At 65.7% G+C, this 55,327-nt stretch carries 56 protein-coding genes (2 of these 56 cut by a window edge); 18 read left to right on the forward strand and 38 right to left on the reverse strand.

Annotated elements, in window-relative coordinates; genetic code table 11:
- The 9 genes from atpA to ACW7G1_RS12285 form a co-directional block, all read right to left on the reverse strand.
- On the reverse strand, positions 1 to 1,147 hold the 5' portion of the coding sequence (gene atpA, locus ACW7G1_RS12245; protein WP_456980033.1) for a F0F1 ATP synthase subunit alpha. Its footprint begins 401 nt before the window's first position; 1,147 of the gene's 1,548 nt are visible here — the first part of the coding sequence; the start codon lies at positions 1,145 to 1,147; the stop codon falls past the left edge of the window.
- 69 nt (positions 1,148 to 1,216) lie between these two features.
- Complete coding sequence (locus tag ACW7G1_RS12250; protein WP_456980034.1) at positions 1,217 to 1,744, reverse strand: F0F1 ATP synthase subunit delta; 528 nt, start codon at positions 1,742 to 1,744, stop codon at positions 1,217 to 1,219.
- 28 nt (positions 1,745 to 1,772) lie between these two features.
- Complete coding sequence (locus ACW7G1_RS12255) at positions 1,773 to 2,243, reverse strand: F0F1 ATP synthase subunit B (RefSeq protein WP_456980035.1); 471 nt, start codon at positions 2,241 to 2,243, stop codon at positions 1,773 to 1,775.
- Positions 2,244 to 2,328: 85 nt separating this feature from the next.
- Positions 2,329 to 2,598, reverse strand: a complete 270-nt coding sequence (gene atpE, locus ACW7G1_RS12260; protein ID WP_456980036.1) for a F0F1 ATP synthase subunit C — start codon at positions 2,596 to 2,598, stop codon at positions 2,329 to 2,331.
- A 95-nt stretch (positions 2,599 to 2,693) separates the two neighbouring features.
- Positions 2,694 to 3,524, reverse strand: a complete 831-nt coding sequence (gene atpB / locus ACW7G1_RS12265) for a F0F1 ATP synthase subunit A (protein WP_456980037.1) — start codon at positions 3,522 to 3,524, stop codon at positions 2,694 to 2,696.
- Positions 3,517 to 3,891 (reverse strand): hypothetical protein, encoded by a 375-nt coding sequence (locus ACW7G1_RS12270; RefSeq protein ID WP_456980038.1) that lies wholly within the window; start codon positions 3,889 to 3,891, stop codon positions 3,517 to 3,519. Before ACW7G1_RS12270 ends, atpB begins: the two co-directional genes overlap by 8 nt.
- 373 nt (positions 3,892 to 4,264) lie before the next feature.
- Positions 4,265 to 6,157, reverse strand: coding sequence for a dihydrolipoyl dehydrogenase (gene lpdA / locus ACW7G1_RS12275; protein WP_456980039.1), 1,893 nt, complete (start codon positions 6,155 to 6,157; stop codon positions 4,265 to 4,267).
- Positions 6,158 to 6,169: 12 nt separating this feature from the next.
- Complete coding sequence (locus tag ACW7G1_RS12280) at positions 6,170 to 7,294, reverse strand: mechanosensitive ion channel family protein (protein ID WP_456980040.1); 1,125 nt, start codon at positions 7,292 to 7,294, stop codon at positions 6,170 to 6,172.
- A gap of 45 nt (positions 7,295 to 7,339) precedes the next feature.
- Positions 7,340 to 8,770: a dihydrolipoyllysine-residue acetyltransferase gene (locus ACW7G1_RS12285; RefSeq protein WP_456980041.1), complete on the reverse strand. Its 1,431-nt coding sequence runs from the start codon at positions 8,768 to 8,770 to the stop codon at positions 7,340 to 7,342.
- Positions 8,771 to 9,104: 334 nt separating this feature from the next.
- Here ACW7G1_RS12285 and ACW7G1_RS12290 point away from each other — a divergent pair, with 334 nt between their 5' ends.
- The 3 genes from ACW7G1_RS12290 to ACW7G1_RS12300 all read left to right on the forward strand — a co-directional run bounded on the left by ACW7G1_RS12290 (position 9,105) and on the right by ACW7G1_RS12300 (position 10,617).
- Entirely contained in the window at positions 9,105 to 9,788 is a 684-nt protein-coding gene (locus ACW7G1_RS12290; protein ID WP_456980042.1) for an OmpW/AlkL family protein, read from the forward strand.
- 183 nt (positions 9,789 to 9,971) lie between these two features.
- Positions 9,972 to 10,169 (forward strand): hypothetical protein, encoded by a 198-nt coding sequence (locus tag ACW7G1_RS12295; protein WP_456963218.1) that lies wholly within the window; start codon positions 9,972 to 9,974, stop codon positions 10,167 to 10,169.
- A gap of 160 nt (positions 10,170 to 10,329) precedes the next feature.
- Positions 10,330 to 10,617 carry a hypothetical protein gene (locus ACW7G1_RS12300; protein WP_456980043.1) on the forward strand — a complete coding sequence of 96 codons (288 nt, stop codon included), beginning with the start codon at positions 10,330 to 10,332 and terminating at the stop codon, positions 10,615 to 10,617.
- A gap of 27 nt (positions 10,618 to 10,644) precedes the next feature.
- On the opposite strand, the gene ACW7G1_RS12305 is transcribed toward ACW7G1_RS12300, so the two are convergent.
- Positions 10,645 to 11,526, reverse strand: a complete 882-nt coding sequence (locus ACW7G1_RS12305; RefSeq protein WP_456980044.1) for a DMT family transporter — start codon at positions 11,524 to 11,526, stop codon at positions 10,645 to 10,647.
- 111 nt (positions 11,527 to 11,637) lie between these two features.
- Here ACW7G1_RS12305 and ACW7G1_RS12310 point away from each other — a divergent pair, with 111 nt between their 5' ends.
- Both ACW7G1_RS12310 and ACW7G1_RS12315 read left to right on the forward strand, forming a co-directional pair.
- On the forward strand, positions 11,638 to 12,120 hold the full coding sequence (locus tag ACW7G1_RS12310) for a YajQ family cyclic di-GMP-binding protein (RefSeq protein ID WP_456980045.1): 483 nt from the start codon (positions 11,638 to 11,640) through the stop codon (positions 12,118 to 12,120).
- Positions 12,121 to 12,201: 81 nt separating this feature from the next.
- Positions 12,202 to 12,741, forward strand: coding sequence for a DUF1415 domain-containing protein (locus tag ACW7G1_RS12315; protein ID WP_456980046.1), 540 nt, complete (start codon positions 12,202 to 12,204; stop codon positions 12,739 to 12,741).
- A 724-nt stretch (positions 12,742 to 13,465) separates the two neighbouring features.
- Here ACW7G1_RS12315 and ACW7G1_RS12320 read toward each other — a convergent pair.
- Positions 13,466 to 14,173: a pseudouridine synthase gene (locus ACW7G1_RS12320; protein ID WP_456980047.1), complete on the reverse strand. Its 708-nt coding sequence runs from the start codon at positions 14,171 to 14,173 to the stop codon at positions 13,466 to 13,468.
- Complete coding sequence (locus tag ACW7G1_RS12325) at positions 14,170 to 15,288, reverse strand: class I SAM-dependent methyltransferase (protein ID WP_456980048.1); 1,119 nt, start codon at positions 15,286 to 15,288, stop codon at positions 14,170 to 14,172. Before ACW7G1_RS12325 ends, ACW7G1_RS12320 begins: the two co-directional genes overlap by 4 nt.
- A 180-nt stretch (positions 15,289 to 15,468) precedes the next feature.
- Between ACW7G1_RS12325 and ACW7G1_RS12330 the strand changes: the two genes are divergently transcribed.
- A complete protein-coding gene (locus ACW7G1_RS12330; RefSeq protein WP_456980049.1) occupies positions 15,469 to 15,726 on the forward strand; it encodes a hypothetical protein in 258 nt (85 codons plus the stop codon).
- Positions 15,727 to 15,805: 79 nt separating this feature from the next.
- Here the strand turns inward: ACW7G1_RS12330 and ACW7G1_RS12335 are convergent, their stop codons facing one another.
- Entirely contained in the window at positions 15,806 to 18,463 is a 2,658-nt protein-coding gene (locus ACW7G1_RS12335) for an ABC transporter permease (RefSeq protein ID WP_456980050.1), read from the reverse strand.
- Positions 18,460 to 19,161: an ABC transporter ATP-binding protein gene (locus tag ACW7G1_RS12340; protein ID WP_456980051.1), complete on the reverse strand. Its 702-nt coding sequence runs from the start codon at positions 19,159 to 19,161 to the stop codon at positions 18,460 to 18,462. Before ACW7G1_RS12340 ends, ACW7G1_RS12335 begins: the two co-directional genes overlap by 4 nt.
- 297 nt (positions 19,162 to 19,458) lie before the next feature.
- Here ACW7G1_RS12340 and ACW7G1_RS12345 point away from each other — a divergent pair, with 297 nt between their 5' ends.
- Entirely contained in the window at positions 19,459 to 19,989 is a 531-nt protein-coding gene (locus ACW7G1_RS12345) for an arylesterase (RefSeq protein ID WP_456980052.1), read from the forward strand.
- Between the two features lie 28 nt (positions 19,990 to 20,017).
- Here the strand turns inward: ACW7G1_RS12345 and ACW7G1_RS12350 are convergent, their stop codons facing one another.
- The 5 genes from ACW7G1_RS12350 to ku form a co-directional block, all read right to left on the reverse strand.
- Positions 20,018 to 20,821 (reverse strand): M23 family metallopeptidase, encoded by an 804-nt coding sequence (locus tag ACW7G1_RS12350; RefSeq protein WP_456980053.1) that lies wholly within the window; start codon positions 20,819 to 20,821, stop codon positions 20,018 to 20,020.
- Positions 20,822 to 20,861: 40 nt separating this feature from the next.
- A complete protein-coding gene (locus tag ACW7G1_RS12355; protein WP_456980150.1) occupies positions 20,862 to 21,797 on the reverse strand; it encodes a L,D-transpeptidase family protein in 936 nt (311 codons plus the stop codon).
- Between the two features lie 153 nt (positions 21,798 to 21,950).
- The gene (locus tag ACW7G1_RS12360) at positions 21,951 to 22,817 is read right to left on the reverse strand and encodes a murein L,D-transpeptidase catalytic domain family protein (RefSeq protein ID WP_456980054.1); all 867 of its coding nucleotides are present in this window, start codon (positions 22,815 to 22,817) and stop codon (positions 21,951 to 21,953) included.
- 54 nt (positions 22,818 to 22,871) lie between these two features.
- Complete coding sequence (gene ligD, locus ACW7G1_RS12365) at positions 22,872 to 25,337, reverse strand: DNA ligase D (protein WP_456980055.1); 2,466 nt, start codon at positions 25,335 to 25,337, stop codon at positions 22,872 to 22,874.
- Between the two features lie 12 nt (positions 25,338 to 25,349).
- The gene (gene ku, locus ACW7G1_RS12370; RefSeq protein WP_456980056.1) at positions 25,350 to 26,297 is read right to left on the reverse strand and encodes a non-homologous end joining protein Ku; all 948 of its coding nucleotides are present in this window, start codon (positions 26,295 to 26,297) and stop codon (positions 25,350 to 25,352) included.
- Positions 26,298 to 26,466: 169 nt separating this feature from the next.
- On the opposite strand from ku, the gene ACW7G1_RS12375 reads away from it, so the two are divergent.
- Entirely contained in the window at positions 26,467 to 26,796 is a 330-nt protein-coding gene (locus tag ACW7G1_RS12375; protein WP_456980057.1) for a DUF3247 family protein, read from the forward strand.
- Here ACW7G1_RS12375 and treF read toward each other — a convergent pair whose 3' ends face one another.
- Together treF and ACW7G1_RS12385 are read right to left on the reverse strand one after the other, a co-directional pair.
- Entirely contained in the window at positions 26,797 to 28,425 is a 1,629-nt protein-coding gene (gene treF / locus ACW7G1_RS12380; protein ID WP_456980058.1) for an alpha,alpha-trehalase TreF, read from the reverse strand. It abuts the gene before it with no gap.
- Between the two features lie 212 nt (positions 28,426 to 28,637).
- Entirely contained in the window at positions 28,638 to 28,847 is a 210-nt protein-coding gene (locus ACW7G1_RS12385) for a cold-shock protein (RefSeq protein WP_456963202.1), read from the reverse strand.
- A gap of 291 nt (positions 28,848 to 29,138) precedes the next feature.
- Between ACW7G1_RS12385 and ACW7G1_RS12390 the strand changes: the two genes are divergently transcribed.
- Positions 29,139 to 29,402: a DUF3297 family protein gene (locus ACW7G1_RS12390; protein ID WP_456980059.1), complete on the forward strand. Its 264-nt coding sequence runs from the start codon at positions 29,139 to 29,141 to the stop codon at positions 29,400 to 29,402.
- A 49-nt stretch (positions 29,403 to 29,451) separates the two neighbouring features.
- Here ACW7G1_RS12390 and ACW7G1_RS12395 read toward each other — a convergent pair whose 3' ends face one another.
- A complete protein-coding gene (locus ACW7G1_RS12395) occupies positions 29,452 to 30,243 on the reverse strand; it encodes a ZIP family metal transporter (protein WP_456980060.1) in 792 nt (263 codons plus the stop codon).
- 200 nt (positions 30,244 to 30,443) lie between these two features.
- Here ACW7G1_RS12395 and ACW7G1_RS12400 point away from each other — a divergent pair, with 200 nt between their 5' ends.
- Entirely contained in the window at positions 30,444 to 31,211 is a 768-nt protein-coding gene (locus tag ACW7G1_RS12400) for a HipA family kinase (RefSeq protein WP_456980151.1), read from the forward strand.
- 10 nt (positions 31,212 to 31,221) lie between these two features.
- Positions 31,222 to 31,638: a DUF3037 domain-containing protein gene (locus ACW7G1_RS12405; RefSeq protein WP_456980152.1), complete on the forward strand. Its 417-nt coding sequence runs from the start codon at positions 31,222 to 31,224 to the stop codon at positions 31,636 to 31,638.
- On the opposite strand, the gene ACW7G1_RS12410 is transcribed toward ACW7G1_RS12405, so the two are convergent.
- The 4 genes from ACW7G1_RS12410 to ACW7G1_RS12425 all read right to left on the reverse strand — a co-directional run bounded on the left by ACW7G1_RS12410 (position 31,628) and on the right by ACW7G1_RS12425 (position 35,336).
- A complete protein-coding gene (locus tag ACW7G1_RS12410) occupies positions 31,628 to 32,389 on the reverse strand; it encodes an ABC transporter permease (RefSeq protein WP_456980061.1) in 762 nt (253 codons plus the stop codon). The genes ACW7G1_RS12405 and ACW7G1_RS12410 overlap by 11 nt on opposite strands.
- Positions 32,386 to 33,345, reverse strand: a complete 960-nt coding sequence (locus ACW7G1_RS12415) for an ABC transporter ATP-binding protein (RefSeq protein ID WP_456980062.1) — start codon at positions 33,343 to 33,345, stop codon at positions 32,386 to 32,388. Before ACW7G1_RS12415 ends, ACW7G1_RS12410 begins: the two co-directional genes overlap by 4 nt.
- Before the next feature lie 173 nt (positions 33,346 to 33,518).
- A complete protein-coding gene (locus ACW7G1_RS12420) occupies positions 33,519 to 33,650 on the reverse strand; it encodes a putative transporter small subunit (protein WP_456980063.1) in 132 nt (43 codons plus the stop codon).
- A gap of 27 nt (positions 33,651 to 33,677) precedes the next feature.
- Complete coding sequence (locus ACW7G1_RS12425; RefSeq protein WP_456980064.1) at positions 33,678 to 35,336, reverse strand: sodium:solute symporter family protein; 1,659 nt, start codon at positions 35,334 to 35,336, stop codon at positions 33,678 to 33,680.
- A gap of 292 nt (positions 35,337 to 35,628) precedes the next feature.
- Between ACW7G1_RS12425 and ACW7G1_RS12430 the strand changes: the two genes are divergently transcribed.
- From ACW7G1_RS12430 to ACW7G1_RS12445, 4 genes are all read left to right on the forward strand, one after another.
- On the forward strand, positions 35,629 to 36,333 hold the full coding sequence (locus ACW7G1_RS12430) for a glycosyltransferase (RefSeq protein ID WP_456980065.1): 705 nt from the start codon (positions 35,629 to 35,631) through the stop codon (positions 36,331 to 36,333).
- A gap of 99 nt (positions 36,334 to 36,432) precedes the next feature.
- Positions 36,433 to 37,383 carry an alpha/beta fold hydrolase gene (locus ACW7G1_RS12435; protein ID WP_456980066.1) on the forward strand — a complete coding sequence of 317 codons (951 nt, stop codon included), beginning with the start codon at positions 36,433 to 36,435 and terminating at the stop codon, positions 37,381 to 37,383.
- Positions 37,380 to 37,964: a hypothetical protein gene (locus tag ACW7G1_RS12440; RefSeq protein ID WP_456980067.1), complete on the forward strand. Its 585-nt coding sequence runs from the start codon at positions 37,380 to 37,382 to the stop codon at positions 37,962 to 37,964. Before ACW7G1_RS12435 ends, ACW7G1_RS12440 begins: the two co-directional genes overlap by 4 nt.
- The gene (locus ACW7G1_RS12445) at positions 37,961 to 38,155 is read left to right on the forward strand and encodes a helix-turn-helix transcriptional regulator (protein WP_456963192.1); all 195 of its coding nucleotides are present in this window, start codon (positions 37,961 to 37,963) and stop codon (positions 38,153 to 38,155) included. The genes ACW7G1_RS12440 and ACW7G1_RS12445 overlap by 4 nt, the downstream gene beginning before the upstream one ends.
- Before the next feature lie 21 nt (positions 38,156 to 38,176).
- On the opposite strand, the gene ACW7G1_RS12450 is transcribed toward ACW7G1_RS12445, so the two are convergent.
- The 3 genes from ACW7G1_RS12450 to ACW7G1_RS12460 all read right to left on the reverse strand — a co-directional run bounded on the left by ACW7G1_RS12450 (position 38,177) and on the right by ACW7G1_RS12460 (position 40,670).
- Positions 38,177 to 38,764, reverse strand: a complete 588-nt coding sequence (locus tag ACW7G1_RS12450; protein ID WP_456980068.1) for a DUF6630 family protein — start codon at positions 38,762 to 38,764, stop codon at positions 38,177 to 38,179.
- 66 nt (positions 38,765 to 38,830) lie between these two features.
- A complete protein-coding gene (locus ACW7G1_RS12455; RefSeq protein ID WP_456980069.1) occupies positions 38,831 to 40,120 on the reverse strand; it encodes an RNA polymerase sigma factor in 1,290 nt (429 codons plus the stop codon).
- A 130-nt stretch (positions 40,121 to 40,250) separates the two neighbouring features.
- Positions 40,251 to 40,670: a YciI family protein gene (locus ACW7G1_RS12460; RefSeq protein WP_456980070.1), complete on the reverse strand. Its 420-nt coding sequence runs from the start codon at positions 40,668 to 40,670 to the stop codon at positions 40,251 to 40,253.
- Between the two features lie 191 nt (positions 40,671 to 40,861).
- Here ACW7G1_RS12460 and ACW7G1_RS12465 point away from each other — a divergent pair, with 191 nt between their 5' ends.
- Positions 40,862 to 41,236 (forward strand): YciI family protein, encoded by a 375-nt coding sequence (locus ACW7G1_RS12465; protein ID WP_456980071.1) that lies wholly within the window; start codon positions 40,862 to 40,864, stop codon positions 41,234 to 41,236.
- A gap of 9 nt (positions 41,237 to 41,245) precedes the next feature.
- Here the strand turns inward: ACW7G1_RS12465 and ACW7G1_RS12470 are convergent, their stop codons facing one another.
- From ACW7G1_RS12470 to ACW7G1_RS12480, 3 genes are all read right to left on the reverse strand, one after another.
- Positions 41,246 to 42,454, reverse strand: coding sequence for an HD-GYP domain-containing protein (locus tag ACW7G1_RS12470; protein WP_456980072.1), 1,209 nt, complete (start codon positions 42,452 to 42,454; stop codon positions 41,246 to 41,248).
- Between the two features lie 66 nt (positions 42,455 to 42,520).
- Positions 42,521 to 43,894 carry an MFS transporter gene (locus tag ACW7G1_RS12475; RefSeq protein WP_456980073.1) on the reverse strand — a complete coding sequence of 458 codons (1,374 nt, stop codon included), beginning with the start codon at positions 43,892 to 43,894 and terminating at the stop codon, positions 42,521 to 42,523.
- On the reverse strand, positions 43,891 to 44,319 hold the full coding sequence (locus tag ACW7G1_RS12480) for a hypothetical protein (RefSeq protein ID WP_456980074.1): 429 nt from the start codon (positions 44,317 to 44,319) through the stop codon (positions 43,891 to 43,893). Before ACW7G1_RS12480 ends, ACW7G1_RS12475 begins: the two co-directional genes overlap by 4 nt.
- A gap of 195 nt (positions 44,320 to 44,514) precedes the next feature.
- Here ACW7G1_RS12480 and ACW7G1_RS12485 point away from each other — a divergent pair, with 195 nt between their 5' ends.
- Complete coding sequence (locus ACW7G1_RS12485) at positions 44,515 to 45,810, forward strand: CynX/NimT family MFS transporter (protein WP_456980075.1); 1,296 nt, start codon at positions 44,515 to 44,517, stop codon at positions 45,808 to 45,810.
- A gap of 14 nt (positions 45,811 to 45,824) precedes the next feature.
- Here ACW7G1_RS12485 and ACW7G1_RS12490 read toward each other — a convergent pair whose 3' ends face one another.
- The 6 genes from ACW7G1_RS12490 to ACW7G1_RS12515 all read right to left on the reverse strand — a co-directional run bounded on the left by ACW7G1_RS12490 (position 45,825) and on the right by ACW7G1_RS12515 (position 54,270).
- Positions 45,825 to 46,496 carry an SDR family oxidoreductase gene (locus tag ACW7G1_RS12490; RefSeq protein ID WP_456980076.1) on the reverse strand — a complete coding sequence of 224 codons (672 nt, stop codon included), beginning with the start codon at positions 46,494 to 46,496 and terminating at the stop codon, positions 45,825 to 45,827.
- A gap of 101 nt (positions 46,497 to 46,597) precedes the next feature.
- Entirely contained in the window at positions 46,598 to 48,010 is a 1,413-nt protein-coding gene (locus tag ACW7G1_RS12495) for a coniferyl aldehyde dehydrogenase (protein ID WP_456980077.1), read from the reverse strand.
- A 6-nt stretch (positions 48,011 to 48,016) separates the two neighbouring features.
- Positions 48,017 to 50,515 (reverse strand): TonB-dependent receptor, encoded by a 2,499-nt coding sequence (locus tag ACW7G1_RS12500; protein ID WP_456980078.1) that lies wholly within the window; start codon positions 50,513 to 50,515, stop codon positions 48,017 to 48,019.
- Positions 50,516 to 50,624: 109 nt separating this feature from the next.
- Positions 50,625 to 51,752, reverse strand: a complete 1,128-nt coding sequence (locus tag ACW7G1_RS12505) for an SO2930 family diheme c-type cytochrome (RefSeq protein WP_456980079.1) — start codon at positions 51,750 to 51,752, stop codon at positions 50,625 to 50,627.
- A gap of 40 nt (positions 51,753 to 51,792) precedes the next feature.
- Complete coding sequence (locus tag ACW7G1_RS12510; protein WP_456980080.1) at positions 51,793 to 53,034, reverse strand: parallel beta-helix domain-containing protein; 1,242 nt, start codon at positions 53,032 to 53,034, stop codon at positions 51,793 to 51,795.
- Positions 53,035 to 53,187: 153 nt separating this feature from the next.
- On the reverse strand, positions 53,188 to 54,270 hold the full coding sequence (locus ACW7G1_RS12515) for an AraC family transcriptional regulator (RefSeq protein WP_456980081.1): 1,083 nt from the start codon (positions 54,268 to 54,270) through the stop codon (positions 53,188 to 53,190).
- Between the two features lie 411 nt (positions 54,271 to 54,681).
- On the opposite strand from ACW7G1_RS12515, the gene ACW7G1_RS12520 reads away from it, so the two are divergent.
- Positions 54,682 to 55,327, forward strand: the start of a protein-coding gene (locus ACW7G1_RS12520) for a metallophosphoesterase (RefSeq protein ID WP_456980082.1). Its footprint extends 683 nt past the window's final position; 646 of the gene's 1,329 nt are visible here — the first part of the coding sequence; it begins with the start codon at positions 54,682 to 54,684; its stop codon lies off the right edge, out of view.

The following is a 55,327-nucleotide window of genomic DNA, read 5'->3' on the forward strand; positions in this document are numbered from 1 at the left end:
CCGAGCCACCCACGCGCGACACCGAGATGCCGGCGTTCACGGCCGGACGGATACCGGCGTTGAACAGGTCGGTCTCCAGGAAGATCTGGCCGTCGGTGATCGAGATCACGTTGGTCGGCACGAACGCGGACACGTCGCCGGCCTGGGTCTCGATGATCGGCAGCGCGGTCAGCGAACCGGTCTTGCCCGTCACTTCACCGTTGGTGAACTTCTCCACGTATTCCTCGGACACGCGCGCGGCGCGCTCCAGCAGGCGCGAGTGCAGGTAGAACACGTCACCCGGATACGCTTCGCGGCCCGGTGGGCGCTTCAGCAGCAGCGAGATCTGGCGGTACGCCACGGCCTGCTTGGACAGGTCGTCGTACACGATCAGCGCGTCTTCGCCGCGGTCCATGAAGTACTCGCCCATGGTGCAACCCGAGTAGGCGCTGATGTACTGCATCGCCGCCGACTCGGACGCGGTCGCGGCGACCACGATGGTGTGGTCCATCGCGCCCTGCTCTTCCAGCTTGCGCACGACGTTGGCGACCGAGCTGGCCTTCTGGCCGATCGCGACGTACACGCACTTGATGCCGGTACCCTTCTGGTTGATGATCGCGTCGATCGCCATCGCGGTCTTGCCGGTCTGGCGGTCGCCGATGACCAGCTCGCGCTGGCCGCGGCCGATCGGGATCATCGAGTCGACCGACTTGTAGCCGGTCTGAACCGGCTGATCGACCGACTTGCGCCAGATCACGCCCGGGGCGACGCGCTCCACCGGCGCGGTCAGCTTGGCGTCGACCGGACCCTTGCCGTCGATCGGCTCGCCCAGCGCATTGACCACCCGGCCCAGCAACTCGGTGCCGATTGGCACTTCCAGGATACGGCCGGTGGTCTTGGCCACGTCGCCTTCGCGCAGGTTCTCGTAGCCGCCCAGCACCACGGCGCCGACAGAGTCGCGCTCCAGGTTAAGGGCCAGCGCGAAGATGTTGTTCGGCAACTCGATCATTTCGCCCTGCATCACGTCGGCCAGGCCGTGGATGCGCACGATGCCGTCGGCCACCGAGGTGACCGAGCCTTCGTTGCGCGACTCCGCGGACAGCTTGACCTTCTCGATGCGGGTCTTGATCAGTTCACTGATTTCGGACGGGTTGAGCGTGGTTTGCATGGGTGTTTCCCTTGTGCCCGGCGCGCGCGCCGGAAGTAAACGATGATTCGTGGATGCGACTGGGGTCGGTCAGTGGGCCAGGGCCGATTGCAGCCGCGACAGCTTGCCTTTCAGCGATCCGTCGATGACCACGTCGCCGGCGTCGATCACCGCGCCGCCAATCAGCGACTCGTCGATCGCGGTTTCCAGCTCGACCTCGCAGTCGAAACGTTTCTTGAGCGCGACCCGGATCAACTCCAACTCGCCTGCCGGCATTTCGCTGGCCGAGGTGATCCGCGCCTTGACGAGGTTCTCCGACTGCGCGCGCAACTGCTCGAACAGCCCGGCGATCTCGGCCAGCAACGGCAAGCGGTTGTTGTCGGCAAGCAGCCCGATGAACTGCCGGAACTCCTGGTTCGCGCCGTCATCGGCCAGCAACGCGATCGCGTCGCCGGTCGACAAGCGTGGGTGCTTCAACAATGCCTCTACCGTCGGGTCGGCGGCGACACGGGCGGCGAGCCCGAGCGCTTGCGACCAATCGGCGGCGTGGCCGTCATTGCTCGCCGCCGCGAAGGCGGCACGCGCATAAGGGCGGGCGAGGGTCACGTTCTGGCTCATCGCTTGTGGCCTCTGGTCAATGGCTGGCTCAAAGCTGGGCTGCGAGTTCGTCGAGCAACGCCTTGTGGGCATTGGCGTCGATTTCGCGATGCAGCAGCTTCTCGGCACCGCTGATCGCCAGCGACGAGACCTGCTTGCGCAAGTCTTCGCGGGCACGGTTCTGCGCCGCAAGGATCTCCGCGTCCGCCAGCGCTTTCTGGCGCGTGGCTTCGACCATCGCATCGGTCCTGGCCTGCTCGATGATCTGGTTGGCGCGATGGTGCGCCTGCTCGATCACCTCGTTGGCCTTGGTCCGGGCTTCGCGCATGGCAGCGTCGACGCTGTGCTGCGCTTCGGCCAGGTCGTGTTGGCTGCGCTCGGCAGCCGCAAGGCCTTCGGCGATTTTTTTCTGGCGTTCTTCGATCGCCCGGTTCAGGGGCGGCCAGATGAACTTCATGGTGAACCAGATGAGCAACGCGAACGAGAGCATCTGGCCCAGGAAGGTCATGTTGATATTCATGACAGCTCCGTAGGGACGCTGCGGGCACGAAGGCCCGGGAGAGCCGCCCGGAAACCCGGACGGCTCAGGGAGTCAAAACCGTGGATCAGGCAGCACCGACCGCGCTCAGCAGCGGGTTGCCGAAGGCAAACAGCAAGCCAACCGCCAACGCGATGATGAACGGGGCGTCGATCAGGCCGGCCAACAGGATCATGCGGCCCTGCAGCATCGGCACCAACTCGGGCTGGCGCGCGGCCGACTCGAGGAACTTGCCACCCATGAGCGCGATGCCGAGGCATGCGCCGATGGAGCCCAGACCGACCATCATGCCGATCGCGATCGCGGTCATGCCCTGCAAACTGGCGATAAATTCCATGGTTTTCTCCTACTTGTATGTGTGATTCGAACTGGCGGAAGGATGAAGCAATGAGGAACTGGGAAATCGGGAACTGAAAAACGGGAGTTGCCGGATCAATGACTCTCGTAGGCGCTGGCGATATAGACCACCGAGAGAATCATGAAGATGAAGGCCTGCAGCAGCACGATCAGGACGTGGAACACCGCCCAGGCGAAGTTGAACAGTACGCCCGGCACGAACATCAGCAGACTGCCGCCGAGCATGCCGGCGATCAGCATGAACACCAGTTCGCCACCGTACATGTTGCCGAACAGTCGCATGGCCAGCGATACCGGCTTGACCGCGTACTCGATGACGTTCATGCCCAGGTTGACCGGCAGCAGGATCGCCCGGGTGACCTTGCCCTCGGCATGGAATGGCGAGGTCAGCAGTTCCTTGCCGAAACCGAAGCCGCCCTTGGCCTTGATCGAGTGGTAGAAAATCAGGAAGAACACGACCAGCGAAATACCCACGGTGGTATTCAGGTCGGCGGTCGGCACCCAGCGGAAGTAGGTGTGGCTGGCCACTTCGGCACCGGCAACCACCTGGATGGCCATGCCGGGGGTATCCAGCGGCAGCAGGTCCATCGCGTTCATCAACACGACCCACATGAAGATGGTCAGCGCCAATGGCGTCAGCGAACTGCGATCACCGTGGAAGTTGTCTTTGACCTGGTTGTCGACGAACTCCAGGATGATCTCGACGAAAGCCTGCCCCTTGGAGGGCACGCCGGAGGTCGCCTTGCGTGCGAAATAGCCGAACCATGCAATGAATATCAGCCCCAGCGCCAACGACACGGCCCACGTGTCGATGTTGAAGCCGCCGCCTACCAACTCGATCGTGTTCTGCTCGAGATGGTGCTGGATGTATTCGTTCAGGCCGCCAGAGCCGGTCTGTTCACTCACGAAGGACACCTTTCCGTTTCAGGATTTGGGCCGGCACGAAGGCCAGCGTCGCCGCTACTACGCCGGCCAACATCGGCAGCGGCGGTAACTTCAACCCGGCCAAGCCGAGCGTGAATACTGCAAACACCACCAACCACTTCAACAAAACGCCTGCCAGCAACCGTCCCATGACCGCGCCAGCCGGTTGAACCCCGCCGCCCAGCGCAACCAGTGCCGCCACCACGCTGCCGACCGCAACAGCACCACCACCGACAAGGGCGCCGAACGCCGATGGCGCACCCTGCATCAGGAAAATCAGCGCAACCAACACCGTCACGCCAGCCTGGAAGGCGATGACGCGCGATGCCAGTCGGCGACCTGCGAACATTGGATCGTGCACGCTTGCCTGTCGTCCGGGAGTGGGCATGAAGAACGCCCGATGAAGCCGCCGAATTATAGAGGGCGCGGATGGTTGCGGCAACTGCTAGCGGTCACCGTCCCCCAACAAGACCCGGATCCGCATTCAGCTTCGAAGGTCGGGCGTCGTGGAATCCACCTGAATGGGGACCGGGATATGGTGGAAAGCGGGGCAACTGCGCGGCTGCGGAACCTTTGTCGCGGGCGCGGGTCAGTATCTCTGCCCGACCCCGTCGTCTCTCTCTCCTCGTCAAGGCAAAAAAGTAGCGGCGGGCTCGAAGCCCCGGCCTGATCCGCCGGGGCTTCATCTTTTTCACCGGGCTGGACGACGAGCGCCGGTCGGCTCAGCCTTTCTTCGACGCGCCCTTCTTCGGGATATACAGATCGGTGATGGTGCCGTCGAACACCTCGCTGGCCATCGCCACCGACTCCGACAGGGTTGGATGCGGATGGATGGTGTGGCCGATGTCGCCGACTTCGCAACCCATCTCGATCGCCAGCGCGATCTCGGCGATCAGCTCACCTGCGTGTACCCCGACGATGCCGCCGCCGACCACGCGCTGGGTCGCCTCATCGAACAGCAACTTGGTGAATCCCTCGGTACGACCGATGCCGATCGCGCGCCCGGACGCCGCCCACGGGAACTTGCCGACACCGATCTTCAGGCTCTTGTCCTTGGCCTCGGTTTCGGTCAGGCCGACCCAAGCGATTTCCGGGTCGGTATACGCCACCGATGGGATCACACGCGCCACCCACTCCTTCTTTTCGCCCGCGGCCACTTCCGCGGCCAGCTTGGCCTCGTGGGTGGCCTTGTGGGCGAGCATCGGGTTGCCGACCAAGTCACCGATGGCAAAAATGTGCGGCGCACTGCTGCGCATCTGGCGGTCGACGGGAATGAACCCTCGATCGGTCACCTCCACCCCGGCCTTCTGCGCATCGAGCTTGCCGCCATTGGGCGCGCGGCCGACGGCGACCAGCACCCGGTCGTAGAGACCGGGATCGGGCACGCTGCCACCTTCGGCCGCCGGCTCGAAGCTGACCTTCAGGCCCTTCTTCTGCGCCTCGACCTTGGCCGCCTTGGTCTTCAGGTGGACCGTTACGCCCTGCTTCTTCAGCCGGTCGGCCAGTGGCTTGACCAGGTCCTTGTCGGTGCCGGGCATCAACTGGTCCATGAACTCGACCACGGTGACTTCGCTGCCCAGCGCGCGGTACACCGTTGCCATCTCCAGGCCGATGATGCCGCCACCCACCACCAGCAGCTGTTTCGGGATATCGGCCAGCTCCAGCGCGTCGGTTGAATCCATCACCCGCGGGTCGTCCCACGGGAAGCCCGGCAGCTTCACCGCCTGGCTGCCGGCGGCAATGATGCATTGCTTGAAGCTGACCAGCTGCGGCTTGCCATCCTCGCCCTGGATCTCCAACTCGTTGGCGGAAATGAAGGTGCCGACGCCCGTGATCACGCGCACCTTTCGCTGCTTGGCCATGCCGGCCAGACCCTTGGTCAGCTGACCGACGACGTTCTGCTTGTAGCCGCGCAACTTGTCCAGCGCGATCTTCGGCTTGCCGAAGTCGATCCCGAAATCACCCGCATGCGCGGCCTCGTCGACCACTGCAGCGGCGTGGAGCAGGGCCTTGGACGGGATGCAACCCACGTTGAGGCAGACGCCGCCCAATTGCGCGTAACGCTCGACCAGCACGGTATCCAGGCCCAGGTCAGCGGCCCGGAACGCCGCGGTGTAACCCCCCGGTCCCGCGCCAAGCACCAGCATCGCGCATTCGACATCGGCTTTACGGCCAGACGCGGGCGCGGCTGGCGGCGCGGTCGGTGACGCTTTTGGAGCGCCCTCACCCGCCGCGCTGCGCGCGTCGACCTCTCCCGCGGGCGGGAGAGGTGACTTGTCGCCGGTGTCGGCGGCCGCCGCTTTCGCATCCTTCGGTGATGCGTCTGCCTTGGCATCTTCGCCCTTGCCGTTGCTCCCGGCCTCGCTCCCGCCTTCGGCCTCGGTTTCAATCACCGCGATCACAGCGCCGTCGGCCACGGTGTCGTCGACCTTGACCCGCAGCTCCTTGACCACCCCGGCCACGCTGGATGGCACCTCCATGGTGGCTTTCTCCGACTCCAGCGTGACCAGGCCCTGATCGACGACCACGGTGTCCCCGACGGCGACCAGCACCTCGATTACCGGCACGCCGTCGTAATCACCGATGTCGGGAACCTTCACTTCAATCTGTGCCATGGCTGTGTCTCCTTATTGGCCGCGCGAGGGGTCGGGCGCAGCGGGATGTTGATTGGATTCGGGAAAGATCGAGTCGCGTGCGTCGTTGTTCGCCAGCGTCACGCGCTCGGCCGCCGTCAGGACGGTCTCCGCTGTCTGGGGGTCCGGGCTCGAAATCCGCTGACCTCGCAGCAGGGCAATAGCGTCCTCGCCGCTGAGGCCGAACACGCTGCGCAGGTGGAGGTCGCGCTGCGGCAATGGAATCTCGATCCCGTGGCGCTTGAACGCGGTGTCCAGCTCCCACAGGTAGGCGGCCTTGATCGCGGCGTTGCGCTTGGTCGCCTCCTCGGTCAACCACACCGCCAGCAGGTATTCGACCGCGCCATCGCCGAAATCGGCCAACCACACCTGCGGCCGGTGCCGGCCCTCCATCGCCAGGGTGAACGGCACCTTGGCGGCGGCTTCCAGAGCGGCCTTCTTGACCAGCTCCTTGTCGACCCCGTAGGCGACCTTGAACGGCACGCGCATGCGGCGCAGGACGTCGCGATGGGTCCAGTTGACCACGCGCCCGGTCATGAACTCGGCGTTCGGCACCAGGATATCGATGTTGTCGTTGGTGATGATGCGGGTCGCGCGCATGTTGATGTCGCGTACGGTGCCGCGCACGTCGGCATCGAGCTCGATGAAATCGCCGACCTTCAATGACTGGTCGAACAGCAGCACCAGGCCCCCGATGAAGTTGGCGAAGATCTCGCGCAGCCCGAACCCCAGGCCGATACCAAGTGCGCCGGCAAACACCGCGAACTCGCCGATCGGAACGCCGGTCAGGCGCAGCGCGACCATCACGCCGATCAGCAACAGCAGGTAGTGGGCGACTCGCGAAACCGCGTAGATCGCGGCGTGATTGACGTTCTGGCGCTGCTTGCCGTAACGGACCAGCGCGCGTCGCAACAGCATCGACAAGAGTTGCGCGGCCAGTACCGCCAGCACCGCCGCGACCAGGCCGCCGACGGTCAACTGGAAGCCGCCCAGGCTGATCAACCGGTAATCCAGTAATGGTTGCAGCCCCAGCCAACCCTCCCGCGTGGCAGCGTCGACCGACTCGATCACGCGGCCACTGGCGTGCTCGATCCGCTCCGCGGGCGTGCTGGCTTGCATGGCCTCGTCAGCCAGCCGCCTGCAGCAACGATTGCCCCACCACGGTCACAGCAGCATCCTGCGCATGTCGGCGAGGATCTTCGCCATATAGCTGGTGAAGCGTGCGGCGGCGGCGCCGTCGATCACGCGGTGGTCGTAGCTCAGCGACAGCGGCAGGGTCAGGCGCGGGACGAACTCCTTGCCGTTCCAGACCGGTTTCATGTCCGAGCGCGAGACGCCGAGGATCGCCACTTCCGGAGCGTTGACGATCGGGGTGAATGCAGTACCACCGATGCCGCCCAGCGAGCTGATGGTGAAGCAGCCGCCGCTCATCTGCGCCGGACCGAGCTTGCCCTCGCGCGCCTTGGCGGCGAGCTCGCCGGTCTCGGCGGCGATCTGCATCACGCCCTTGGTGTCGCAGTCGCGCACCACCGGTACCACCAGTCCGTTGGGGGTGTCGGCGGCAAAGCCAATGTTGAAGTACTGCTTCAACACCAGGTTCTCGCCGCTGGCGTCAAGGGAGGCATTGAAGTCGGGGAACGTCTTCAATGCACTGACGCTGGCCTTCATCAGGAACGCGAGCATGGTCAGCTTGGTCGCGCCGCCCTTGGCGATGGCTTTCTCGTTTTCCTTGTTGAGGCTGACGCGCAGCGCTTCCAGCTCGGTGATATCGGCATCGTCGAACTGGGTGACGTGCGGGATCATCGCCCAGTTGCGCGACAGGTTCGCGCCGGACAACTTCTGGATGCGGGTCAGCGCACGGGTTTCGGTCGCGCCGAACTTGCTGAAGTCGACCTTCGGCCACGGCAACAGGTCCAGGCCGCCACCACCCGCCGCCACACCACCGGCACGGCCTCCCTGCATCGCGCCCTTGACGAACTGCTGCACGTCCTGCTTGCCGATCCGCCCGCCCCGCTGGCTACCGGTCACCTGCATCAGGTCGACGCCCAGCTCGCGTGCAAACAGGCGCACCGCCGGGCTCGCGTACGCGACTTTGTCCGGCAGCAACTCATCGGCATCAAACACCACCGGCGGGGAGCGCTGCGTCGTGCCCTGGCCAGCCGCTTCAGTGTCGCGCGCGTCGGCGATCTCGCGTTGCGCCAGCTTGTTGGGCGTGCCCACCTCGGTGGGCGGTACGCTGGTCGCCGTCTCCGCCGCCTTGGTGCGCTGCTCCGGTGCGGCAGGCTCGGCACGGGGCGGCTCGTTGTTGGCGGCGGTTTGATCGGGTTCTTTGGCGCTGTCGGCAGCTGCCTCGGCAACTGGTTCGATCAGCGCCACCACGGCCCCTTCGGTGACTTCGTCGTCCAACTTGACCTTCAGCTCACGGATGACCCCGGCAAAGGGAGAGGGCACTTCCATCGTCGCCTTGTCCGATTCCAGCGTGACCAGACCCTGGTCGACTTCCACCGTATCGCCGACGGCAACCAGCACCTCGATCACCGGCACGCCGTCGTAACCACCGATATCGGGGACCCGTGCTTCCTTCAACTCAGCCATGTTCGGCTCCGCCATGCGCGAAAGCCATATTGTGGCTGTTGCGGGCCGTACGCGCCAATGTTTGGCCCACCGCGCGCGACACTTCACCGCACTACCCGAGCCACTCCGACGCCCGGGCCGAACGGCTGCCGCGCAGACGCCAGCACGCGGTGCAGCGGCGGTTCAGGACCAAAAACATTGCTGTGCCAATGGGTTGCCGCAGGGTTTCAAGAAAGTTCCCCGGCCCTGGCACGGCAAGCCAAGTGATGTTCATTCCCGGCTGGCTAGGGTGGCGCGGCCTGGCCAGACAAGCGGCCGGGCTCCCCCACAAGTCACAAGAGCTTGGAGAAACCACATGATTCGTTTTCGCCATTTGAGCATCGCCCTGTTGGGCACCATGGCCGTCGCTCCAGCCGTCGCTTTCGCGCAGGACGTGGACCAGCAAACTGTCCAGGACAGTTACGCCACCCAGACCACCAATACCGACGCGAAGCCTTGGGCTATCGTGGGCGGTTTCGCCCTGAGCGAGCCGACCAGCAATCCGACCATCGCCGGCGAGCGCGCCAAGCTGGACGGCGGCACGGCAGCCACCCTCAGCGCCAGCTACTACGTCACCGACAACATCGCGGTTGAAGCCTGGGGCGCGGCGGACAAGTTCGACCACCGCGTACGCAACGCCAACGGCGGCAAGATCGGCAGCGTGGAATCGCAGCCCTATGCGGTCAGCGGCCAGTATCACTTCGGTACCAGCGAGCAGGTGGTGCGCCCGTTCGTCGGCCTGGGCTATTACGAGGCCAATTACGACGGTGAAACCGCCGAGCCGACCGGTGCCCTCGCGGGCCAGCGCATCGGCGTGGAAACCGCCAAGGGCGCCATGGCGACCGCCGGTGTCGACGTCAAGTTGAGCCCGAGCTGGTTTGCCCGTGCCGACGTGCGCTACCTGCACGGCGACTCTGACGTGATGCTCGATGGCCAGAAGGTCGGCAATGCCGAGTTGAACCCGGTCGTGGCAGGAATTGGCCTGGGCGTGCGCTTCTGATTAGTCGGTCAGCCGACACCTGCGTCTCCGGTCGCGGCCCTACCAGGCCGTGACCGGGTTGGCGTGCTGCAGCACTGATGCGCCGTCTGCCAGACAAGGCCGCTCCGCATTCACGGCGCCTTACCGTCGGATCGCTACGGTAGGCCACAGGCCGGTCCCATCCACACTCCGCCAGGAGCTTTCATGACCACCAAACTCGAAAAGCCCGTCCGCCGGGAGATCATCGTGGATGATCGCGCCTATACCCTGACCATCGACCCATTGGGTCTGAAGCTGGTCGAGAAAGGTCATCGCAAGGGCCAGGAGCTGCTCTGGACGGATCTCGTCAATGGCGATGCCGCCATTGCCGCTGCGTTGCAGGGAAGTCTCGCCGGCAACTGAGGCATCGTTCGATGTGGCGGTTTGCAACGCGATTTTACGTTGCCATGACAAGGCCGGACTGAATTGTCGCGGCACGGAGAAAGCCGTGCAGAACCCACCCCCTATCGCGTCCCCTCAACCCCGTTCGTCCCTGGCTTGCTGCCAGGCAGGCATTGGATCGATGGCAGCGTTGACCTTCTCGCTGCTGGCGATATCCATGGCGATTGGTTGCAAACCGGCGCCGGCACCGCACCCCGGCACGTCGGTGGCGACACCCAGCCGTCCGGTCCCCACACTGGGTCCGGACGATGCCGTGCCGCGAGGGCCCGGGAACGCGAACTCCGCCCCGCCCGGCTCCAGCCACCCCGAGGTACCGGCCGAGATCTCGGCCAGCAACCCGACCGACCCCTTGCCGCTGACGGGTACCAAGACGGCCCCCGCGGAGCAACCGAAGCCCGACGAGCACTGAGCTGACTGGCGCATTGTCAATGGCGCCCTACGGGTGCTCGGCTTCGGCGTGCACCCGCTCGCGGCGCAGCATGTACAGCCCGCTGGCGACGATGATGCCCGCGCCCAGCCAGGTCACCGCGTCAGGCAGCACGCCCCAGATGCTCACGTCGAGCAGCACGCCCCAGACCAGCGCGGTGTATTCCAGCGGCGCCAGCAACGACGCCGAGCCGGTTCGGAAGGCCTCGGTGATCGCGTACTGGCCAATCGCGCCGGACAGTCCGACCCCCAGGATCACCCAGCCATCTTCCAGCCGCAGCGACACCCAGTTTGGCCATGCCAGCGCGCCTGCCCCCAGGGTCAGCATCACCAGCAGCCAGACGATCATCGATGCGCTTGAGTCGGTCCGCGCCAGCACCCGCACGGTGATCGCGCTGACCGCATAACCGGTGGCCGCGAACAGCACCGCCAACGCCGCCCAGCTGAGCATGCCCTCGCCGCTGGGACGCAGAAGCACCAGCATGCCCAGCAGCCCGATCGCGATCGCGGTCCAGCGCCGCGGGCCTACCTGCTCGCCCAGTATCGGCACCGACAAGGCCGTGATCAGCAGCGGCGCGACGAAGAAGATCGAGTACGCGGTGGTCAGCGGCAGGCTGCGCAAGGCGAACGCGAACGACGCCATCATCGCGATGCCGATCGCGCCACGCAGCAGGTGCAGCGACCAGCGCACCCGCAGCAGCGGCGCCAGGCCGGTAGTCGCCAATACCCAGACCAGAATGAACGGCAGCGAGGACGCACCACGCAACGAGGCCACCTGCATTGCGGGATAGATCCCGGCCAGCTGCTTCAAGCCCGCATCCATCAGCGCGAACGCTGCAACGGCCACCAGCATCATCAACGGCGCCGGCAGGCGGGGCGGCAAGGCAGTCATGGGGGACGTTCATCGGCGGCGGGCCGCCAGCATAACCGGCCTGGGGCCGTCGCCCGGCAAGTTTTCCAACCCTGCGCTACCCTTCCTCATCATCCATTCCCGGAGCCCGCCATGCCCTCCTTCGACATCATTTCCGAAGTCGACAGCCACGAACTCACCAACGCCGTCGACCAGGCCAGCCGCGAGCTCACCACGCGCTTCGACTTCAAGGGCGTGGATGCCAGTTTCAGCCTTGACGACGAGGTGGTCAGCCTCACCGCGCCCAGCGAGTTCCAGCTCCAGCAGATGACCGACATCCTGCGCGCGCGCCTGATCGCCCGCGGCATCGACGCCCGCTGCCTCGAGTTCGGCGACGTGGAAACCAACCTGGCCGCCGCGCGGCAGAAGGTCACCGTCAAGCAGGGCATCGAGCGCGAGTTGGCGAAGAAGATCCAGGCCACCCTGAAGGACGCCAAGCTCAAGGTCGACAGCCAGATCAATGGCGAGAAACTGCGCGTCAACGGCAAGAAGCGCGACGACCTGCAGGCGGCGATGGCGCTGCTGAAGGGGACCGAGTTCGAACGCCCGCTGCAGTTCGACAACTTCCGCGACTGACGTGACCGGCGACGTCGCCCTTGCTGACCCGCCCACCATTGACGTTGCCCGCCGCCAACCATGCCCGCCGACATCCCTGCGATGACTCACGAAGACCCGATCACCGCGACCCGCAACTGGCTGCAACGCGCGGTGATCGGTCTGAACCTGTGTCCGTTCGCCAAGGCGGTGCAGGTCAAGGACCAGATCCGTTACGTGCTCAGTGAGGCGGACACGCCCGATGCGTTGCTGGAGGAGTTGGCGGCGGAGCTGAACTGGCTCAACGATACCGATCCTGATGTGGTCGACACGACTCTGTTGATCCACCCGCGGGTGCTGACCGACTTCTACGACTACAACGACTTCCTCGACCAGGTCGACGTCGCCATCGACGCGCTGGGGCTGGAAGGCGAGATCCAGGTCGCGAGTTTCCATCCCGATTACCAGTTCGCCGGCAGCGACATCGACGATCCCGCGAACTGCACCAACCGCTCGCCCTACCCGATGCTGCACCTGCTGCGCGAGGCCAGCGTGGAGCGCGCGGTGGACGCATTCCCGGATCCGGATGCGATTGTCGAGCGCAATATCGACACGCTGGAAAAGCTGGGTGTCGACGGCTATTGGCGGCTGCTGGAGGCGTAGGGTTTCGTCTTGTGGTGTGGTGCCGCCGCCGCCCGAAAAGCATCGCCGCCGCTCGATTGTGAATCGGGGGAACTGCTGCATCCTTGAAAAGCTCGCTTCGGGGGGAGCGCCGCCCTGGATGGGTATTGCTCCTCGGCTCGGTCGGCCATCCATGGCCGACTCGCCGCCGCGGACATCCATGTCCGCTCTACGCAATACCCATCCAGGACGCCGCATCGGCCAGTGATTGGCGTGGGGTTTGTCGTCATCCCCGCGAAAGCGGGGATCCGAGGACTTTAGGTGGGTTGATTGCAACGTTCCCGGGTTGCTCGCTTTGCTCGACCGCAGCACTTGCTTCTTCACCCCAAGCCATCGACCGATCAGCGGGAGGCGGGGTGTGGGGGTATTGCGGAAAGCAGGCCATGGGTGAGCGGGGCCCGTTTGCGCGGCATTGCCGCGCGGGCCACGTGAACGCCCGGCGCGCTGCGCCGGGCCGGACCGCGAAGCGGGCCTGCGACCCCGAGTCAGGGTAGGACGCCCTGACCGAGGGGTGGAGCAATTGCCCCCACGGCCCGCCTCCCGCAGCGCGAAGACAACCGAAGCCGCTCTTTTGGCTTTTGTCGCTAATCAAGTCGTCAGAAGCAATGGCTCTGGATTCCCGCCTTCGCGGGAATGACGAGCAAGATCCGGGTTGTTTCAGATCTTTCCCAGCGCTGTTCTGACGCCTATCCGTACCGCATCGATATCAACCAGCAGCGCCAAACAACCGGTCCAGATCGTCCGCTCCCAGCACCCGCCACTCCCCCGCAGGCAGCCCGTCCAACTCCAGGCCGCCGACGCGGCTGCGGTGCAACGCCTCGACGTGGTTGCCGACCGCAGCGAACATCCGCCGCACCTGGTGGTAGCGGCCTTCGGTCAGGGTCAGGTGTGCGGCGCGCGGGCCGGTCACTTCCAGAAGCGCGGGTGCGAGCGTTGTGGTTTCCGATTCCAGCAGCAAATCGCCGCTGGCGAACACCGCCGCTTCATCGCCACGCAGGTCCTCGGCCAAGGTCGCATCGTAGACTTTGGCGAGCCGGGCCTTGGGCGAGACGATCCGATGCAGCAACTGGCCGTCATCGGTCATCAGCAGCAGTCCGCTGGTGTCGCGGTCCAGCCGGCCTACCGACGACAACGATGGCGCACGCAGCCGGAAGCGCGGCGGCAGCAGGTCGTAGATGACCCGGCCGCGGTCCTTGGTCGAGCAGGTGTAACCAACCGGCTTGTGCAGCATCAGCGCCAGACCAGCAGGCGGGTCCAGCGGCTCATCATCGACCCGGATCGTGTCCCGCTCGACCTTGTCGTCCGCGTACAGCACCTCGCCGGCCGCATCGGTGATGCGTCCCTCGCGGAACATCAGCGAAACCTGCTTGCGGCTGCCGTAACCCAGGTTCGCGATCAGCTTGACCAGTTTCACCGGGACTGCCTGCGCAACTCGCCGCGATTGAATGGCCTCGGCTTCGGTTCCGGCTTGGCGGGCAGCGCTTTTACCGCCTCGATGATCTTGAAACCGTCGTTCTGGGCCACCGTGCGCACGCTGCCGAAGCTGTCGTTCAACACTGATTCGTATGGCAGGTGGCGGTTGGCAACCAGCCACAGCCGGCCCCCGGGCTTCAGCGCCTCGGCCGCGACGACGATGAAACGACGACCGATGTCCGGCCGGTCGGCCCGGCCCTGGGTGTGGAACGGTGGATTGCTGACGATCACGTCGTACTGCTTCGGCAGGCCGGCGGTGACGTCGTGCCAATGGAAGCCAAGGGCGGCTGTCGTTTCCACTGCGGTGAGGTTGGTGCGGGCCAAGTCCAGCGCGCGCCCCTCGGCCTCATACAGGTCGATTGCGGTGATCCCCGGGCAACGTGCAAGCAGCTCTGCCGACAGGTAGCCGAACCCCGCGCCCAGATCGGCGGCAACACCGGTCAGGTTGCCCGGCAACTGCCCGGCGAGCAAGGCCGAGGCCGGGTCGATGCGATCCCAGGCGAATACCCCCGGACGACTGGTGAAGCGGTCGTCGGCGATCCGGCGTGGTGCATCCAGGCCCTGCCATTGCGCCAGCAGCGTGGTGTCGAGCGACGCCGCGCTGTCGTCCACGTGCAGCGGCGCGGTCCAGAACACCCGGCACTTGTTTTTGGTCAGGTTGCCCAGCGCGCCCGCCAACTTGCCCAGGTCGTCCTGGGCGGAGCGCGCACCCTCGTTGTTGCTGGCGCAGGCAACCACCCGCCCGCCGGGGGCGACATGCTGGACCGCGCGCGCATACAGCGCGCGGGCCTCGTCTCGCTGGCGCGGTGGCAGCACCAGCACCAACGGGTAGCGCGTGTCATCGTCGGGCTCGACCAGTGCCAGGCCCGCGTGCTGCAGTGCGTCGGCGTCGGGCTTGAAGCTCTGTTCGCACACCAGGCCGGGCAACGGCCGCTGATGCAAGGGCTGGCCATCCCGGGCGCGCAGGAACAAGACGCCACCGCTGTCCGGCCACGACAACAGGCCTTGCGCGAACGGCAACAACAGGGTTTCCAGTGCGGGATCGTCGCTAGCCACGTCGCTTATTCACTACTTGGGGAAGGCGCGCAGTCTAGCGCGGCCCAACCATCACGATCCTCCCAGTCAGGCAGCGGTGCGCGCCACACCCCCATTTTTCGCCACGGCAACGGAGTGTTCATTGCCACGCAACACTCGTCCAGCCATTCTGGGGTCTGGATCCACACCGGAGCAGCACGTATGCGCGCACTTTTCGTTGGCGGCACCATCGACAACAGCGAGTTGGACATCGACGGCGAGCCGCCGATCCATTACCCGGAAAATACCGGTGCCGGTCGGCCACGCTACCGGCTGCATCAGATCGGAAAGCGCGATGGCGCTGTGGCTTATGCGGTCTACGCCGCGCCCGAGATGGCCGCCGATGAGGTGAAGCGCATCATCGACGAACGCGACTACGCAAGGCGCTTTTCCGCCACCGAGCAGATATCGCAGCAGTAGCCTCGGCGGCCACCCCGGAGCGTCATTTCCACCGTGCCCGGCCAGCGGAGGCCGGGACCGGGCCAGTCCGACACCAACATCACCCTTGCAGTTCGCGCAAGGTCACCGAAGGCGGTGCGTCCAGCACCTTGCGGGTGGCAAACATGCCGGCCGCCAGCGCCGCCAGCATGCCCAACAGGGCGCCCACGGCCGCCATGCCCCAGTTGGCCTGCCACGGCAGGTCAAACACGCGCACGGCGATCACACCGGCCAGCACCGAGGCGGCCACCGCAGCCACCACGCCTGCCAGCAAACCGATCGCGGCAAACTCGGACGCCTGCGCCAGCCGCAGCTGACGCCGGCTGCCGCCCAGCACCCGCATCACCCCGCCCTCGAGCAGGCGCTCATCCTGGCTGGCGCTGACCGCTGCCATCAGTACCAGCAGCCCCGCCAGCACCGAGAACCAGAACACCACCTCGACCACGGTCGAGACCTGATCGGCGATGTCCCGGACCTGGGCCAGCACCGCATCGATATCAATCACGCTCAGATTGGGAAACCGGGCAACCAGATCCGCGGTAAAGCGCGGGTGCGCCGGCGATACGCTGACCGCGGTGATGTGGCTGGCGGGAAACCCGTCCAGCGCGCCGGGCGAGGCGATCACGAAGAAATTGGGCCGGAAGCTCTCCCAGTCGACCTCGCGAAAGCTGGTGATGGTGGCGCCCAAGCGCTGGCCGGCAATGTCAAAGACCACCTGGTCGCCGATCTGCCAGCCCAGCGATTCGGCATAACCCTGCTCCACCGACAACTCCGGCGCGGCAGTAGGCGTGGCGCCCCAGAAGCTGCCGGCGACGACGCGGTTGTCATCGCGCAACGTGGCGGCGGTAGACAGGTTGAACTCGCGATCAGCGCGGCGGCGTGAGCGCCCGCGGTCACCGTCAGCGGCTTCGCTGGTGTCGGGGCCTGCATCGTCGCTCGACCTGTCGGCAAGGTAATCCTCCCCGGAGACCGGTTCGCCGTTGTGCGTAAGCAGGCGCCCGCGAACCATCGGGTACAGCGTCGGTGCGGCAAGGCCCTGGTCGGTGATAAATGCGCGCACCGGATCGACCTGGCTGTCCTGCACGTTGATGATGAAGCGATTGGGCGCCTCGGCGGCCAGTTGCAGTTGCCAGCGGTCGAGCAAGTCGGTACGCACGAAGGTCAGCAGCAACAGCGCCATCAACCCGAGCCCGAGCGAGGCGATCTGGGCGATGCTGGTGGCGGGGCGACGGCTGACGTTGGCCAGCCCATAGCGAAAGCTCCCGCGCAAGCGCGAACGCAGCCGCCGCAGCAGCACGATCAGCCCCCAGGCCAGGATCGCCAGCACCGCGAAGGTGACCACGATGCCGACCAGCATCGCGGTGCCGAGTACGGCCGAACCGGCTTTCCACCACAGCAGCGCGCCCAGGCCGATCAACCCGGCCAATGCCACCAGCCAGGCACTGGGCTCGGTCGGGTCGAGGTCGCGACGCAACACCCGCAGCGCCGGCACCCGGCGCAATGCGAGCACCGGCGGCGCGCCGAACGCGAGCAGTACCACCAGACCGACCCCGTAACCCTGCAACGCCGGCAGCCAGCTGGCGGGCGGAATGGTCATGCCGAGCACCGGCGCCAGCCACAAGCCGACACCCCATTGAAGTGCGAATGCCACGGCAACGCCGATGGTGCTGGCGAGCAGCCCGAGCAGCACCAGTTCGCCGATGTGGACGCCGGCCAGGACGCTCTGGCTGGCACCGAGGCAGCGCATCACCGCGGTGCCCGACAAGTGCCGCTCACTGTGCTGGCGTGCGGCCATCGCCACCGCAACGGCAGCCAATATCACAGCTACCAGCGCCGCCAGGCCGAAGAAACGGCCGGCGCGGTCCAGCGCCGAGCGGATCTCCGGTCGCGCATCGCCGGCAGTTTCGAGTCGCTGGCCACGGGCCAGCGCCGGTTTGGCCTCGCGTACGAAGCGCTCGACCTCGCCCGCCTCGCCGGCCACCACCAGGCGGTAGCCGATCCGGCTGCCTTCCTGCACCAGGCCGGTCGCCGCCAGGTCATCAAGATTGAGGAACACTTTGGGCGCAACGTTGAAGTAGTCCAGCGCCGCGTCCGGCTCGGCGACTACCAGTGCCGACAGGGTCAGTTGCAGTTCGCCGAGGCTGACCCGGTCGCCGATATCTGCGTCGAGGACGTTGGCGCCGGCGCGACTCAGCCAGACCGTGCCCCGCGCGGGCACTGCCGCTGCATCCCGCTCGATGCCATCGGCCGCGACGATGCGGAACGTCCCGCGCAACGGAAAACCGTCGCCGAGCGCACGCAAGTCACCCAGCCGCAGCCGCGCCTCATTGCCGTCGCCGTCGCCGACACCGACACCGACACCGACACCGACACCGACACCGACACCGACACCGATCATGGTGTTGAGCTCGACCGTGTGGGTGCGCTGCAATCCGGCCGCCGCCTGTTCGATTGCCGCACCGATCGGCGCATCGCCACGCACCACGGCGTCACCACCGAGCATCCGGTTGGCCTCGATCGCCATGGCACGGTCCGCGCGATCGGTGATGAAACCGACCGCGGTCACCGCCAGTACCGCCAGCACCAACGCGGCCAGCAGGATGCGCACATTCCCCGACCTGAGGTCACGGCGCATCTGTCGCCAGGCCATCGCCAGCAGCTTGACCGGTCCCAGACCGGGTCGGGCATTGATTGAGGCGCCGTTGCGAGGCCGGCTCACGCGACGACGCGCTCGTCGGCGACCAACTCGCCGCCATCCAGCCGCAGCCGGCGGCTGCAACGTGCAGCCAGGTGGTCGTCGTGGGTGACCAGCACCAGCGTGGTGCCGGCCTCGGCGTTGAGCGCAAACAGCAGGTCGATGATCGACTGCCCGGTGTGGCTGTCGAGATTGCCGGTCGGTTCGTCGGCAAACAGCAACGAGGGCTCGGTCACGAACGCGCGCGCCAGTGCCACGCGCTGCTGCTCGCCGCCTGACAGTTGCCGGGGGTAGTGGTCCAGCCGCTCGCCCAGGCCGACCTTGCGCAAGATGGTCTGCGCCGGCACTTCGACCTCGGCATCGCCGCGCAACTCCAGCGGCAGCATCACGTTCTCCAATGCCGTCAGGGACGGCAGCAGCTGGAAGTTCTGGAACACGAAACCGACCTTCTCGCCCCGCACCCTTGCCCGTCCATCCTCATCCAGCGTCGACAGCGACTCGCCGTCGAGGGTGACGCTGCCGCTGCTGGGGATGTCGAGACCCGCCATCAACGACAGCAGGGTGCTCTTGCCGGAGCCCGACGCGCCGACAATGGCGACCGTGTCGCCTTGGGCGATGGTGAAACCGATGCCATCGAGGATCGTCAGTGGCCCGGAGGGCAATTGCACCCGCTTGCCGAGCCCGATAACGTCGAGCGCGGCGGGTACAGAAGTGGCAGGCATTGATACGCTGGCAAGCTGCGAAACGCGGTGATCGGCCATGATGGATCCTGTGGCGGCGCCCTTGCCGCGCGCATGGCGGCAGCGACAGGAGACGGATGGATGAATGGTTTGGCGAGCAACGTGACGTGCCACCCGAGGCACAGATATGCGGCATGGCGGGGTTTGATTCAATGTGCCATCGGTTTGGCCGCGATATTGCTGGCCGCGGTGGTACTTGCCAACAGTCTTCCCGCTCATGCTGCGCCGGCCGCTCCAGTTGGTACTGCGGGGGCGGATGACAGCCGTACGGTGCTGGTGATGGGCGACTCCCTGTCGGCCGCCCATGGCCTGTCCGCCGCCGAGGGCTGGGTCGCCCTGACCGCCGACCGCATCGCCGAGCGCAAACCCGGCTGGCGGGTGGTCAACGCCAGCATCAGCGGCGAAACCACCGCAGGCGGCGCGGCGCGGATCGTCGATGCGCTGGTACGCCATCGTCCCGAGGTTGTCGTGATCGCGCTGGGTGCCAATGATGGCCTGCGCGGGCTGCCGACCGACCTCACCGCAGCCAACCTCGCCCGCATGATCGGTGCCGCCCACGGCGCCGGCGCGAAAGTGCTGCTGATCGGCATGCAGATGCCGCCGAACCTGGGGGCGACCTATACCAAGGCATTCGAGCAGAACTACCGCACCCTGGCCGAGCGCTTCGATGTCGCCCTGCTGCCGTTCCTGCTGGAGCCGATTGCCCTTGATCGCGACGCCTACCAGGCCGACAACCTGCACCCGGTGGCCGCCGTGCAGCCCCAGTTGCGCGACCACGTGTGGATGAAGTTGGCGCCGTTGCTCGACTAGCGTCGCGATGTGACCGTCCCCTTGACGATTACAGGGACTGCTTGCCGGTGAGGATGGGATAGGGGTTGATCGCGGTGCCTTCCCACCAGCGTTTCTCGGGGCCGAGCACGAAGATCGCGAAGTGCAGGTGAGGGGCGTCCTCGCTGGCGTTGCCGGTGCTGCCGACGTAGCCGATCACGTCGCCGCGCTTCAGCACCTTGCCTTCCTCCAGACCGGCGGCGTAGCGGTCCAGGTGGGCGTAGTAATAGGCGTAACGGCCACTGGGTTCGAATTGGTAGATCGTCAGCCCACCCGGGACGCTGGTAAACAGTTTTTCCACCTTGCCAGCGGCCGCCGCCAGCACTGGCGTGCCGCGCGGCGCCATGATGTCGATTGCCTCATGCACCCGGGCCTGCCCGCGGGCGTCGTCGAAAGTGTTGTCGAGCTGGGTCGGTTTGATGCCCTGCACCGGCACAACCAGTTCCGCGCCGGTGGTGGCCTCCGGTGGCGTCGGTGTTGATGTCGATGTCGATGTCGATGTTGTGGGTGTGGTTGGAGTTGCGGTTGGGAGTGATGCCGCGGCGGAGAGCGTCGGCGACAACGGCGGTGCATCGAGCCGTGACGCCGGCGGCGCGACCGGTTGCCGCACAGGCCCGGCCGACGACGACCCGGTGGCCAGCGCGGATGGCGTTTGCGTGGCGGGCGTGGGTGAAGGCATGGGCTCAGCATGCTGGCTGCGTTCGCGCTCGAACATCACCGCTGCGTCCGTATCGGCATCGTCCCAGGTCATCACGAAATACACGGCGTTGGCCCCAATCAGCAGCCCCGCGAGGAACACCAGCAGCGCTTTCATCGGCTACCCCTGCGCTTGGTGACCGAGCTCATCGTCGCGGTCATTTGCGCAACACCGCCTGCGTCCCCGGGACCACCGCCTCGGCCAGCGCGCGGGCGCTCCAGTTGGTCATCCGGATGCAGCCGTGCGACTGGGTCTTGCCGATCGTCGATGGCACCGGCGTGCCGTGGATGCCGTAGTGCTCCTTCGACAGGTCTATCCAGACCACGCCGACCGGGTTGTTCGGGCCGGCGGCGATCTCGGCCTTCTGATGGCCCGGATCGGCATCCCAGAACAGGTCGGGGTTGTAGTGGAACGGCGGGTCCTTGGCGACGCCCTTGATCGTCCATTCGCCGATCGGCAGCGGGTCGTGCGAGCTGCCCATCGTGGCCGGCCACTGCGCGAGCGTCTTGCCGGCTTCGTCGACCAGCATGACCACGGCGTCGGACTGGTCGACCACGACCTTGCCGCCTTCCGGCAACGCGATGGTGGTGACATCCGGCACCAGCCAGGTGGCGCCCGCTTCAAGTGCGACGCCCGGATTGAGGCGCTGCAGCAATGCCGGGCTGGCGTGGAACCGTTCGCCCAGCGCCTCCAGCGCGGAGCCGTAGCCGAGGTGGTCAAGTTTGGCCTTGGCTTCCATGTCGGTCGGGACATCCACGAACGGCCCGGCGACATCGGCGGCGGTCACGGTGTACTGCACCAGCGCATCGCCGGTGTCGCCGTTGAGCGCGGCCCAGGTCCCGGTATCGATCGTCCCGCTGGGCTCGAGCTCTCGGCTGCGCTGGAATCCTTCAATCGCGCGGCGGGTGTTGGAACCGAAGCCGCCATCGATCTCGCCCGGCGAGAAGTGCGCGCGGTCGAGCAGGATCTGCGCACGCAACACTGCCGCGCTGGCGGCGTCGACGTCGGAACCCACGGGGGCCTGGAGGGTGGTGTCGTTGACACTGGCGGCATCCAGCCGATCGGTTTCGGTGGCCAGCGTTGTCGATGCCATTGCCGGCGCCTTGGTGTCCTGCGTGTCCTGCGTGTCCTGCGCGCTTGCGACCAGCGGAGACAGGGCCAGCGCACAGGTCAGCACCAACCATCGGCGCGGGTGAACATGGATGGAGGTGGACGGATGCGGGTCTGGAGTCACGGCAATCTTCCGTTATCGATTGCCCTCGATCCTGCTGGAGCCTTGTTCGCGGTTGCGTGAAAGCCGATCGCCAGCCTTGCTCGCAACTGAAGCGATCGCCCCGCCCGGCTCACCCTCACCCGCACAGCCGAGAAAGCGCGAGCCTTTGAGCCACTGCATGTCGGGGTAGTAGGCAAACAGCAGCTGGCCGCCCTTGAGGCTGTCGATCACCTCGCGGACGACGCCGCTGCGCACCGCCGGACAACCGAAGCTGCGACCCAGTCGACCCTGCCGCAAGGCTTGCGCCGGGTCGACGTAATCGGCGCCGTGGATCACGATCAAACGCTCACGCGCGTGGTCGTTGACGCCCGGTTCCAGACCATCCATCCGCAACGAGTAGCCATGGCCGCCGATGTAGGTTTCCGCGGTACTGAACAAGCCCAGGCTTGATTGCAGGCTGCCCTCGATATTGGAGAACTCGGTCGCGAGGTTGCCTCCGCTGTGCTTGCCGTGGGCAACGTGCTCGACGTACAGCAGGCGCGCATCGGCCAGCGCGAACACCCACAGCCGCGGCTCGGTCGATGGCCGCGAATAGTCGATCACCGCCAGCCGCTGGACCGGGTCCACTGTGCCGCCGGAGACCGCGCACTGCTGCGCCTGCACCGCGAGCGCCAGCACCTGCGGATCGGCCTCCGGCGCGGCACGCGCAAGGCGTTCGGCGAGCGTGGGTTGCGGCGGCACGGGCACCGGCGGCGGCACCACGGTGGACGTCACCGCGGGCTCGACCGGTGGGGCGCTGGTGCAGCCGGGCAACAATGCCACCAGCAGCACCGTGGACAGCCATGACACGCGGCGGACCACCGGGCGCGGCGACGCCAGCTTTGTCGAGCGCGAATACATGCTTCACATTTTATCGACACGGGCATGTACGCGACTGAACAGCGCTGAACGAAGTCAGTCCAGCGAAACCAGCTTCTGACCGGCCGCCTTTTCCCAGCCTTCCCAGGGGTCCCTGCGCAGGCTTGCCGCACGCCGCAGGGCGCGCGCCATGGTGTAGTCGGCCCCCGATTGAGCGCGGCCGAGTTCCTCCCAGCGCAATGGCATCGCCACCCCCGCGCCGGGGCGCGCGCGCAGCGACCAGCTGGCGACACTGGTCGCGCCACGCCCGTTGCGCAGCCAGTCGATGAAGATCACCCCGCGCCGCTTGGCCTTGGACGCGGTGGCGACGTACTTGCCTGGCGCGCGGGTGGCCATCGCATCGGCGAACGCCCCGCAGAACGCCTTGACCCCGGCCCAGTCCGGCCCCGGCGCGATCGGCACCACCACGTGCACGCCCTTGCCTCCCGTCAACCGCAGGAAGCTGGCCATGCCGATCTCCGCCAACCGGTCGCGCACGTCGCGCGCACCGACGCGGACCTCGCTCCACGCCACGCTCTCGCCGGGATCGAGGTCGAACACCAGCCGGTCGGGGCGTTCGATATCGTCGATCAGCGCCCCCCACGGATGCAGCTCCAGCGTGTTCATCTGCACCAGGTCGAGCAGACCGTCGGCGTCCTCGATGTAGACGTAGTCCTCGTGACCGCCGCCCTTTTCCCTGATCGCCACCGCGTGCACCGCGTCACCCAGGGCGTTGGCATGGTGCTTCTGGAAAAAGCACTGGCCGCTCAGACCTTCGGGGCAGCGCAATAGTGAAAGCGGACGTCGCGCGACCTCGGGCAACAGCCGTGCGGCGACGGCGCGGTAATAGTCGGCGACCTGCTGCTTGGTGATCTTCTCCGCCGGGTAGACCAGTTTATCCGGGCTGCTCAGCCCGCCAGTGCCCTTGGTTTCCACTTGCTTTTCCACGTCCTTCACCTCTTTGTCCTCGCGCAGGCGCAGGAAGCTGGCCTGGCGCAGCAGACCCTCCTTGCCCCATCCGCGGAATGCCAGTTCGGCCACCAGTTGCGGCGCGACCCAGGTCACCTCGCGCGGTGAAAACGGGATGTGGCCGGGCAACGTCACCGTCGGCTCCTTGCGTGCCAGCTTGCGCAGGCGTGCGGTCATCGCGCGCAACTGCGCATCGGTGAAGCCGCTGCCCACCCGGCCGACGTACTTCAGCTGCCCCGACTCGCGGGTCGCCATCAGCAACGAACCAAAACCCACCCGCGACTGCTTGGGCGCAGTGAAGCCGACGATGACGAACTCGTCGGTCTGCGCGTGCTTGGCCTTGAGCCAGCTGCGCGAGCGTCCCGGCGTGTAATGCGCATCGATCGCCTTGCTGATGATGCCTTCCATCCGCTGGGCCTTGCTGGCGGCGAACACCTCGGCGCCATGGCCGACGATGTGCCGGCTGTAGGCGAGCACTCCGTTCGTCCCGATGCCGGCCAGCAGTTGTTCCAGCAACGCCTTGCGCTCCTCCAGGCGGGTGCCGGCAAGGTCGATCCCGGCCAGCGTCGGCAGGTCGAACAGTACGTAGCGCAAGGTCGCATTGGCGGTGCCCTGGATCGTGTGTTGCAGCGCGCTGAAACTGTTGTGCCCTTTCGCGTCGAGCGCGATCAACTCGCCATCGAGGCTGGCATCGGTCGCGCCGAGCGACTCCAGCGCGGCGACGATATCGGGATAATCGGCGGTCCAGTCCAGGCCGTTGCGCGAGCGCAGACTGGCCTTGCCGGCGTCGATCCGGGCCAACAGCCGATAACCGTCCCATTTCAGCTCGTGCAGCCAGTCATCGCCGGCCGGAGGCGACTCGCGCAGGGTCGCCAATTGCGGGGCGACCTTGGTGTCGCCGTGCAGCGGCCTGGCGCCGGCCAGCGCGGTGGCGCGCGCGCTCCAGTCGATCTTGCGTCGGCGGGGCGAATTCTTCGCGGACTTCTTCGCGGGCTTCGCCGGAGCCGAAGGTCGCCGTCCCTTCCAGCCCCGTGGGGTCGCGCCATCGACCAGGTCATCGGATTCCAGGTCGGCGGCGTGTTCGTCGTCGCGCTTGATCAGCAGCCACTGCGGCTTGCTCGCCGGCTTGGCGGTGCGCACCAGCTTCCAGCCACCGCCGAGCTTGCCGCCATGCAGGACGAAGTCGATCTTGCCGGCCGCCAGCGCCTCCAGCGGGTTGCCATCGCAACTCCAGACGCCGTGGTCGAACACGTCGACGTGGCCAGCGCCGTAATGGCCCTTGGGGATGTCACCCTCGAACGAGGCGTACTCCAGCGGGTGGTCCTCGACCTCGACCGCCAGGCGCTTCTCGCCGACCCGCAGCGAAGGCCCCTTCGGCACCGCCCAACTTTTCAACGCGCCGTCCATCTCCAGCCGGAAGTCGTAGTGGCGGACGCTGGCATGGTGCAGCTGGACGACGAAGATCGGCCGCTTGCCGCGCCGGCGCCGGGCGTCATCAGCCGGCTCGGGCGTGGCGTCGAGTCGGCGCTTGCGGGCGTAGTCGCGCAGGCTCATGCGGACGGCGGCCTAGGCGGCCTGGTTGCTTTTTTTCACCGTCTTCTTCGCCGCTTTCTTCGCGGCCTTTTTTGCCGGGTTCTTCACGGCAGATTTTTTGGCGGCCTTCTTGGCGGATTTGCCGTTCGTCTTCTTCGCCACCGACTTCTTCGCCGGGGTGCGTTTGTTCCTGGCGATGCTTTGCTGCAGCAACTCCATGAAGTCGACCACGTTGGTGGCGGCGTGCTCCTCGACCTCCGGCTCCTCGTCGCCGTGGTGGACGACGCCCTTGTCCTTCATCCGCTTGGCGATGACCTCGTGCAGGCGATGGCGGAATTCGTCCTGATAGCTTTCGGGCTCCCAGTCGCCCGACATGGTCTCGATCAACTGCTCGGAGAACTTCAGCTCCTTGGGCGTGATCCGGTAATCCCCGGCCTTGCCTTCGGGGATGCGGTACTCGTCGATGTCGACCAGTTCCTGCGGGTAGCGCATCATCAGCAACAGCAAGGCATCGCCCTGCGGCATCACCGCGCACAGGCTCTCGCGGGTGCGGATCACGACCCGCGCAATACCGATCCTGCCGGTGCTGGCCAGCGCTTCGCGCAGCAGCACGTAGCCCTTCTCGGCCTTCTTCGCCGGCACCAGCACATACGGTTTCTCGAAGTACTGCGGGCCGACCGAGGCGACATCGACGAACGCCTCCACCTCGATCGCATCATGGCTTTCCGGTGCCGCCGACTTGATGTCGCCCGGGTCCAGCACGACGTAGTTGCCCTTGTCGTATTCGAACGCCTTGACGATGTCCTTCCAGGCGACCTCCTCGCCGCTGTCCGCATTGACCCGCTCGTACCGGATCGGGGTGTTGTCCCGCGCGTCGAGCATGCGGAACGAGATGTCGGTCTTGCGTTCACCCGACATCAGCGACACCGGGATGTTGAGCAAGCCGAACGACAACGTTCCAGACCAGATGGGGCGGGCCATGACGGGCTCCTGCGTGGCGACGGACGGTGGGCCATGGAGTATTGAAAGTCCGGCGTGACGCGCGTGTCGAGTCCGCCAGGCGCAGGCAATCGCTTCGTGCGGCCCCGTTCACTACGACGTTGCGCTGTCGAAGCTAGGGTTGGACTGGAACCCCACTCGAGCTATCACCATGTCCCGCATCGCCTATCGGGTCCACACCGCACCTGACGAAATCACCCGCCTTCAACAACTCATCGCGCAGCTGACCGGCGGCTCACATGTCGCATTGCAGATGGAAGACGGCAGCGAGGTCCTGGGTATCGTGGTGGTGCAGCCCAGCGCCCAGGCGTTCTTCGATCACGATGGCACCGAAGGCACCAACGCCATGGTCCGCCTGGTCCAGCCCGCGATGTACCAGCCCGAGCGCGCCGGCTGGCGTGACGTCTGGGTGGACCGGATCCAGTCCATCAACCGGATCGACCCATGCCCGATCGAACCATGCCCGGTGTTGCCAGGCTGATCAGTGCGACCTGCGAGGTTTCCGGACGGGTCGGGGCGCGGCCGCACCCAGCAACATCCGGGTAACGCCATTGGTCCAGCCAAACCCGTCCTGCAACGGGTACTCGCCGCCACCGCCGCCGTGAATGCCATCGGGAGTGGCGGTAATCATGTATTTCTCGACCAGCTTGCCTTCGCGCCGGTACAGACCGGTGACGGTCGCCAGCCAGCGCCGGCTGATCTCGCGCGACAACCGGGTCTCGCCATAATCGGCCAGTCCGCGGATCGCCAGCCACTGCAGCGGTGCCCAGCCGTTGGGCCGGTCCCATTGCTCGCCGCTGAAGTTGCGGGTGGTGGCCAGCCCCCCGCTTTCCAGCAGGTGCTGGCGCAGGCTCAGCGCCACGCGGCGGGCTTGGCCGGGGTTGGCGATGCCGACAAACAACGGCGTGGCCATGGCCGCGCTCAGCAGCTGGCGCGGCACGCCGTCGGCCCAGTCATAGTCCAGGTAGGTGCCGTGCAGGTCGCTCCACAACCAGCGATCAATCGCATGGCGCCGCGCCCGGGCATGGTCGTCGAACTCGGCGGCACCGGCCTCATCGCCCGCCGCCGCACTGAGCTCGGCAATCTGCTCCTCCAGCTTGTGCAGGAAGGCGTTGAGATCCACCGGAACGATCGCGGTGGTGCGGATGCTGCTCAGCGCACCATCCGCGCCGCACCAGCGTGAGCTGAAGTCCCAACCCGAGGCCGCCGCCGCGCGCAGCTCCCGATAAACCTCGTGAGCCGGACGCACGCACGTACGCACGGTGCTGACGTCTTCCAGCCATGACTCCTCGCGCGGCGTATCGCGGTCATCCCAATACCGATTGAGCAGCGTGCCGTCTTCCAGCCGCACGCAATGACGATGCGCTTCCCCGGGGCGCAGGTCCTCGCAGCCGCTCATCCAGTACGCATGCTCGCGGCGCAACCGCGGCAGGTAGGCCAGCGCCGAGCGCACGCCCTGCTCCTCGAACAATTCGGTCATCAAGGCAAAAACCGGCGGTTGCGAGCGGCTGAGATAGTAGCTGCGGTTGCCGTTGGGTACGTGGCCGTAGCTGTCGATCAGGAAGGCGAAGTTGTCAGCCATGTGCCGCAACAGGTCGCGGCGCCCGCTGGCCGCCAGCCCGAGCATGATGAAATAGGAATCCCAGTAATACATCTCCGCGAACCGCCCGCCCGGCACCACATAGGGGTTGGGCAGCGGCAGCAGCGAGGAGCGCACCGGGTGCTCGCGCGGCTGCCGGGTCAGCACGTCCCACAGGCCGTCGATATGCTCCAGCAGCGGGCGCTCGGGATCGGCGACGTACTCGCTGTGGTGCGGAGGCTCGGGGGTGAAGTATTCACCGACGAAGTCGGACAGATCAAAATCCGGCGTTCCCTGGCGCGCCCGATAGGCTTCCAGGATGGTCTCGGGTGCATCACGCGGCGCGCAGTCGACGAAGGTCTTGCTGTCGGCAAATACCCGTCCGCCCTGCACCGCCACGAACAGTTCCTGGTACCGATCAGCCGGGGTCAGGGTATCGGCCGGAGCGATCTGCGCGACCCGGGCCTGGCTGCGTTGCTCATCATCAATCGCCGCTTGCGGCGGCGGGGAAGCGTGATCCTGCGGTCGCATGCATGCTCCGTCCGGCGAGGAGTCCCCCAGCCTAGGGCGGTAACCGTCAATGCAGTGCGACAGACACGTAAAGAAAAACCCGGCCGAGGCCGGGGGCACTCCCAAAAGAAAACCCGGCCGAGGCCGGGGGCACCCCAAAAAGAAAACCCGGCCGAGGCCGGGTTTTCCTTGTATCTCGTGTGGTCGCCGAGGCGACAACAGTTGATCGACGCTTAGACAGCTTCTACCGCGTCAGCCTGCAGGCCCTTCTGGCCCTGGGTGACGGTGAAGGTGACCTGCTGGCCTTCCTGCAAGGACTTGAAGCCCTGACCCTGGATCGCGCGGAAGTGAACAAACACGTCCTCGCCATTCTCACGGGAAATGAAGCCAAAGCCCTTGGCATCGTTGAACCACTTGACGGTACCGGTTTCACGGTTCGACATTTTCTTGCTCCTTGGAACAGTTTTTTTGAAATACCGCTTGCGCGGCGGTTGTGCTGATTGCAAGGAGTAAGCGAGGTGCAACGATGTAGCGGATCAAGGATCTACAGCATCGGGCCACGATTCACGGTGACCCTGACAAACAGCAAGCGCACCGTAGCGGCACTGGCGATGGATTGCAATACCCCTGTCCGGCTCGGGCGCGTTTCGTTCACAATGGCATCCCAGTGATCACTCCCGAACCACGCTTGGCCGCCATTTTGGCCGTCAGCCCGCCCATCCAGAGCCATCCTCATGACTGACCCGCAGACCCCACCCGACCGCCTTGCCGCCAACCCGCGCAGCCCGTACTACGACGCAGAGCCGTTCGAGCGCGGCATCGGCATCCGCTTCAACGGCGAGGAAAAAACCAACGTCGAGGAGTACTGCGTCAGCGAAGGCTGGGTGCGCTTGCCGGTCGGCAAATCGCTGGACCGCCGCGGCAATGCGATGACGATGAAGTTCAAGGGGACGGTTGAGCCGTATTTCATGGATGCCGAAACCCCGCCAGCGGAATGACATGCCCGGGGCGGCGGCCGATCAGGGGCTTCCGGCCCCAACCCAGCGCTCAAGCCATCGCGGTGTCCAGCACCATCATCAACACGAAGCCCACCATCAATCCGGTGGTGGCGAAGTTCTCGTGACCCTGCCGGTGTGATTCGGGGATGATCTCGTGGCTGACCACGAACAGCATCGCGCCAGCGGCGAAACCCAGCCCCACCGGCAGCAGCAACGGCATGCTCATCAGCAGGCTGGCTCCCAGTACCGCGCCAACCGGTTCGATCAAGCCGGACGCCATGCCGACCCACACCGCACGCTTGCGGTCGTAACCCGCCGCAATCAGCGCGATCGCCACCACCAGCCCCTCCGGAATATCCTGCAACGCGATGCCGGTTGTCAGCGCCAGCCCATGCTGGAACTCAGACGCATAAGCGGCACCGATGGCCAGGCCTTCGGGCAGGTTGTGCAGGCAGATAGCGAACACGAACAGCCAGGTACGCTTGAGCCGCGTTGATGCCGGCCCTTCCGGACCCTTGATGAAATGCTCATGGGGGATCAGGCGCTCCAACGCCATGATCAGTCCGGCGCCCAGCAGGATCGCCGCGCCCACCAGCCATCCAGCGCTCCAACGGCCCGCACCGGCGTCACGCGCGGCCTCGATCCCCGGCAACACCAGCGAGAACGCACTGGCGGCCAGCATCACCCCGGCGCCGAAGCCCAACAAGGCATCCTGGGTGCGCTGCTCGATGCGGCTGGCGAACCACGCCGGCAACGTGCCGACCGCCGTCGCGGCCGCGGCCACCGTGCCGCCAGCCAACGCTGCGAGTACCGGATTTGCCTCAAGCGTGGACAGGAGCATCGTCGCCTCGTTGGTTCATTCCCGACCGCCTTGCGGATGAGCCGACAACGGATGGCGGCGACGATGGTTGCCGGAGCCTGCCAGCGAGCTTGCAGCGTACGACGGTTCACGGGTTGAATAAAGTCAACGCGGCCAGCTTCCGGGGCCCGGGTCCTTTACGCTGGCAGTCCTGCCCCCAAGGCTTGACCCATCCGATGCAGTTGCGAACCGTCAACACCACCCGCTATGTCACCCCGTTGCGCGAGGGCGGCTCGCTGCCGGCCGTAATCGAAGCCGACGACGAGGGCATGTATGTGCTCAAGTTCCGCGGCGCCGGCCAGGGCCCCAAGGCATTGGTGGCCGAACTGGTGGCCGGCGGCATCGCCCAACTGCTGTCGTTGCCGATCCCCGAGATCGTGCTGGTGGACCTGGACCCCGAACTGGCTCGCACTGAACCCGATCCCGAGATCCAGCACCTGATCCGCGCCAGCGCAGGCCTCAACCTGGCACTGGACTACCTGCCGGGCGCGATCAACTTCGATCCGGTCGCCGACCAGCCGGCAGCCGACCTGGCCTCGCGCATCGTCTGGTTCGATGCCTTCACCAGCAACGTCGACCGCACCTGGCGCAACACCAACCTGATGACCTGGCACGATCGGCTGTGGCTGATCGACCACGGCGCGGCGCTGTACTTCCACCACGGGTGGGACGGCTCCACCGCCAATGCCGGCAGCGCCTTCCCGATGATCAAGGAGCACGTGCTGCTGCCGCTGGCCGACTCGATCGCCCATGCCGATCACGAGCTCGCGCCCCACATCACCCGCGAGGTGCTGGAGGCGATCCTGGCCGCCGTCCCGGACAGCTGGCTGATCGGCGACGGCCGGCTGGCCGAGCCGGATGCGCACCGGGCCGCCTACGTCGAGCACTTCCTCCAGCGGCTGGCGCAACGCCAGCGCTTCGTCGAGGAGGCCATCCGTGCACGACGCTGAACATGCAGCAATGGACCCGCGGCCCCTGCACACCTACGACTACGCGGTGATCCGGGTAGTGCCGCGGGTGGAGCGCGAGGAGTTCATCAATGTCGGCGTGGTCCTGTCGTGCCCGGCGACCGCGTTCCTGCAGGCCCGCATCGAATTGGACGAGTCCCGACTGCTCACGCTGGCCCCGTCGATCGAACTGGCCTCGGTGCAGCGCCACCTGTCAGCGTTCACCACGATCTGCAGCGGTGGGCCAGGCAGCGGTCCAATCGGGGCGCTGCCGGCGCGCGCACGCTTCCATTGGCTCACCGCACGGCGCAGCTCGATGATCCAGACTTCACCGGTGCACCTGGGCCGCTGCACCGATGCCGCGGTCGCGATCGAGCACCTGCTGGCGCAGATGGTGCGGGTGTTGCCGAAGCCGCCGGTCAGGCCTTGAGCTTCCAGCCGGTCTTGAATATCCACCACACCGCGACCAGACACGCCGCCAGGAACCCCAGGATCACCGCGACACTGATCCCGACATCGACGTCCCCCGCTCCGTAGAAGCTCCAGCGAAAACCACTGACCAGGTACACCACCGGGTTGAACAGAGTGATCGTCTGCCACACCGGTGGCAGCATCTTGATCGAGTAGAACGCACCGCCCAGGAAGGTCAGCGGCATCACCACCATCAGCGGGATCACCTGCAGCTTCTGGAAGTCGTCGGCCCACAGCCCGATGATGAAACCGAACAGGCTGAAGGTAACCGAGGTCAGCAGCAGGAAACCCACCATCCAGAACGGATGGGCAATCTCGTAGGGCACGAACACCCGTGCAGTGATCAGGATCAGGATGCCGACCAGCACCGACTTGGTCGCCGCCGCGCCGACATAGCCCAGCACCACCTCGACATAGGACACCGGCGCCGACAGCAGCTCGTAGATGGTACCGGCCCATTTGGGCATGTAGATCCCGAACGAGGCGTTGGAGATGCTCTCGTTGAGCAGTGACAGCATCAGCAAACCGGGAATGATGAAGGCGCCGTAGCTGACCCCGTCAATGTCACCCATGCGCGAGCCGATCGCCGCGCCGAACACCACGAAATACAGCGAGGTCGACAGCACCGGCGAGGCGATCGACTGGGTGATGGTGCGGAAGGTACGCGCCATCTCGAAGCGGTAGATCGCGCGGACACCGTGGATATTCATGCGCGCGCCTCCGCGGTTTCCACTGACCGGCCCGCATTGGAACGCACCAGGTGGACGAAGATTTCCTCCAGCGAGCTCTCGCTGGAGTGCAGGTCCTTGAAGTCGATGCCCTGTTCTGCCAGCTGCCGCAGCACGCTGGCGATGCCGGTGCGCTCGGACTGCACATCGAAGGTGTAGACCAGCGACGCGCCATCGGCCGCCAGTTCCAGCGGCAGCGCCGACAGGCCCTCGGGGATGCGTTGCAGCGGCTCCTGCAGGGTCAACGTCAGCTGCTTCTTGCCGAGCTTGCGCATCAGCGCGGCCTTGTCCTCGACCAGGATCAACTCGCCCTTGAGGATCACCCCGATGCGGTCCGCCATCTGCTCGGCCTCCTCGATGTAATGGGTGGTCAGGATGATGGTGACGCCCTGCTCGCGCAGGCGGTGGACCATCTGCCACATGTCGTGGCGCAGCTCGACATCGACGCCGGCGGTGGGCTCGTCGAGGAACAGGATCTGCGGCTCGTGCGCCAGCGCCTTGGCGATCAGCACGCGGCGTTTCATGCCGCCCGACAGCGCCAGGATCTTGCTGTCCTTCTTGTCCCACAGCGACAGTTCGCGCAGCACCTTCTCCAGGTGCGCCGGGTCGGGCGCCTTGCCAAACAGGCCGCGGCTGAAACGCACCGTCGACCACACACTCTCGAACGCATCGGTCGACAGCTCCTGCGGGACCAGGCCGATCTTGCCGCGTGCCGCGCGGTAGTCGGCGACCACGTCGTGGCCATCGGCCAGCACCGTACCGCTCGTCGGGTTGACGATGCCGCAGATGATGCTGATCAAGGTGGTCTTGCCGGCACCGTTGGGGCCAAGCAACGCGAAGATCTCGCCCTTGCGGATGTCGAGGTTGATGCCCTTCAGCGCCTGGAAACCGGAGGCGTAGGTCTTGTCGAGGTTGCGGACGGAGATGATTGGTTGCACGCGTGTTCCCGTGGCGGCGCCAGTGACGGTGATCGTAGCGCCATGTGGAGTGCAGGTTAGCGGGCTGCGGGCTGCGGTTAAACCCCGGCCCGGAGGAAGCAACATCCCGCCCACGGGACACTCGGCGTCGCCCGGCTCAAACCGCGGTTCAAACTGCGGCTCAGACCGTCGGCTCAGACCAGATCCTGGCCCTTGCGTCGCGCCGCCCGCGCATCGCGATACACGCCAACGCCCATCACCACCATCGTCACCAGCACGATCAGCGGCCACACCAATACGTAGGCCGTCATCAGGATGTCACGCATGCAGTACCTCCGTTGTTGTCCATGTCGTCATGCCTGCGCGCCGCCGTCATCGGTCTGGAATGCGGTAACGCGCTGCTTGATGAGCTCGAAATCAAACTCGTGCGGGTTGCGCATGCTGATCACCGTGCATACCAGCGTGCTGACGCCATAGGCGTTCAACGAACTCAGCAGCACCGTGTAGTCGCGCAGGAAGCCCAGCATGAACGGCATCAGTCCCAGCGCCGCAAGCCCGCCGACCGCAAGGCCGATGCGTTTGCCGAAGAATCCGAACGCCATCAACCCCAACACTACGCCGGCCCCCAGCGCAGCGAAGACCTCCAGGACCAGCGCGACCACGCCTTCAATCGGTACCAGCTCGAAGCGCGACACGATGAAGAACACCAGCGACACCGCCACGGCGGTGGTAAACGCACGATTGGTGACCCGCTTCCAGTAGAAACTGGCGATCACCGGGAACACGATCGACCCCCACAACGCGCCGACAAACACCAGCAGGTCGAGGATGTCGATCCGGAAGCTGGCGAAGGCCAGGCCGGCGGTGGTCGCCACGACCATGGTGATCCGGCCGACCCACAGCATCGTGGCCGGGTTGACCTTGCCACGTGCGAGGTTCTTGCCGTAGATGTCGGTCATCATGATCGACGACAATGCCGCCAGGTCGGAGTCGGCCGTGGACGACAGCGAGCCGATCACCATGATGAAGAAGATGCCGATCATGAACGGCGACAGATAGGTCGACGCCATCTGCGGGATCAGGTTGTTGTGGTCGCCGTCGGCGGGCCCCATGCCGATCATCAGCGCGATCACGCCGATCATTCCCAGGCCGATCACCGTCGCACCGTAGCTGACAGTGGCCATCAGGAAGGTCGGTTTGATCAGGTCCTCGCGGACCGCGAACAACCGCTGGGCAATGGTCTGGTTGCCAATCGCGTACGCAAGCACGGCGACGAAGTACGGCGCACCCTGCTCCAGGAATGCCTGGCGCGAGAAGAAGCTGCCCTGCTCGGCACTGATCCGGTCCCAGCCCTGGGTGAACACTTCCGTCCCGCCGGCGCTGAAGAACACCAGCGGGATGATCAGTGCCGCCGCGCCCAGCATCGCCGCGACCTGGATCACATCGGTCAGCAACGAGGCGCGGAAGCCCGACCACAGCGTGTATGACAAAGTGCCGATCCCGGCAATGAGCACGCCATGCACGAAATCCAGCGGCGACAGTATCGCCACCAGCGCGCCGGCGGCGGTGAAGTTGGCCATCAGGCTGATGATGCTGCCGACGATGTTGGAACCGGCCAGGATCAACTGGCTGGAGCGGCCGTGCCGGGCATGCATGATCTCGGCGAGGGTGTGCGCTTCGGGCGCGACCTCACGGAAACGGCGTCCGAACGGGTAGATGAAGAGAATCATCAACGCGCCCCACAAACCGTAGTGGATCGGCCCGGAAATACCGTACTTGTAGCCCGACGTGGCCGCCGCATAGAACGATGCCGCCCAGATCCAGGTCGCGGTCATGCTGGCCGCCGAAACACCGAAACCGACCGAACTGCTCGATGTCATGTAACCGTCGACGTTCTCCTTCTTGTGCCCGATCCGGGTGGAAATCAGGAACGTGCCGCCGTAGAAGGCCAGCATCAACAACAACACGGTGGACGTTTGCAACTGATGGAACTCGAACGCGGGAACGGCCAATGCTTCCTCCGATGACAGCAGGCCGAGGGCCGCTGGGTGAGACGCAGGAGCCAAACCAAAACCGAACCACACAAGCGCCGCAAAGGCGCACGTGGGATTGGAATCAAGTCCGTGATGACAGGGAATGACCACCTGTCCAGCTGCGTCATTGAGCAACCCGGCCCTGCCGCAGCGGGCAGTCATGTGCGCGGATCGCAACGATGTGAAAGGCAAACCTTAACAGAGCGCGGCAGCGAACTCGAACCCGGTGGCATTGCCCGGAGCCCACGCAGCCATGTGCAACGATAGCCGCATGATTTCCTTCATCGTCCCGGCCCATGACGAAGAGCGGTTGATTGCTGCCACCCTGGACGCGATTCGCAGCAGCGCGAGCGCCATGGGTGGGCGGTTCGAGGTCATCGTCGTCGACGACGCCTCCAGCGACCAGACCGCCAACATCGCCACCGAGCATGGCGCGCGGGTGATCCACGTCTCTCATCGACAGATCGCCGCTACCCGCAACGCCGGTGCAGCCGAGGCGCGCGGCGAATGGCTGTTCTTTATCGACGCCGACACGTTGATCAACCCCGACTACCTGGCTGCCGCGCTCGCCGCGATGCGGCGCGGAGCGGTCGGCGGTGGCGCGGGCGTGAAGCTGCTCGGCAAGGCGGCGCTGCACGAGCGGGTCGGGCAGGTGATGCTGATCCATATATTCCGCTGGGTGGGCGTTACCCCGGGCTGCAGCCTGTTCTGCACCCGCGCCGCGTTCGATACGGTCGGCGGTTTCGATGAGACGTACTACGCCGGCGAGGATGTCGCGATGGGCCGTGCACTGGCCCGACACGGACGTCTGGTGATCCTGAAGGAGGTGGTGATGACCTCGGCGCGCAAGTTGCGCACCCATACCCTGGGCGAACAGTTGCGACTGCTGGCGCGGTTCCTGTGGCGTGGCCGGAAGATGCTCCGGTCACGCCACGAACTGGGCATGTGGTACGGCAAGCGGCGGGACGAGCCTTGAATGCGACCGGCGGAAAACTTTATGTAAAGCATGCTTGACATATGCGATGCCCGCTCCTACTGTCAGTGTCAAGCACCCTTTACACAAACGGAGCCGCCCATGCACCCGCTGATCCCACTTGCATTGCTTTCCCTGTTGGCGTTGCCCGCAGTCGCCCGGCCGGCCGCCGAAATGGCGGTGTCGACCGATCGGGTGGCGGTGTCGGCTGATCAAACCTTCACCATCGGCACCTTGCGCGTGCAACAACACGGCGCCAGCGGCCAGCCAGTGGTCCTGATTCCGGGCTTGGCCAGCGGAGCATGGGTCTGGGACGACACCATCGCCCACCTGCGCGACTCCCACGTGGTCTACGCAGTGACCCTGGCGGGCTTTGACGGTGTGCCCGCGCCGCAGGGTGATGAAAGCTATTTTGATCGCGCTGCCGAATCACTGGTCGAGCTGATTGACTCGCGCAACCTCGAGCAGCCGGTGCTGATCGGCCACAGCCTCGGCGGCACGCTGGCGCTGGATATAGCAACCCGCCACGCCGACCAGCTGGCCGGCGTCGTTGCCGTCGACGGCCTACCCGTGTTCCCCGGGTTCGAGCAGCTGGCTGCCAGCGACCGACAGGCCCATGCGAAACAAATCGGCGCGCAGATGGCGGAGGCCAATGCCGAGCAGTTCCAGGCCATGCAACTGGGCTACATGCAGACCATCGGGGTGATTGATCCGGCCCTGGCGATGAAAACCGCGGCCTTGTCTGCGCGCAGCGATCCTGCCGCGACTGGGCGCTACGCCGCCGAAGACCTGGCGCTCGACCTGCGCGACCGGCTATCGGCCGCGACGGTGCCCATCCTGGAGATATCGCCCTACAACGCACCGGACTTCAGCGCCCCGCCAATGGTGATGAGCGAGACCGAGAAGGTCGATTACTACCGGCAACTGCTCGCCGGCGCGCCGCAGGTGGACGTGGTGTCCATCTCCCCGTCCCGGCACTTCGTGATGCTCGACCAGCCGCGGAAGTTCCTCGAGACCGTGGATGACTTCCTCGCCACACTGGTGTCGCCATGACTGTATGGAACAAGCTGACCAATCGCCGCTTCATGCTGGCTCTCGGCCTGGCTGCGACCAGCGTAGGCATGGCACTGATCCTAGGTGGATGGCTGATCGACAGTCAGACACTGCTCCACGGGGGGTTGATCTGTGCCGGCACCGGCGCAATCTGGCTGGTGTGCGCACGCTGGACCACCACCGACCGCATGCGCACTGTTGATCGGCGCTATGCGCGTGAGTTCTTCCTCGCCATGGGAAGCTACATGGCCATCATGCTGCTGGTCTGGCCAATGCTCGAATACGTGCAGGGCACAGCGGCGCGGACCCTGATCGCCCTGTCTCCGATCCTTCCAGTGGTGTTCATCGGTCGGTCGGTGATGCGTCGGGTTCGCGACGGCGATGAGCTGGAGCAGCGGGTATTCCTGGAGGCTGCGGCCATCGCCGGGTTGACGGTCGGCGTACTGAGCATGGCCGCCGCTTTCCTGCAGACCGCGGGTCTCGTTCAAATTCACGCCGGCTTGATGTGGGTACTTCCCGGCCTGTTTGTCGTATTCGGCATTGCGCTGTGGTGGACCAAACGACGGTATCGCGAAGAATGAAAAACCACCTGCGCACGTTGCGTAATCAACAAGGGTGGTCGCAAGCCCACCTGGGCGAGCAACTGGATGTGTCGCGACAGACCATCATCGCGATCGAGACCGGCAAGTACGATCCCAGCCTGCCGCTGGCGTTCAAGATTGCGCAGTTGTTCGACTTGCCGATCGAATCGATCTTTATTCCCGGGCCGTGACCGGATCAACCACGGCAGCGATCAGCCAAACGGATCGCTGCCCGGACGCAGTTCGATGTCCAGCGCGTGCGCCAGTTCCTGCATCGCCTCGTCGTCGCTGCTCAGGGTGATCCAGCCCGCGTGCATGTCGTCTTCGCCGGACGGCCCGCTGGCGGCGTTCCAGGTCCACAGGCTGTAGCCGTATTCACGCAGCCGGTCATAGGCCACCGCCATCAGTGATGGCACGTCGGCGTCGGCCAGGAAGTCCTCGTCACTGGCATCCTCCACGCCCCAGTCGACGCTGAGGTTCCAGCGCGCGGCCAGCTCGGTGATGGTATCGATGAACGACACCGCATCGGCTTCATCGACGTAGAACCCGGCCTTCCAGTCGACCACGTCCTTGAGCAGCCAGACCGGCTCGGCCTGGTCCGGGTCGGCCTCGTCCAGCGCTTCGCGGTATTCGGCGAACTGCTGCAAGGCCGAGTCCTCGTCGCCGGGGTTGATCAACAGCAGCAGTTGCCAGACCAGCGCCTCGGGTGTGTCGTCGGCATCCGGGTCGATGCCGGCGCTGGCCCGGGAACTGTTGGCGAAGTTGTCGTCGGGGTCGTATTCGGGTTCGTCGGCGTTCATCGGAGTGTTCCGCAAGGAGGTCGGACGAATCGTGACACGCCCGGTGGTGGACGCAACGTCATCTCGTTAGTCGCCGCCACCCGGGGGATCCGCGCAAACGGCCGCGCGCGCCAGCAACAGCACGCGTTCGCGCTGGTTGCGAGTGAGCGAAGCAGCACGCTCGAACTGGTGGCGCGCCTCGTCGTGGCGACCAAGTTTCCACAGCAGGTCACCACGCACGGCCGGAAACAGGTGGTAGCGAGCGAGCAGTGGCTCGCTGTCCAGTGCATCGGTCACCGCCAACCCCGCCGCCGGGCCGTAGGCCATCCCCACTGCCACCGCGCGGTTGAGTTCAACCACCGGCGACGGCGCCACCACGGCGAGTGTTGCGTACAACCCGGCGATGCGTTCCCAGTCGGTGTCGGGGGCGGTCGGTGCCCGCGCATGGCACGCCGCAATGGCGGCCTGTAGCGCATAGACGCCGTGCTCGCCGCCGATTCTTTCGGCGAGCTCCAGCGACGCGAAGCCACGGCCGATCGCCAGCCGATCCCAGCGGGCACGGTCCTGCTCCAACAACACGATCGGCTCACCCGATGGTCCCAGCCGCGCTTTGGCACGCGAAGCCTGGATCTCCATCAAGGCCAACAAGCCGTGCACTTCCGGCTCACCCGGCGCCAGCCCGGCCAGCACCCGGCCCAGCCGCAGGGCCTCGTCGCACAGCGCCGGTCGCATCCAGTCATCGCCGGCGGTCGCCGAATAGCCCTCGTTGAAGATCAGGTAGATGACCCCGAGTACCGATGCCAGGCGTTCGGGCAACTGGTCCTTGCGCGGGACCTCGAACGGCACCTGCTTGGCGGTCAGGGTGCGCTTGGCGCGCACGATGCGCTGGGCGATGGTCGCCTCCGGCAGCAGGAAGGCACGCGCGATCTCATCGGTGCCCAGCCCGCCAAGCAGGCGCAGCGTCAGCGCGACCTGGGCATCGGTGGACAGCACCGGGTGGCAGGCCGTGAACACCAGCCGCAGCAGGTTATCGCCAATGTCGTCGTCCAGGCGTCGGTCGCTGTCCGGGCGGTCCATGTCGCGGCCCTCCAACTCGTGGCCGAGCTGCTCATGCTTGCGCTGCTGCAGCTGGTGGCGGCGCAGGCGGTCGATAGCGCGGTGCTTCGCGGTCGCCATCAGCCAGGCACCGGGGTTGTCGGGCACACTCGATTCCGGCCAGCGCTCAAGCGCAGCTACCAAGGCGTCCTGCGCCAGCTCCTCCGCTATCCCGACATCGCGCACCATCCGCGCGAGGGCCGCGATGATCCGCGGCGCCTCGATCCGCCAGACTGCCTCAATCGCGCGGTGGGCGTTACGTCGTGGGTCGTGATCGGTCATGACAACCGATCAGAGCACCGCCGCCGCCATGCCACAAGTGCGGACCGCGAACCCACCAGGCCGGACTGGTCAGGAATCGCTATGAAGGATCTCCCAGAGAAGGTCGTTTACCGGATTCCTGCAAGCCTGGTTACACCGCCAATCGTTCACGCAGCCTTTGCTCCTGCTCGCGCAATCCGGGAGTGAACTCGGCGCCAAAATCTTCCGCCTCGAAGACCTGGCGGATCTCGATCTCGCAATCTCCCTCGTGCGGATTCGGGCAGCGCTTGACCCATTCGATCGCCTCCTGCAACGAGCGCACCTGCCACAGCCAGAATCCGGCAACCAGCTCCTTGGTCTCCGCGAACGGACCATCAATGACCCGCCGCGAACTACCGGAAAACCGTACTCGTGCGCCCGTGCTGCTGGGCTGCAAGCCCTCGCCGGCAAGGACAATGCCCGCCTTCGCCAACTCCTCGTTGTAGCGGCCCATCTCGGCCAGCCGTTGCTCGTCCGGCATGACGCCGGCCTCGGACTGCCGGCTCGCCTTGACCATTACCATCACTTTCATGTCGTTTTTCCTCACTCGTGGATGAGGCACCCAATGGAGCCGCGGCTCGGTCACCAGGTGCGCTCTTGCAAATACGACGAACCGGAAGGCGGGGAATCGACAGGAGGGCAAAACTTTAAACTGGAGACCCAGCCACGGCGCACACGCCTGATCTCCGGCATGATGCAGCCGACTCCCCACAGGACGAATTCATGCAATTCCTGCTGCTTGTCTACAACGACGATACCGAGATCGACGCATTGCCCGAGGGCGAGTTCGATACCCGGATGCGCGACTGTTTCGTCCACGCCGACGCGTTGCGCGCCCGTGGCCAACTGATCGAATCGCAGCAACTCGAGTCCGCCAGGAAGGCCCGGTCGGTGCGTATCCGCAATGGCCGCACCACCGTCGTCGATGGTCCTTTCGCCGAAACCAAGGAAGTCCTGGCAGGCTTCAACCTGATCGAAGCAGACAGCTTGGACGAGGCCGTCCGCATCGCGGCGGAGCTTCCCTGGGCACGCACCGGGTGCATCGAGGTTCGCCCAATACGCGACATGGCTGCCGTGCGCCGGCAGGTCGGCGCCTGAGGCTGCGCGCTATGGCCGCAACAAGGTCCGCTCGCTGCACCAAAGCTCGCTCGCGCTGGCGACCAACGCCTGGTACTTGCGTGGCGGCACGGTCTCGGTAATCGCGTACGCGGACAGCGCCGTGTCGCGTTGCGCGGCAAGTGCAGCCAGGGTGCCGTTGGCGTTGATCAGCCGCGCGACGATCGGCTGCGTGGCGCCTTGGCCTCGACGCAGCACCACCCCGACTTCCCGGTTCGCCAGCCGCACCGGGGTTCCCGGCGGAAATACACCGATCTCCCGAACCAGCAGGATTGCCAACCCTTCATCAACGGCCTTGCCACGCTCCAGGAACAGGCTGCGCAGGGCGTGCCGCGCATGCACCGCTTCGCGATAGGCACGTGGGCGCACCATCGCCGAATAGATATCCACAATCGCCAGCTTTCGCGCGCCACGGCTGATCGCGTCGCCCGACAGGCGGTTGGGATAGCCACTGCCATCAATGCGCTCGTGGTGTTGCAACACAGCGGCCAGCCAGACCGGATCCTCCACCCCGGCCGCTTGCAACAGCTCAACGCCGGCCTGCGGATGGCCGGCAATCACCAGGCGTTGGTCAACTGACAGCTCCGATTCCTGTCGGTTCATGGCGGCGGCAAACGGACCCATCGCGACGTCATAGCTCAATGCGGCAGCGACGACCGGCAGGCTCTCATCCTCATCCCAACCACGCGCGCGCACCAGCAACTCGCACAGGGTCGCCGCATGCAACAGCCGCGCCACATGGCCGTCATCGCCGACTTCCAGCTGCATCGCTGCCAGAGCCGCATCGGCGTCGCGCGCGACCAGGCCGCGCAGGCGCCGCGCAAGCTCAAGCAACTGCTCGCCCAAAGCGTCGCCCTCACGCATTGCCAGGTGCCGGTGCAGCACTTTCAGCTCATGGCGCAGCACTTGCATTTCGCGAAACACCGGAGGCTCCGGCTCGGCCGGGGGGCCCGCCGGCGCAATCTCGTCGAGTTGCAACGCCTCATCGGCCTGGTCGGCGGCGTGATCGAACTCCGCCACCAGCACGCCTGCGTTGGTCTCGGTGTCGGGCACCAACATGCCGCGCTCCAACACCACACTCAGCTGGTCCGGGCTTGCCAGCACCATCCCCTGCACGAACAACAGCTTGCCCTCGCGGTCGTATACCGACCACGGCAATGGCAAACCAAGCTCCACTTCATCTGCAACGACCGGACGCACGTGCACCCCCAACGGCCCGCCGGATCGCCGGGCTTCGGTACGTTATCGGTCGTCTTGGCCGGAGCTTTAACTTCCGCTCGGCGCAAGGGTTGCTGGCCGCACCCGGGCCGCCAGCAGTAATCCGAGCACGGCCAGGCTGCCGGTTATCGCAAATCCCGACAGATACGCCGCAATCGGCGAACGTGCCAGCAAGGCGGCGAACAGGGACCCGCCCACGGCCAACATGGTGGCGGTGAACAAGGCGTCGCACAGCTGCAACGCCGAGGCATTGGCGCCCTGTCGCTCCGGCGGCGACAGTTCCAGCGTCAGTATCGACAGGCTGGGATACACCGTGCCCATGCCCAGCCCGGCAACCACCCAGCCGGCCATCGCGACCTGGAGCGGCACCGCCGGCATCACGGCCAGTGCGACGCAAGCCACGCCCAATGCGATCAACCCCATGCCGACCTGCAACAGGCGCGCTGGCGAAGGATCGATCAGCCGTCCACGATTCCACGAGCCCAGCGACCAGCCAATCGCGCCGATGGTCAATGCCAGCCCGGCCCAGGTCGGCGACAGGCCGCGCTCGCGGGTCAGCAACAACGGCAGGAATATCTCGGTGCCAAAGAAGGCCGCCGAGGCAATCCCGCGCAAGGCGATGACGGACGGAAGCCCGCGGCCGGCGCGCAAGGTGCCGGCGGGGAGCAGCTTGACCATGCTGGCCAGCAACCCGACACCGGCAGCACCCAACAAGACGATCGCCAACCAGTCACGTCGTTGGCCGGCGTAGTGCAGCAGCAACGCGCTCACCGCCGCCACCACCGCCCAGGCGATCCGTTGCCGGTTGCCGCTGGCGTCAACGGACGTTTGCTGCGGCAATGGACCCATGCCACGCAAGGCCGGCAACACCATGGCCGCGGCCAGTGCGGCAACAAAAGGGACCAGCAGGAATACCCAGCGCCAACCCAGGTGCTCGACTATCAGGCCGCTGATGGTCGGCCCGATGATCGCCGGCAGCACCCACGCCGCCGCAAACGCGGCGAAGATTGGCGCGCGCATTTGCGGTGGATAGGCCCGTCCCACCACCACGTACAAGGCGACCGACATCAGCCCGCCGCCAAAGCCCTGGATCACCCGCCCCACCAACAGCACCCACATCGTCGGCGCCAGGCCAGCGATCACCAGGCCGATGCCAAACCACACGATGCCGTGTTTGAGCGGCGCGCGCGGGCCGCTGCGATCTGCCCAGGGGCCGCTGGCAACCATCCCGACCACCGCCGCGGCCAGCGTGCCGGCAAAGGCCATCGCGTACAGCGACAAGCCATCCAGCGCCTGTGCCACCACCGGCATTGCGGTGGCCACGGCCAGCGCCTCGAACGCATAGAGCGCGACCAGCGATACCGCGCCCAGCGTCAGCGCCCGATAGCGCGGGGCAAACAAGCTCTCCGGAGCTGTAGTCACCGGTCGCCGGTGTGCGTGGCGGCTCCACGGAATGCGGTGTCGGCAGGGAATTGGGCGCGCGCAGGCAGCGACGACGGGACCACCGTATTCGGCGACTTCGGCGTCGACTGGTCCATCGCCTCGGTAGCGCCACGTTGTGCGGCCTTGTGCGGGATCCGCCACAGCTCGGCGGGGTCGTAATACGACGAGCCCCGGGTCCAGCGCGAATTCCCCGACTTGCCCTCTTCGGCAATCTCCAGGCGATTGTCACCGCGGGTAGCGTGGAGCGGCGTCCACAAGCCTTCCGTTGCGTTCGCGGACAGACACACGAAGTAGGTTTGCGCATCGACGGCATCGGCCGGCTCAACGGTGTGGCTGGCACCAAACTTGAGCAGGGTGTCCGGAAACATGTGGAGTGCCAGTCCGGGGGAGTGGATATGGGCCATGGTGCTGGGTCCTGGTAACAAGGCGATCATCGGATCGCGGGGGCTCGTGGCACGCACCACTGGTGAGGGTCGTGGTCGACAACCGATGGTAATGGTTCCGTTCCCGCTCGGCACACTCCGCACAATCACTGCCGGCGGGCGCTCCTATAATGACGGGCTCGACGGCACGGCCGCCCTCGCCCCTTGCAGGCGCCCATGACTCCCCCTACCCCGCGCGAACATGCCTCGCGCGAGCCCGCACCTGACGTTCGCCTGCCGCTATGGCGCGGTCGCGGCCTGATACTGCTCGGCATCGCGCTGTCGGCGCTGAACTTGCGCACCGCCGTCACGTCGCTGACCCCGCTGCTGGACAGCCTGGGGCAGACGCTGGATTTCGGCCCGACCATGACCGGGGTGTTCGGCATCGTGCCCACCGCGGCGTTTGCGGTGTTCGGCGTCGCCACCCCGGCCATCGCCCACCGTCTGGGTCTGGAGCGCACCGCCTTGCTGGCGATGCTGCTTGCCGCCGCCGGGTTGCTGGCGCGTGGTTTTGTCGGCGGGACCGGTCAGTTGCTGCTGACATCGGCGATCGCCCTGTCGGGCATGGGCATTGGCAACGTGGTGTTGCCGCCGCTGGTCAAGCGCTACTTCGCTGATCGCGTTGGCGGCGTCAGCGCGATGTACATCACGATGCTGCAGATGGGCACCATCCTGCCTGCGCTGACCGCGGTACCGGTCGCCAATGCGCTGGGTTGGCGCGTGTCGCTGGGCGCGTGGTCGCTGGTCGCGGTCGCCGCTGCGTTGCCCTGGGCGATCACCTTGTACCAGGAGCGCCACGGCCGCTCCGCCAAAGCCCATGCACTGGCATCGGTCCGCGACCAGGCGATCACGGCAGACGATGCGGCGCCGGAACTCGCCGCTCCCCCGGCGTCCGGCCGCGTCTGGCGGTCACCGGTGGCATGGGGAATGGCTTTGATGTTCGGCATGACGTCGCTCAACAGCTATTCGATATTCACCTGGTTGCCGGCCGTGCTGGTGGATGCCGGCGGCAGTCCATTACTGGGCGGCACGATGGTCGGGCTGTACTCCGCGTTCGGCCTGGTCAGCGGCTTCGCGATGCCGGTCATCGCGGTGCGGGTGCGCAACCCCTTCCCCATCGTGATCCTGTGTTGCCTGCTGCACCTGTCCGCGTTCGCCGGGCTGCTGCTGGCGCCGATGACCTTGACCCTGCTGTGGGTCGCATTGCTGGGGCTGGGGCCGAGCACGTTTCCGCTGGCATTGACACTGATCAACCTGCGCACCCGCACCCCCGCGGGCTCGGCCGCGCTGTCGGGTTTCACCCAGGGCGTGGGTTACGCGTTGAGCTGCGCCGGTCCGCTGCTGTTCGGCCTGTTGCACGATGTGTCCGGTGGCTGGCTATGGCCTTTTGCGTTCCTGAGCACGAGCCTGCTGGCGCTGGCTGCTGGCGGCTACCTGGCGTGCAAGCCGCGGATGCTGGAAGACAGCTGGTAGGCGCGGCAAACCCGTCACCAGGGCAGTTCACTGCCATTGGCATGCCAAAACGTGCCGGTCTGCTCCAGGCCGAGCGTGTCCAGCCGTTCGACCAGCTGCCCGGCCGCATGCTCCGGACTGACCTCACCACTGCCGCCCACCATCTCGGTGGCGACGAAGCCAGGATGCAGCAGGAACACGGCGATGCCGCGCGGGGCAAGGTCCACGGCCAGGGATTTACCGATCGCGTTGACCGCCGACTTGGACGCGCGATAACCGTAGCGACCGCCTGAGCCGTTGTCGGCCACCGAGCCCATGCGGCTGGTGATGATGCCGATCTTCGCGCCTTCGCCCAGATGGCCCAGCAACGCCTGCGTTACCCGCAACGGCCCCATCGCATTGACCTCGAACTGCCGGCGCATGTCTTCCCATCCGGCCGCGTCGATGTCGCCCAGTGCCTCGCGGGTCATGATGCCGGCGTTGAGCACCAGCACGTCGATGCGCGTGTCGCCCAGTCGCTGCGCCAATGCGGTCAGGGCCGCATCATCGGTCACATCGACCCCGGCCTCGACCTGCGCACCGGTCGCCTGCAGCGCATCGCTGGTTTGGCGGCAGGCCGCAATCACACGATCGCCACGGGCAGTGTAATGACGGGCGAACGCAAGACCGATGCCGCGATTGGCACCGGTGATCAGGACGGTTTTCATGTCGGACTCCTTGTTGTCATGCCACAGCCATGGTGGCGCTGCTGCCGACAATCAAGGCGGACACGCTGGCGGCCGCGCGACCACGGCGCTCCATGGCGGGCTCAACCGCGCTTGAGCAGCAATTCCAGCATCCGGCGGAAGCGCGCCCCGTACGGCGGATTGAGCAACCCGCCACCGTTGAAGCGGGCCTGATGGAACACCGGCTTGAGGTGGGAAAACCGCAGGAACCCGGCTTCACCGTGATAGCTGCCCATGCCGGAGGCTCCCACGCCGCCAAACGGCAGGCCGTGCTGGGCGATGTGGAACAGCGTGTCATTGACGGTGACGCCGCCGGCCTGGGTCCGGGTCAGCACCTGGTCGACACGGGAGCGATCCCGGTCGAACACATACAGTGCCAGCGGGTGCGGCCGCGCGCCGATGTAGGCAATCGCTTCGTCCAGCGAGTCATACGGCACCAATGGCAGCAGCGGACCGAAGATCTCCTCACGCATCACCGCCATGTCGTCACTGACCCCACTCAGCACCAGGGGCGGCAACAGGCGGCGGGCGGAATCCGCCGGCACCGCGCTCAACGGATGGACCCGCGCGCCGGCCGCCACCGCACCGTCGCGCAATGCGGTCAGGCGCTGGTACTGGCGGTCGGAGATGATGCTGGCGTACTGCCCATTACGCTCCAGCTGCGGATACATCCGCGCCATCACGTCACTGGCAATGTCGATAAACTCGCCGATGCGCGCGCGCGGCAGCAGCACGTAATCGGGCGCGATGCAGGTCTGGCCGGCGTTGACCACCTTGCCGAACACGATGCGCTCGACCGCATGCTCGAAGCGCGCACCGGGGCCAATGATCGCGGGCGACTTGCCACCCAGCTCCAACGTTACCGGGGTCAGGTTGGCACCCGCCGCACGCATCACCTGACGGCCAACCGTGGTCGAACCGGTGAACAACAGGTGATCGAACGGCAAGGCGGAAAACGCTTGCCCTACCGAAGCGTCACCGTTCACCACCGCCACCTCGTCGTGTTTGAAATAGCGGCCAACCTGCTCGGCGAACAGCGCCGAGAAATGCGGCGTGGCTTCGCTCATCTTCAACATCACCCGGTTGCCCGCTGCCAGCGCATCCAGCAACGGTCCAACGGCGAGATACAACGGGTAGTTCCACGGCACGATAATCCCGATCACGCCCAACGGCTGCGGCCGCAGCTCGGTACGCGCCGGCAGGAACGCCAGGCCGGCCCAGCCACGCCGCGGCCGCATCCAGCGGCGGCCATGGCGCAAGGCGTGGCGAATGCCCGACAAGCCGGGGTAGATCTCCAGCAGGTCGGTCTCCTGTCCCGGACGCTGCCCGAAATCGGCATCGATGGCATCGGAAAAAGCTTGCCGCTGGTCCCGCAGCATCGACTGCAACGCTCGCAGACGCCCGGCGCGAACCGGCCACAAGGGCAACGGATCAACCGCTTGCGCCGCTCGCATTCGCTGCAATATCCCGTTCATGGCCGGCGCCTGCTCGCTCATGGCTGATCAGAAGCTGGCCCGGAACTCCACGCCCCACATGCGCGGCAAGGTGATGGACGCGTACGGAGTGCCGAACACCGCGGTGCTCATGTTGCTTACGCCGGTGACGTAGCGCTTTTCAAACAGGTTGTTGACGTACAGCGCGACACCCCAGTGATCGCTCGGGGAGTTCCACTCAACGCGTGCATCGGTGCGCTGCTGGCTGGCGCCGACATCGAAGTTCGGACTGACCTGGCAAGTGCCTTGCAACTGGGAGTCGCGGTTGCAACGCGAGTCGCCCCGGAATGCGTGGTTGACACTGGCATCGACGGTACCTCCCGCCACCTCGCTCCACGTATAGCCGAGCCCCGCGGCGAAGGAGAACTTCGGCTCACCGGTGGGTTGGCCCGACAAGTCGATACCAGACGGTGCCACCGCGTCGCTGTAGGTCGCATCGATATAGGCACCGGTGAAGCTCATTCGCAGCGCTTCCACCGGCTTCCATTGCATCTCGACCTCAAACCCCTGGGCCTGCTGGTCGGTGCTGTTGACCAGGTAACGCGGCACGCCGGAGCCGGCGGTATTGGGGTCGAGCGTCAGCGACTGGCGATTGCTGTACTTGTAGTAGTAGGCCGTGCCGTTGAGCAGCAGGTTGTAGTCGGGAAAGACGGTCTTGATGCCAGCCTCGTAGTTCCATACCTCCTCTGGTTCGAACCGCGAACCCACCTGCACCGCGTTGTAGCCACCAGCCTTGTAGCCCTTGGTCACCGAGACGTAGCCCATCACGTCGGGGCTGAACCGGTAGTCCAGCACCACGCGCGGGCTGAGGTCACTCCAGCGGTTACTGAGCTGGACCGGCACCCCGACCGCGTCGGTGAAGATGATGTTGTTGCCAAACATCGCCAACGCGTACTGCGCTTCCGGTGGCAGCATGGCCAGCACCCCGGCATCCTCCAGCCCCTGGACCGTGGCATCGAACGCATCCGCCCGACGCGGCATGTTGTACCAGGAGAAGTCTTTCTCATCACGCGTGTAACGCAGGCCGGTGGTCAGGTTCAGACGGTCGCTCAGGTGCCAGATCACGTCTCCGTACGCGGCGTAGGCCTTGAACTCACCGGCATTGCTGATTGCCTCCGCCCATGAATGACCCAGCAGCGAGAACGGCAACCCCATTGCGGCCAGTCCATCGCTGATGTCGGCCAGCGGATGGCCCGCGCCCATGACGTTGCCGGCCAGGGTGTCGATGCCGTCGGTGAAAACGTTGGTCTGGCTCGTTTGGCGCGCATCCTCGGTGTAATAGCTCGCACCAGCGACCCAATCCATGAGCTCGGTATTGCCGCTCAGCTTGAACTCCTGGTACCAGCTGCGGTTGCTCTCCAGGTTGGCGGTGTCCAGGTAACTGACGATGTGGTTGGTGCCGTCGTAATCGCCACGATTCTCGGTATCGAACTGCCGCCACGCCGTGGTCGACTCCAGGTGCCCCCACATGAAGGAATGGTCGACCTTCAGCGTGACGCCGTCGTACACCCGGTTTTCGGTTGCCCCCACGGCATCGTTGTAAAGCGGCGCGTGCAACGGGTTCAGGTAGTCCACCGGATTGGGCGGATAGGGCGGACGCTCATACGGGTCATCCGACAGCGCAACAAGGCCGATCGCCGGCTTGGGCAGCTGGTCGAGCTCCTCGTGATCCCATGACAGCAGCGCGCGGGTGTTGTCAGTCAGGTTCCAGCGAAACGTCGCGCGGGTGCCGAAGTCGTCATCGGCGCCATAGCGCTGCCCGCTGGCGGCATCGGTGATCCAGCCATCGCTGGTGTTGCTGTAGGCGCTGACGCGCAGCGCCATGTCGTCATTGATCGGCGCGTTCAACAGCCCATCGAAATACTGTCGGCCGAAGTTGCCAAATCGCGCGCGTGCACGGCCCTCGAACTTGTTGCCCGGTGGGTTGGTGATGATGGAAATTGCGCCAGCAGCCGCATTGCGACCAAACAATGTGCCTTGCGGCCCCTTCAGCACCTCGATCCGCTTCACGTCGTTGAACGCGAGCAGGGCGGCTCCGGAGCGGGCGGAGTAGACGCCATCCACATACACGCCGACCGCCGACTCGGTACCGATGCCAAAGTCGTCGGTGGAAATGCCGCGCAACTGATAGCCCGGCTGGGTTGGTTGATCACCGCTGACCACCAGGCCCGGTACGAACAGGCTCATCTTGCTCAGGTCGGTCGCCGCCAGCGCATCGACCTGTTCGGCAGTGATGATCTGCAATGGGATCGGTACCGACTGCATGACCTGTTCGCGACCCTGCGCAGTCACCACCACCGTATCGAGCAACGTGGCCTGCGATTCCCGCGGTGCGGCATCGACCGTCTGGTCAGCAGCCACTGGATCGTTCTGTGCCGGTAATGGCTCGGCGGCCACGGCGCTGGTGCAGACCAGCACGCCGCCAAGTCCCGCGAGCACATGGCCGAGACCGACCGTCAACAGGCGCTGGCGCAACGGCCGGCCGTCGCTCCGTGATTTGTGTGTCATGAGCCTGCGTGCAGCACGTGGTTGTGTGGTCATTGCGGTGATCTCCCCAACATCATGTGGTGGCGTCGATGCGCCGTTTTCCGCGTCATGCCGACGCTGATACGCCGCGTCAGGGCTGCGTCTGGCAGTTCCCGGGTTGCGCGGCAATCCATGCCCGGATCAGCGCCACGCCTTCTTCGTGTGAGGTGCTTCGCCCCAACTCCGGCATCATCACGCTCGGTTCGGTGGCCACCATGCGGTAGGTCAGGATCGACTCATCCGGCTTGCCCGGCACGATGTCGAACCGGTGGTTGCCGGTGCCACGACCGGCGGCGACCGGTGGCTTGCAGATACCGATATGGCGGTCATTGGGTTGGTCGATACCCAGCGACAAGCCCGTGGTGTTGGCCGACCCTTCCGGGTTGTGGCAATGGCTGCAGTTGATATCCAGATAAGCGCGCGCACGCGCGTCCAGAGGCGCCGCGGGATCGGACCAGTCCGCGTTGCGCGGCGCCTGCGTGGCATCCGGTGCCCCCGTCAGGTAGCCGACCCTGGTCAGGTATTCCAACTGGTTTGCCGCCCCGTCGACGTAATCGAAATCACGATTGAGGTGCCGTGCCCTGGGCCCAATCGGATGGATCTGCCGATCGACCCAGTCCTGCGCATGGCAGCTGGCGCACTGGCTTTCGTCGGGCACCACGTAGGTAAAGTCCTCGTGCGCGCCCTGCCCGCTCACCAGGATCAGCGGCACCAACGCGCCGGTACGGGCCAAGGTGGCGTCAGTCTGCGCGTCGTTCCAGAGATAGGGGATCGCAGCCCAGCCATCCGGGCGACGCACCAGGATGCGCGTCTCGATCATGCGCACCTGATCCAGCTCCAGACCACCGGCGTTGGCCGGCGTGTCGTTGGTGCGGGCGACATCACTGAACCCGCCCCCCGCCGAGCGCGGGTAGTAGAACGTCTTGCTGATCACGGTGCCGACCGGGAAGTCGAAACTGTCGCTCGGCTCGTACGTGGCCTGGACGCCCTCGGGCATCCAGATCGTGCGCAGCTTGTGTGCGTAGTCGGTGAACAGCGGCGTGTTGAGGTCGTATGGCACCACACCGTCGTTGAGTTGCAGCCGGCCGCCGCGCACCTCCACCACATGCCACTGACTAAGCAGCTCGGGTTGTCCGTCAGCGTGATAGGTCACTGGCGCCATGCCGCGCTGGCAGGCCGCCAACATCAACAGTCCGGCCAGCAACACGACACGATTCAACCAACCATCTGGGCACAAACGGTTTCGCATTGTCGGCACCCTATGCCGTCGGCATCGGGTCGAGCACGACCGCCGGCAGCTTCGGCAGGGTGCAATCGTACGGCGCGGTGTCGGTACTGGGGCTCTTGTATCCGTTCGGCCCATCGGCATTGATCACGCCGACATCGCCGTTCTGTACACAGAACCGGTCGTCTGGCGGCGGCAGCCCGTCCACCAATGTCGCTGTATCGACGTAGCCATCCCACAGGATGTCGGGGAAGTGCCCGTTGATGCCATATACGGCGGTCTTCAATGCCTTGAACTCGAGCCCGTCCGGCGACTCGCCACCACCCTTGAAGGTGTTGTCGTAGATGTAGATGCCCTTCGGATACGGGTTGTAGTCATCCGCCACGCCACGGTCAGTGTAGTAATTGGTGGAGAAATAGCTGGAGATGATGACGTTCGCTGTCCGGTGGTCGGCAATGTAGTTGTCGAATATCTCCACCTTGTCGTTGGAGTTCACCACCACCCCCGAACCGGCCGGGACACTCGCCACCGCGGCACCCTTGGCGGCGAAGTTGCCCAGGTTGTTCTCGAAGATCTTGTTGTTGAACACGCGGGTGCTGTGACCGGACTGCTCGATATTGGGCATGTTGAACACCAGCACGCCGCCGGTGTTGTTGGTGGCGACGTTCTCGTAGACATCGGCGGCGATCGAGTTCTCGATCTCGATGCCGGCCACGTTCTGCTCGGCACGGTTGCGCCGGACGATGATGTTCTCCGACTGACCGACATAGATGCCCGCATCGGAGGCGGCGATCGCCACGGAATCCTCGATCAGTACGTTTTGCGTCTTGACCGGGTACAGGCCGTACGCGCCGTTGGTGGTCTTGGGACCGCCCGTCCATTCCACCCGCACGCCACGGATGGTGATGTTGCGGCCCTGGTTGATCTTCACCGCATCGCCCTTGGTGTCCTCGAACGCGATGTTTTCCAGGGTGAAGTCACTGGCATTGACCAGCAGGCCTTCCGGGCCAACCACCTGGCCCTTGAACGACAGCACGGTCTTGTCCATGCCGGCACCGCGGATGGTCACGCCATCGGTACGGAGGCTGAGACCGCGCGTGAGCGAGTAGTGACCGGCCGGAATGTCGATCACGGTGCCGGGCGTGGCATCCATCAATTGCTTCTGCAGGTCCGCCTGGAAACTGACATCGGCGGCGCTGGGTGGTGGCGCTTCCGGTTCGCTGCCGCATCCGGCGAGCGCCGTGCACATGGCGATGGTGACAAGCAAATGGCGCATGGTCGCTGTACTCCCCGTTCAAACGATATGTCGGCCGTGCCGCCGAGATCGCGGCGCATACCCGACTGTCCCGCAATCGCCACCACGGGGGGAGGGCCGGACAGCCGCATAACGGGGGGCAAATCGGCCAACACGGCCGAAATGATGCCGGCTTCAGGCCGCCTGGCGGGCCTGCTGCGGCGCGAGCCCGGTCCAGCGCTTGAAGGCACGGCGGAATTCACGCGGGTCCTCGAAGCCCACCTCGGCACCGATCTCGGCCACGCTGAGCGTGCCGGCCTGGAGCAATTGCAACGCACGCTCGGCGCGCACGCGGTCGTGGATCTCGCGGAACATGCGCCCACTTTCCGCTAACTTGCGCCGCAGGGCGCGTTCACTGAGATTGAGTGTGCGTGCCACGTCGGTGAGCTTGGGCGGCTGACGCAACTGGCTGCGCAACAAGCGCTCCACCGCAGCGACGACTTCCTGATGCGGCTCGCCGCCGTCGGGCGTACGTTGCTGCTCGCACAGCGCCAGCGCCTGTTTCGCCGTCAGCGGGTTGTAGCCGGGCAACGGGTACCCCAGCCAGTCGATGCCGAGCACCAGACGGTTGCGCTCGGCACCAAACTCCAGGTCGCACTGGAACACGTTGGCGTAGCCGGCAACATGATCCGGTTCCGGATAGCTGAACTCCACTCGTAGCGGCCGCAGCTGCGGACTGACCAGCTCGCGCGAGATCATCACCGAACTGGCAAACAACTCCTCACAGAAAAAGGGCAGCAATTCCAGGTCGCCAAACAGCGGCGTGGCGACCAGCGCCACCGCTTCCTCGCTGACCGCCTCGAAGGACAGGTCGAGCAAACAACCGCAGATCTTGTGATAACGAATGCCCGACTGCATCGCCTCGCCGAACGTGCGCGAGGTCATCATCGCCAGCCCGAGCAGCCCGAAGCCCCCGATGGTGCCGTCACCGCCAATGCGCAAGCCGGCGTCAGGCACGTCCAGCGCCTGCAATGCGCGTCGTATGAATGTGCTGGCCTGCCGGTACGACACGCGCAGCGCGGGGTCGGCAATCTGCGCTCGGTCCAACGCCAACCCGGCAAACCACGGCGCACTGTCAACGCCATGGGTGTCGGCCAGCTGGGCCAGGAACAGCAGCTTGTTGGATGGGAATTCTGCGGCGGTATACCGGGCTTCCTCATTCGGATGAAAGCCGATGCCGAGATTCGGGAGGCCGATCATGTCGGCAGGTCGTGCCATCGTGTACTCCCTCCAGCGCATGCGCCCGACCGTAACCGGCCGGCTGTGACCAGTATCAATCCCCTTTCTACCACGGACGTGCCAGCCAGCTGTCAGCATTCACTGCCGCGTCGCCGTCGCCGCCTGCCATGTCCCAGTCCTGGCGCCACCGGCAACGACAATCAAGGCGCTTGGCTGGTGGTCCGACGGGCATCGCATGTTTTGGGTTCGCGGTGCTAACACCACACTGCCGGACTGCATGTCCGTTCGGCAATCATTTCCACAGCGAGCAAGGCTTCAGTATTCTCTGTCTGACAGGTCATTCGTCTTCTCGTCAAAGATCAACGAAGGATCGCCAGCGGTCTGCTGCTCTTCAGCGGTGCGGGCCAAAGTGCAGAAGGAATATGCACCAACTTGAGGGGAGATTTCCGGATGACTGGGACATCGAAGCGGAAGGTATTGAAGCGCACCGGCTGGACGCTGCTGGGTCTTGCAGCAGTCTTTATGGCAGCGGCATTCGTGGCACTGTCATGTGCACGGGTCGAGATGACTGCCGGTGGTGCTCACACCCGATTGCTGGTGCCTGTCGTGCGCGGCGCCATTGGTGTACGCGTGTACTCGGGTACCGGAGAGAACGTCGCCATCCCCGGCTTTCTGGCCGGCCCGGTGGTTCGCCGCGATACTGATGGAACCTGGTCGGCGAGCTGGTTCTGCGAGAACGCGATACAGCACGCGAAAGGCCACGAGGATGCATTGCAGGTCGCATGCGCCGGCAAGACGCATGACTTTCCGCTGGCTACCGCTCCCGTAGCGGACGCCGTCGCGCCGATGCCAGGCGAGCTGGTGGTGCTCAGCGATATCGAGGGCAACAGCGAGTTCCTTGAAGCTGCGCTGCGCAAGCTCGGCGTGGTCGATGCATCCGGCGAGTGGGATTTCGGCGCCGGTCATCTGGTGATACTCGGCGATTCGGTGGATCGCGGGCGCGAGGTCTTCGCGGTCCTGTGGCGCCTGCACAGGCTTGCGGCGCAAGCGCATGCGGCAGGCGGCGCGGTCCATGTGCTGCTTGGCAACCATGAGC

The sequence above is a fragment of the Lysobacter sp. A378 genome (assembly GCF_054052125.1).

Excerpts from the sequence above, each read along its gene's own strand:
- ACW7G1_RS12485 (WP_456980075.1), top strand. The coding sequence starts at position 44,515 with ATGACTCCCCCTACCCCGCGCGAACATGCCTCGCGCGAGCCCGCACCT.
- ACW7G1_RS12490 (WP_456980076.1), bottom strand. The coding sequence starts at position 46,496 with ATGAAAACCGTCCTGATCACCGGTGCCAATCGCGGCATCGGTCTTGCG.
- ACW7G1_RS12420 (WP_456980063.1), bottom strand. The coding sequence starts at position 33,650 with ATGCGTGACATCCTGATGACGGCCTACGTATTGGTGTGGCCGCTGATC.
- ACW7G1_RS12395 (WP_456980060.1), bottom strand. The coding sequence starts at position 30,243 with ATGCTCCTGTCCACGCTTGAGGCAAATCCGGTACTCGCAGCGTTGGCT.
- ACW7G1_RS12360 (WP_456980054.1), bottom strand. The coding sequence starts at position 22,817 with ATGTATTCGCGCTCGACAAAGCTGGCGTCGCCGCGCCCGGTGGTCCGC.
- ACW7G1_RS12295 (WP_456963218.1), top strand. The coding sequence starts at position 9,972 with ATGACCACCAAACTCGAAAAGCCCGTCCGCCGGGAGATCATCGTGGAT.
- ACW7G1_RS12515 (WP_456980081.1), bottom strand. The coding sequence starts at position 54,270 with ATGGCACGACCTGCCGACATGATCGGCCTCCCGAATCTCGGCATCGGC.
- ligD (WP_456980055.1), bottom strand. The coding sequence starts at position 25,337 with ATGAGCCTGCGCGACTACGCCCGCAAGCGCCGACTCGACGCCACGCCC.
- ACW7G1_RS12300 (WP_456980043.1), top strand. The coding sequence starts at position 10,330 with ATGGCAGCGTTGACCTTCTCGCTGCTGGCGATATCCATGGCGATTGGT.
- ACW7G1_RS12480 (WP_456980074.1), bottom strand. The coding sequence starts at position 44,319 with ATGGCCCATATCCACTCCCCCGGACTGGCACTCCACATGTTTCCGGAC.
- ACW7G1_RS12280 (WP_456980040.1), bottom strand. The coding sequence starts at position 7,294 with ATGCAAGCCAGCACGCCCGCGGAGCGGATCGAGCACGCCAGTGGCCGC.
- ACW7G1_RS12330 (WP_456980049.1), top strand. The coding sequence starts at position 15,469 with ATGCGCGCACTTTTCGTTGGCGGCACCATCGACAACAGCGAGTTGGAC.
- treF (WP_456980058.1), bottom strand. The coding sequence starts at position 28,425 with ATGCGACCGCAGGATCACGCTTCCCCGCCGCCGCAAGCGGCGATTGAT.
- atpE (WP_456980036.1), bottom strand. The coding sequence starts at position 2,598 with ATGGAATTTATCGCCAGTTTGCAGGGCATGACCGCGATCGCGATCGGC.
- ACW7G1_RS12250 (WP_456980034.1), bottom strand. The coding sequence starts at position 1,744 with ATGAGCCAGAACGTGACCCTCGCCCGCCCTTATGCGCGTGCCGCCTTC.
- ACW7G1_RS12270 (WP_456980038.1), bottom strand. The coding sequence starts at position 3,891 with ATGTTCGCAGGTCGCCGACTGGCATCGCGCGTCATCGCCTTCCAGGCT.
- ACW7G1_RS12355 (WP_456980150.1), bottom strand. The coding sequence starts at position 21,797 with ATGGCATCGACAACGCTGGCCACCGAAACCGATCGGCTGGATGCCGCC.
- ACW7G1_RS12345 (WP_456980052.1), top strand. The coding sequence starts at position 19,459 with ATGGGCGACTCCCTGTCGGCCGCCCATGGCCTGTCCGCCGCCGAGGGC.
- ACW7G1_RS12385 (WP_456963202.1), bottom strand. The coding sequence starts at position 28,847 with ATGTCGAACCGTGAAACCGGTACCGTCAAGTGGTTCAACGATGCCAAG.
- ACW7G1_RS12405 (WP_456980152.1), top strand. The coding sequence starts at position 31,222 with ATGGACCCGCGGCCCCTGCACACCTACGACTACGCGGTGATCCGGGTA.
- ACW7G1_RS12315 (WP_456980046.1), top strand. The coding sequence starts at position 12,202 with ATGACTCACGAAGACCCGATCACCGCGACCCGCAACTGGCTGCAACGC.
- ACW7G1_RS12445 (WP_456963192.1), top strand. The coding sequence starts at position 37,961 with ATGAAAAACCACCTGCGCACGTTGCGTAATCAACAAGGGTGGTCGCAA.
- ACW7G1_RS12500 (WP_456980078.1), bottom strand. The coding sequence starts at position 50,515 with ATGACACACAAATCACGGAGCGACGGCCGGCCGTTGCGCCAGCGCCTG.
- ACW7G1_RS12390 (WP_456980059.1), top strand. The coding sequence starts at position 29,139 with ATGACTGACCCGCAGACCCCACCCGACCGCCTTGCCGCCAACCCGCGC.
- ACW7G1_RS12430 (WP_456980065.1), top strand. The coding sequence starts at position 35,629 with ATGATTTCCTTCATCGTCCCGGCCCATGACGAAGAGCGGTTGATTGCT.
- ACW7G1_RS12450 (WP_456980068.1), bottom strand. The coding sequence starts at position 38,764 with ATGAACGCCGACGAACCCGAATACGACCCCGACGACAACTTCGCCAAC.
- ACW7G1_RS12255 (WP_456980035.1), bottom strand. The coding sequence starts at position 2,243 with ATGAATATCAACATGACCTTCCTGGGCCAGATGCTCTCGTTCGCGTTG.
- ACW7G1_RS12460 (WP_456980070.1), bottom strand. The coding sequence starts at position 40,670 with ATGAAAGTGATGGTAATGGTCAAGGCGAGCCGGCAGTCCGAGGCCGGC.
- ACW7G1_RS12375 (WP_456980057.1), top strand. The coding sequence starts at position 26,467 with ATGTCCCGCATCGCCTATCGGGTCCACACCGCACCTGACGAAATCACC.
- ACW7G1_RS12440 (WP_456980067.1), top strand. The coding sequence starts at position 37,380 with ATGACTGTATGGAACAAGCTGACCAATCGCCGCTTCATGCTGGCTCTC.
- ACW7G1_RS12310 (WP_456980045.1), top strand. The coding sequence starts at position 11,638 with ATGCCCTCCTTCGACATCATTTCCGAAGTCGACAGCCACGAACTCACC.
- ku (WP_456980056.1), bottom strand. The coding sequence starts at position 26,297 with ATGGCCCGCCCCATCTGGTCTGGAACGTTGTCGTTCGGCTTGCTCAAC.
- ACW7G1_RS12495 (WP_456980077.1), bottom strand. The coding sequence starts at position 48,010 with ATGAGCGAGCAGGCGCCGGCCATGAACGGGATATTGCAGCGAATGCGA.
- ACW7G1_RS12455 (WP_456980069.1), bottom strand. The coding sequence starts at position 40,120 with ATGACCGATCACGACCCACGACGTAACGCCCACCGCGCGATTGAGGCA.
- ACW7G1_RS12285 (WP_456980041.1), bottom strand. The coding sequence starts at position 8,770 with ATGGCTGAGTTGAAGGAAGCACGGGTCCCCGATATCGGTGGTTACGAC.
- ACW7G1_RS12350 (WP_456980053.1), bottom strand. The coding sequence starts at position 20,821 with ATGAAAGCGCTGCTGGTGTTCCTCGCGGGGCTGCTGATTGGGGCCAAC.
- ACW7G1_RS12435 (WP_456980066.1), top strand. The coding sequence starts at position 36,433 with ATGCACCCGCTGATCCCACTTGCATTGCTTTCCCTGTTGGCGTTGCCC.
- lpdA (WP_456980039.1), bottom strand. The coding sequence starts at position 6,157 with ATGGCACAGATTGAAGTGAAGGTTCCCGACATCGGTGATTACGACGGC.
- ACW7G1_RS12305 (WP_456980044.1), bottom strand. The coding sequence starts at position 11,526 with ATGACTGCCTTGCCGCCCCGCCTGCCGGCGCCGTTGATGATGCTGGTG.
- ACW7G1_RS12290 (WP_456980042.1), top strand. The coding sequence starts at position 9,105 with ATGATTCGTTTTCGCCATTTGAGCATCGCCCTGTTGGGCACCATGGCC.
- ACW7G1_RS12410 (WP_456980061.1), bottom strand. The coding sequence starts at position 32,389 with ATGAATATCCACGGTGTCCGCGCGATCTACCGCTTCGAGATGGCGCGT.
- ACW7G1_RS12510 (WP_456980080.1), bottom strand. The coding sequence starts at position 53,034 with ATGCGCCATTTGCTTGTCACCATCGCCATGTGCACGGCGCTCGCCGGA.
- ACW7G1_RS12340 (WP_456980051.1), bottom strand. The coding sequence starts at position 19,161 with ATGCCTGCCACTTCTGTACCCGCCGCGCTCGACGTTATCGGGCTCGGC.
- ACW7G1_RS12465 (WP_456980071.1), top strand. The coding sequence starts at position 40,862 with ATGCAATTCCTGCTGCTTGTCTACAACGACGATACCGAGATCGACGCA.